This is a genomic window from Mesorhizobium sp. B2-4-13 (assembly GCF_006658535.1).
GTDB classification, from domain to species: domain Bacteria; phylum Pseudomonadota; class Alphaproteobacteria; order Rhizobiales; family Rhizobiaceae; genus Mesorhizobium; species Mesorhizobium australicum.
In genome coordinates this window covers 454260-510953 of record NZ_VFVB01000004.1, presented here as the reverse complement: position 1 = coordinate 510953, position 56694 = coordinate 454260, and the positions used below count along the sequence as shown (strand labels likewise).

Sequence of the window (56694 nt, the reverse complement as noted above, 5' to 3'; positions counted from 1 at the left end):
CGCCACCGCGGTTGAACCCTTCGTTCGGGCTCGACTGGCCGAAATCGGAACCACGGCTGCTGCCGCCACCGCTGTAGCCGCCAACCTGACCGCCCTCACCCTGGCCACGCGCGTCGAGCATCTGCAACTCGCCGCGGAATTTCTGCAGCACGACTTCGGTCGTGTATTTGTCGGCACCGGTCTGGTCCTGCCATTTGCGCGTCTGCAGCTGGCCCTCGACATAAACCTTCATGCCCTTCTTCAGATACTGCTCCGCCACCTTTGCGATGCCCTCATTGAAGATGACGACGTTATGCCACTCGGTCTTTTCCTTGCGCTCGCCGGAATTCTTGTCGCGCCAGCTTTCCGACGTCGCGATGCGAATGTTGACGACCGGCTCGCCCGAGTTCAGGCGGCGGATTTCAGGGTCAGCGCCGAGATTGCCGACCAGAATGACCTTGTTGACGCTACCCGCCATGATATTTCTCCGCACTATCCGAAACAAATTTTTGTCGCAGCACCTTACAGGCTACGCACGTCAGCCGCTTGCCAAGGCTGGCTTTTCCCACAAGGTTTTTGTTCCCTTTTCGTTCCTATATGCACTGCGGCCAATTGTCAAGGAATGGCAGCAATGCCGGAACGCCGCATATGGGTCTCAAAACAGCGCTTGCCAAATCGATAAGTATCGACTTATGCTTTTGTCATGATCGAAGCAGAGATTTTCCGCGCCTTGGCCGACCCGACACGCCGCGCCGTCTTTGAGCGTCTCGCCACAAGCGAGATGAGCGTGTCGGAATTGCGCAGCGGCCTGACGGTGTCGCAACCGGCGGTGTCGCAGCATCTGGCGGTGCTGCGGGGCGCCGGCCTCGTGGTCGAGCGGCGGGCCGGCCGCAACGCCTATTATCGTGCGGATCCGCAGGGGCTTGCCCCGCTGCTCTCATGGATCGAACGCTACCGTACCTTCTGGCCGGAGCGCATCGAAAGGCTGAAGACGGTTTTGAAGGACATGGATCAATGAACAGCCAAAGCGAAGTCTCTCCCGATGCGATTGAGTTCGAATACGATCTTGCCGAGCCGCCGGAAAAGGTTTGGCGGGCGCTGACCGTGCCGGAACTGCTCGCCGCCTGGATGATGCCCAACGACATCAGGCCGCAGACCGGCAGCCGCTTTGCCTTCGCCGGTCAAGACGCGGCGATCGAATGCGAGATTCTCGATGCCGAGCCCGAACGCCTGCTGCGCTATTCCTGGCGCGAGCGGTCGGACGATGCCGCGCACCCACTCGACAGCACCGTCACCTTCACACTCGCCCGAACCGTTTCCGGCGGCACGCATCTGCGCATCGTCCATGACGGCTTTGCTCGCAAGGCGATGCCGGCCGTGGCCATGGCGGGGGCAGGCTGCCGGCTTTCGCTGCACGGGACCGGCACGCCTATAGCCGCGAACACCCCACGCCTTCTGCTGCTGCACGCGGCTTGAACACGGAAAATTGGAGACAGAAAAATGGGCGGTGTTGCCAGTCTTGTGCCGATGGTAATCGAGCAATCGAGCCGCGGCGAACGCGCATTCGACATTTTTTCGCGGCTGCTGCGCGAGCGCATCGTCTTCGTCAACGGGGAGATTAACGATGACGTCTCGGCGCTGGTCTGCGCGCAGCTTTTGTCGCTGGAGTCGGACAATCCCGAGAAGGAGATCTCGCTCTACATCAACTCGCCCGGCGGCATGGTGACCAGCGGCTTCGCCATCTACGACACGATGCAGTATATCAGCTGCCCGGTGTCGACCGTATGCATGGGCTTTGCCGCGTCGATGGGATCGTTCCTGCTGATGGCGGGCACCGCCGGGCGCCGCATCGCACTACCCAACGCCACCATCCTGCTACATCAGCCGCTGGGCGGCTTCCAGGGCCAGGCTTCCGACATCCAGCGGCACGCCGAACGCATCGGCCAGACCAAACGCCACATGACCGAACTCTACGCCCAGCATTGCGGCCGCAGCTATGAAGACGTCGAGCGCACGCTCGACCGCGACCATTTCATGACCGCCCGCGAGGCCCAGGCCTGGGGCATTGTCGACCACGTCTTCGACACCCGCAAAAAGGCAGCGTAGGACCAGAGTGAGGTCAAATCCTGCTGCTTGTCGAAGATTTGACGATCCCGCTCTGGCTCCGGTGGCGGCAGGCCCCTATAACAAGGGGATGACCGACACTCATCGATCAAGAACATCGCACCGTGTCACGGCCGCCATGGTGCTTGCCATCGTCGGCCTTGTGTCCAGGCCGGCACTTGCCGACGAGGCCTCGTCGTCGTTTCGGAAAGGCGCCCTGCCCGGCGTAACCGGCGACTATCGCATCGCAAAGCCCGCCCCGGTGCCCGAACCCGACGACGCGTTCCCCAGCAGCGGCAACGGGCAGTTCAAGATCGGCAATACCGATGTCAGGATTTCCGGCAGCATCACCGTCGATGTCGGAGTTGGCGGGATCAAGCCACCCAGATAGGCAAAGATCGGGCCTTCCAACTGGAGCCCGCCCAAAAGAACAGCCCCGCCGTGCCTTGGGCAAACGGACGGGGCTTTTCTGGATCTCAAATCCATTTTTTGCCGGGAGTGTACTGCCGGCGTTTGATTTCGGATGCTTCGCGGCATTCAGCCGACGATCCGACTAGCAGTCTCTGATTTTCAGGGATACGGCAGGTCACGGTTTGTCGGGGGGCGCAAACGCCTGCCCTTGGCACTTATGCCTGCCGCGGCTCCAGTAACAACTGAAGCCCTGGGGGATTATCCGGTGGCGTCATGCTCCGCTCCTCTTGTCCGTTGCGACATTGTCGTCGTGAAGCGCAAATCGCAAATGCCTGCGGCGTCTCGCAGGCCGCCTTGGGGCGGCATCGCAAATGCCTGCGGCGTCTCGCAGGCCGCCTTGGGGCGGCGAGGCCATCGATAGACGGCCGGCTTCGCTGACTTCGCAAGACTGCTCCCCTGAGTTGGCCGCGTCAACCATCAATAGCCGGTTACGGAAAAATGTGATCGCCGGGAGCTTACGTTCGGGTCAGCTTCCGCACAGCTTTGTCAGGAGCGTGTTCGGTCTTTGTTCTTTCCGCTTGCCCCCTCGCGCGAAAGGCGGTTAAACGACTTCTGTCGAGAATTGTGGCGTCTCTCGACGTGGCGGCAAAAATAACTACATAGGGAATGGCCGGGGAAACCCGCCTATCCCACAAATTCCAGATCTGAGGCGGCGACCTGACATGGCCGACCATAAATATCTTTCCATTCGCGGGGCGCGCGAACACAATCTGAAGAATGTCGATCTCGACCTGCCGCGTGACAGCCTGATCGTCATGACCGGCCTGTCGGGCTCCGGCAAATCGTCGCTTGCTTTCGACACCATCTATGCAGAAGGCCAGCGCCGCTATGTCGAGAGCCTCTCGGCCTATGCCCGGCAATTCCTCGAAATGATGCAAAAGCCCGACGTCGACCAGATCGACGGCCTGTCGCCGGCCATCTCGATCGAGCAGAAGACCACGTCGAAGAACCCGCGTTCGACGGTCGGTACCGTCACCGAGATCTACGACTATATGCGCCTTCTGTTTGCCCGCGTCGGCGTGCCCTATTCGCCGGCCACCGGCCTGCCGATCGAGAGCCAGACGGTCAGCCAGATGGTCGACCGGGTGCTGGCCGTCGAGGAAGGCACGCGCCTGTTCCTGCTGGCGCCCATCGTGCGCGGCCGCAAGGGCGAATATCGCAAGGAACTGCTGGAGTTGCAGAAGAAGGGCTTTCAGCGCGTCAAGGTCGACGGCGTCTTCTATGAAATCGCCGATGTGCCGGCGCTGGACAAGAAATACAAGCACGACATCGACGTCGTCGTCGACCGCATCGTCGTTCGCGGCGACCTTGCCACAAGGCTTGCCGACTCCATCGAGACGGCGCTGAAGCTGGCCGAGGGGCTGGCAGTGGCCGAGTTCGCCGACAGGCCGCTCGATGCCAGCCAGACTGGCGAGGATTCGGTCAACAAGTCGAAGAACGAGACGCATGAGCGCATCCTGTTCTCGGAAAAGTTCGCCTGCCCGGTTTCCGGCTTCACCATTCCGGAAATCGAGCCCAGGCTGTTCTCCTTCAACAACCCGTTTGGCGCCTGCCCGACCTGCGACGGTCTCGGCAGCCAGCGCGCCATCGACCCCAACCTCGTGGTGCCGGACGAGAACGTGTCGCTGCGCGACGGCGCCGTCAGCCCATGGGCGAAATCGACCTCGCCCTATTACTCGCAGACGCTCGAGGCATTGGGCAAGGCGTACGACTTCAAGCTCGGCGACAAGTTCAAGGATCTTTCAGCGCAAGCCCAGGAAGCGATCCTGCGCGGCACCGGCGAGCGCGAGATCACCTTCCAGTATGATGACGGTCTGCGCTCCTACAAGACGACCAAGACCTTCGAAGGCGTCATCCCCAATCTCGAGCGCCGCTGGAAGGAGACCGAATCCGCCTGGATGCGCGAGGAGATCGAGCGTTTCATGTCGGCAACGCCCTGCCCGGTCTGCAAGGGCTACCGGCTGAAGCCGGAGGCGCTGGCGGTGAAGATCGCCGGCAAGCACATTGGCGAAGTGACGGAACAGTCGATCCGCAACGCCGACAAATGGTTCACCGACCTGCCGGCGCAGCTCAACGACAAGCAGAACGAGATCGCTGTCCGCGTCCTGAAGGAAATCCGCGAGCGTCTGCGCTTCCTCAACGATGTCGGGCTCGACTATCTCACCTTGTCGCGCAATTCCGGCACGCTGTCGGGTGGCGAAAGCCAGCGCATCCGGCTGGCCTCGCAGATCGGCTCAGGCCTGACCGGCGTGCTCTACGTGCTGGACGAGCCGTCGATCGGCCTGCACCAGCGCGACAATACCCGCCTGCTCGACACGCTCAAGCACCTGCGCGACATCGGCAACACCGTGATCGTCGTCGAGCATGACGAGGACGCCATCCTGCATGCCGACTATGTCGTCGATATGGGTCCGGCCGCCGGCATCCATGGCGGCGAGATCATCGCCCAGGGCACGCCGCAGCAGGTGATGGCCAATCCCAATTCGATCACCGGCAAATATCTGTCCGGCGCGCTCGAAGTGGCAACGCCCGGCGTGCGCCGCGAGGCGAAGAAAAACCGGCGGCTGAAGATCGTCGGCGCGCGCGGCAACAATCTGAAGAACGTCACCGCCGAAATCCCGCTCGGCACCTTCACCGCCGTCACCGGCGTGTCGGGCGGCGGCAAGTCGACCTTCCTGATCGAGACGCTGTTCAAGGCGGCCTCGCGCCGCATCATGGGCTCGCGCGAGCATCCGGCCGAACATGACCGCATCGAGGGATTGGAGTTCCTCGACAAGGTCATCGACATCGACCAGTCGCCGATCGGCCGCACGCCGCGATCGAACCCCGCCACCTATACCGGCGCCTTCACGCCGATCCGCGACTGGTTCGCCGGGCTACCGGAAGCGAAGGCGCGCGGCTATCAGCCGGGCCGCTTCTCCTTCAACGTCAAGGGCGGCCGCTGCGAGGCCTGCCAGGGCGACGGCGTCATCAAGATCGAGATGCACTTTTTGCCCGACGTCTACGTCACCTGCGACGTCTGTCACGGCAAGCGCTACAACAGGGAGACGCTCGACGTGCTGTTCAAGGGCAAGTCGATCGCCGACGTGCTCGACATGACCGTCGAGGAAGGCGTCGATTTCTTCGCCGCCGTACCCGGCGTACGCGACAAGCTGGAGACGCTGAAGCAGGTCGGCCTTGGTTACATCCATATCGGCCAGCAGGCGACGACGCTGTCCGGCGGTGAAGCGCAGCGCATCAAGCTCGCCAAGGAACTGTCGCGCAAGGCGACCGGCAAGACGCTCTACATCCTCGACGAACCGACCACAGGCCTGCACTTCCACGACGTCGCCAAGCTGCTGGAAGTGCTGCACGAACTGGTCGACCAGGGCAATACCGTCGTCGTCATCGAGCACAATCTCGAAGTGATAAAAACCGCAGACTGGGTGCTCGACCTCGGCCCCGAGGGCGGTGATGGCGGCGGCGAACTGGTCGCCTCGGGCACGCCGGAAGCGATCGTGCGCGAAAAGCGCAGCTACACCGGCCAGTTCCTGAAGGAACTGCTGGAGCGACGCCCCGGAGGCAAACGCGAAGCGGCGGAGTGATGGGTAAGGATGATCTCATCACGGTCCAGAGCAGCTTTGGCATGAGGCTTGCCGGCCCTGAAGATCTCGCCGCGATCGTCGCGCTGACGCAAGCCGCCTACGCTCCCTACAATGCCATACTCGATGCACCGCCGATCCCGGTTACCGAGGACTACGCGCCGCGTATTGCCCAGGGCCAGGTCTGGCTGCTGGAGAGCGGTGATGAACTTGCCGGAGTGATCACGCTGGAGCGGCATGAAGATCACGCGATGATCTTCTCCGTCGCGGTGTCGCCTGCCTTCCAGGGCAAGGGGTTCGGTATTGCATTGCTGAAGCACGCTGACGAGCAGGCGCGGCAGTGGGGCCTGCCGGAGATACGGCTCTACACCAATGCGAAAATGGAACGAAACATCGCGCTCTATCTCGCTTACGGCTATCGCGAAACGGGTCGCCGGCCCAATCCCTACCGGCCAGGGTGGATACTCGTCGACATGGCCAAACCCGTCGACAACAGGTCCACCACGGCCTGATCGCCACTAGAAATCTGGGAGGACGACAATGAGCAAATCGGGAACAATCCGCGCCGGCATGGGCGGCTGGACCTTCGAACCCTGGGACACGTCCTTCTACCCCGAGAAACTGTCGAAGGCCAAGCAACTGCAATACGCTACCCGGCAGGTGCCGAGCATCGAGGTCAACGGCACTTATTATTCGAGCTTCAAGGAGCCGACCTTCGTCAAATGGGCCAACGAAGCACCTGACAATTTCGTCTATTCGCTGAAAGGCAACCGCTTCGTTACCAACCGGCGCGTGCTGGGCGAGGCCGGTGACTCGATGATGCGTTTCCTGGGTTCCGGCGTTGCCGCGCTCGGCGACAAGCTGGGACCGATCCTGTGGCAGTTCGCTCCGACCAAGAAGTTCGATCCGGACGATTTCGAGGCGTTTCTGAAGCTGCTGCCGGAAAAGCAGGATGGTGTCGCGCTGCGCCACGCGCTGGAAGTGCGCAACGACAGTTTCATCGTGCCGGAATTCCCAGCGCTCGCCCGCAAATACAAGGCGGCGATCGTCTATGCCGATCATGCCAAATATCCTGACATCGCCGACATCACTGGCGATTTCATCTACGCCCGGCTGCAGACCGGCTCGGATGACAATCCGGACTGCTACACGCCAAAGGGCCTCGACGAATGGGCGGCGCGGGCCAAGATCTGGGCGCAAGGCAAGCAGCCGGCGGATCTGCGGCGCGCCGACCCTGCCAGCGACGCGCCGGTCCAACCGCGCGACGTGTTCGTCTACTTCATCACCGAGGGCAAGGTCCGGGCGCCGTTCGGGGCGATGGCATTGATGAGGCGCGTAGCCGACTGAAAAGGCATCAGTTGGTTTCCAGCTACACACAATAGGCGCATAGCCTGTGCGTATTAGCGTAGCAAAGCGCCTGTTCCTGGGCATCTTCGCCACGATCGTAACCTTATCGACACTTCCTTGCCGCATGAATGCGCCGACGCCAAGCCGCAGAGCTGGGACCGCCGCCGGCAGGGAAAGAGGGCATGTCGCTCGACTACACTTCACTTCTGCTGGCCGTCGGTTTCTCGGCCGCTTGCCTCAGCCTGACATTGTTCGGCATGTGGCTGACCGCCCGCTCGGAAAAATTCCTGCTGACATGGGCGATCAGCCTGGTGTTCGTGGTCGGCGATATTTTTATCTATGACGCCTATATCGGGATGCCGGGACGCCTGCTCGGCATCGCCACCTCGGCGTTTCTGCTAATCGGCTTTTCGGCCATGCTGGGTGCGGCCTATCAGTTCCGAACCGGCGGCTCGCCACTGCCGCGGACCCTGTGGGGTTGCTATTCCCTAGCGATAGCGTTGCCCCCCATGGCTCTGGGCTACGATGGCCTCGGCTTCGTGGCGGAGAACATGTTTGCCGCCGTGCTCCTGTTCGCCACGGCTTTCGAATACTGGAAGGGCCGTGATGAGGCACCCGCCCTGACGATCGGCATCACCGCGCTCTATTCGGCCACGGCCACCTCCTTCGGGCTCTGCGCCATGGTTCTCGCCTGGGAAGGAAAACTGGTGCTCGGACATGCACCAAGCAACTGGGCCGAGGAGCTCAGCCTCGTCGTGGTTATCGCCAGCATGACAGGTATTGGCGCGCTCTCGCTTGCCCTCAATCAGGGGCGTCTGGCGAGGCACCACCATCGCAACGCCCAGACGGATTCCCTGACCGGCCTGCTCAACCGGCGCGCGCTGTTCGACATGCATGGCCATGTCCCGGTCGGCGCCTTTACCGCGGTGGTCGTCTTCGACCTCGACAACTTCAAAACCATCAACGACGAATTCGGCCATGCGGCGGGCGATGAAGTGCTGAGGGTGTTCGCCAACGAGTTGGTAGCCAACCTTCGACCGGCCGACGTCGCCGCGCGCATGGGCGGCGAGGAATTCGCGCTGGTACTGAAGCGCACGCTGCCGGAGGCGGTCGAGGAAGCAGCCGAGCGTATCCGGGCGGCTTTCGCGACGCGACTGATAGAAACCGAAACCGGTTCCCTCACCTGTACGGTCAGCGCCGGATTTGCGTTTGGCAGCAAAGAGGGCATCAGCCTGGACAAGGTGCTCAGCGCCGCCGACAAGGCGCTCTATGACGCCAAGCGCGGAGGCCGCAACCGCGTCACCGCCTCGCCATTCCGACGCGCGAGCTAAACGCGCGTATCACGCCAAGCCCGCCGGGCGACATGCATTAGGCCGCCATGACGATTTCATTGAAGGTATCGAGATCGACATAGAAGACCTTGGTGATCTCCTCGATCAGGTCGTCGTACTCACAGCCCTGTGACCTCAGAATGTTGATGGCGGCGATGATGTCGACGCGTTCGGTAAGCCGCCGCTTCTGGTAGTCTTCGACGTAACGTTCCATGGCTGTCCCTTAGCCTGTGTGCCCAAACGCGTTTGAACGACAATCAGATCGGGAAGCTAGGAAGCCTTGCTTGCGTGGAACTTGCAGGGCCTTTGCCGCGCCGCGATCTGCGATAACCAGACTGATACGGAAACGGCCGACTCACAAAGCCACGGAAACACTACCATGCGATATTGCATGTGCCAGAGACGCAGATGATGGATGTAGGAAATATTGGTCTTGCCAATAACTTCAAATCTTCAATGAAGTCTGGCGCCGATTCTAGACCGTGAGGAATTTGCGGACGTCAGCCCGGTCTAAATCTTCCGCTGGGCCGGTGTGGACGATCTGGCCGCGATCCATGATGTTGACCTCGTCGGCGAGTTCGCGGCAGAAATCGAGATACTGTTCGACCAGCAGCACCGCAATGCCGGCCTGGTCGCGCAGATAGCGTATGGCGCGGCCGATATCCTTGATGACAGAGGGCTGGATGCCTTCGGTCGGCTCGTCGAGCACCAGCAGCTTCGGCCGCATCACGAGTGCCCTGCCGATGGCGAGCTGCTGTTGCTGGCCGCCGGAAAGATCGCCGCCACGGCGGCCAAGCATCTGCTTCAGCACCGGAAACAGCTCGAAGACGTGCGCCGGCACGTTGCGGTCGGCACGCTTCAAGGGCGCGAAGCCGGATTCAAGATTTTCCCGCACGCTGAGCAGCGGAAAGATCTCCCTGCCCTGCGGCACGAATGCGATGCCCGACCGGGCGCGGTCATACGCCGCGCTCCGGTCGAGCGCCTTCCCCTCGAAGGCAACGCTTCCGCTCGTCAGCCGGTTATGGCCGACGATCGATCTCATCAAACTGGTCTTGCCGACGCCGTTGCGGCCGAGCACGCAGGTGATTTTGCCCGCACCCGCCTTCAGCGACACCCCGCGCAACGCCTGGGCGGCGCCGTAGTGCAGCGTGGCATTGGAAACCTCGAGCATGTCAGCGCCTTCTCCAGAACCGAAGAAACGACATGTCGAAGTGATGGAATTGCACCCGCCAGACCATGCTCATCTCCCCAGATAGACTTCGACGACGCGCTCGTCGGCCGACACGAAATCGAGCATGCCTTCCGACAGCACCGAGCCCTCATGCAGGCAGGTGACCTTGACCCCGAGCTCGCGCACGAAATGCATGTCGTGCTCGACGACGACCACCGAATGGTCGCGGGCAATTTCCTTGAGCAGCCGCGCGGTTTCCTCGGTCTCGGCATCGGTCATGCCGGCCACCGGCTCGTCGACCAGAAGCAGCTTCGGGTCCTGCGCCAGCAGCATGCCGATCTCGAGCCATTGTTTCTGGCCGTGGCTGAGATTGGCGGCGAGTTCGCGGCGCTTGTCGCCCAACCGGATGATGCCAAGGATGTCATCGATCTGCCGCGCCTCGGCGGGCGATTGGCGATGGAACAGCGCCGGGAAGATCGAACGCGGCCCCTTCAGCGCCAGCATCAGGTTTTCTTCGATCGTGTGGCTTTCGAAAACGGTCGGCTTCTGGAATTTGCGGCCGATGCCCATCATGGCTATCTCGGCTTCGTCATGCCTGGTCAGGTCCACCTGGCCGTCGAAGAACACTTCGCCTTCATCCGGCCTCGTCTTGCCGGTGACGATGTCCATCATCGTCGTCTTGCCGGCGCCGTTGGGGCCGATGATGGCGCGCATCTCGCCCTTGTCGAGCACCAGGGACAGATTGTTGATGGCGCGAAAGCCGTCGAAGGACACAGAGACGCCGTCGAGATAGAGGATGGTGTTGGATTTGCTCATGGTCGCTTACTCCGCCGCCTGCGGTTCGGGGTCGGACCAGGACCACTCGCCTGGGTTTCTCGCCGGCGAGCGAGCGGGCTTCGAGGTCGCGGACGCGATGCCAACCTCGGCGCCGGCTTCTTCAGCCAGGGACGCCACGCGCAGCGCCCTGGCATTGCCGCGCCAGCTGTCCCACATGCCGATGATGCCCTTGGGCAGGAGCAAGGTGACGGCGACGAACAGGCCCCCGAGCGCGAACAGCCAGAATTCCGGCAGCACGCCGGTGAACCAGGATTTGCCGGCATTGACCAGCAACGCGCCGATGATCGGCCCGACAATGGTGCCGCGGCCGCCGACCGCCGCCCAGATCACCACCTCGATCGAATTGGCCGGCTCGAATTCGCCTGGATTGATAATGCCGACCTGCGGCACGTAGAGCGCGCCGGCAATGCCTGCCATGACGGCCGAAACGGTAAAAGCGAACAGCTTTACGTTCTCCGCCCGCCAGCCGAGGAAGCGCGTGCGGCTCTCGGCGTCGCGCACGGCCATCAGCAGCTTGCCGTATTTGGAGCCGACGATCGCCCAGGTGATGAAAACGGCGAGTGCCAGCATCACCGCGCTGGCCGCGAACAGTGCCGAACGGGTGGTATCGGCCTGCACGTTGAAGCCCAGAATATCCTTGAAATCGGTCAGGCCGTTATTGCCTCCGAAACCCATGTCGTTGCGGAAGAAGGCAAGCAGCAGCGCATAGGTCATCGCCTGGGTGATGATGGAGAGGTAGACACCGGTGACGCGGCTGCGGAAGGCGAACCAGCCGAAGATGAAGGCAAGCAGGCCGGGCACCGCCAGCACCATGATGGCGGCGAACCAGAAATGGTCGAAACCGGTCCAGAACCAGGGCAATTCCTTGTAGTTCAGGAACACCATGAAATCGGGCAGGATCGGGTTGCCGTAGACGCCGCGCGAGCCGATCTGGCGCATCAGATACATTCCCATCGCGTAGCCGCCGAGCGCGAAGAAGGCGCCGTGGCCGAGCGAAAGGATGCCGCAATAGCCCCAGACCAGATCGAGCGAAAGCGCCAGCATCGCATAGCAGAGATATTTGCCGGTCAGCGCCACGATGTAGGACGGAATGTAGAAGGCGCTTGTCGGCGAGACGGCCAGGTTAAGCACCGGCACGATTATAGCCACCGCCAGCAGGATGAAGATGGTGATGGCGATGCGGCGGTCCGCGCCGGCGGCAAAGAAGCGTCGCGATATCATGCTTCCACCGCCCTGCCCTTGAGCGCGAACAGGCCTCGCGGGCGCTTCTGGATGAACAGGATGATCAGCACCAGCACGACGATCTTGCCGAGCACCGCGCCGGCATAGGGCTCGAGAACCTTGTTGACGATGCCGAGCGAAAAGGCGCCGACCAATGTACCCCAGAGATTGCCGACACCGCCGAAGACGACCACCATGAAGCTGTCGATGATGTAGCCGCGACCAAGATTGGGCGAGACATTGTCGATCTGGCTGAGCGCGACGCCGGCGATACCGGCAATGCCGGATCCCAGCGCGAAGGTCAGCGCGTCGACCCAGGGCGTCCTGATGCCCATCGAGGCGGCCATGCGCCGGTTGGCGGTGACGGCGCGCATCTGCAGCCCCCAAGGCGTGCGCTTCATCACATAGAGCAACATGCCGAATACCGTGAGCGCGAACACCAGAATCCACAGCCGGTTCCAGGTGATGGCCAGTTGTCCGACGTCGAAGGAGCCGGACATCCAGGACGGATTGCCGACCTCCTGGTTGGTCGGTCCGAAGATCGAGCGCACCGCCTGCTGCAGGATGAGCGAGACGCCCCAGGTTGCCAGCAGCGTCTCCAGCGGCCGGCCGTAGAGGAACCGGATCACGCCGCGCTCGATGATGAGACCGACGAATGCCGCGACCAGGAAGGCGAGCGGCAGCGCGATCACCAGCGACCAGTCGAACAAGCCGGGAAAGGACGTCCGGATCACCTGCTGGACGACGAAGGTCGTATAGGCGCCAAGCATCACCATCTCGCCATGCGCCATGTTGATGACGCCCATGACGCCGAAGGTGATGGCAAGCCCGATCGCTGCCAGCAGCAGCACCGAACCCAGCGAAATCCCGTACCAGATGTTCTGTCCGGCATCCCACAAGGCCAGCGTCGAATTGATGTTGGCGATCGCTGCCGTCGCCGCATCCTTGACCGCGCCGGAGGCACTGGCCTCGACCGAAGTGAGCAGCGAAACCGCGTCGCGGTCGCCACGCGCGCCGATCAGGGCGACCGCGGCGAGTTTGTCGGCCTCGGGCCTATCGGAAACAAGCACCGAGGCCGCGCGGGCCTGTTCGAGCAGAGCCTTGACGCTGGCCACGGTCTCGCTGGCGACAGCCGTGTCGAGTGGCTCGATGTTGGCTGCGTCGGGCGTCTTGAACATGGTGCCGGCGGCGGCCAGCCGCACCGCCGGATCCTTGGCGCCAAGCGTCAGCGTGCCGAGCGCATCGCGGATGACGCGGCGCAGCGTGTTGTTGACCTTGATCTTGACGACGTCGTCCTTGGCCGCCTCGCCGGATGCTTCGCTGCTGAGCGGATCGAAAAGCTGGACGCTTTCGCCGGTTTCCTTGCCGACGAAGACCAGGGAATCCGCTTTGCGGATATAGAGGTTGCCGTCGGCGAGTGCCGAAAGCGGGTGTTCGACCAAGGGATCGCCGGTGGCGGCGAGGTCATGCACGACGGCTCCGGTCTCGGAAAAGCCCTTGGCGGTCGCGAACTTGGCGATGATGGCGCGCAGATCGGCTTCGCCTGCGCCCGACGACGACAGTGCCGCCAGCAGGAACAACAGCGTCAGGCCAATCGTGCGGATCAAGGTCATCGGCTTGAGTTAACCCTTGAAGGTTTGAAATGGGCGCGTCCGGACAGTGGAGGAAACCGTCCGGACGCGTGCGGTCTTGGGCTTGGCATGAAGGCCCAGCCCGGGGAGGATCAGTTTGTGCCCTTGCCGCCGCACTTGCCGGTGGCAACGTTGAAGTTGCCGCACGACAGCGGCTTGCGCCAATCGGAGATCAAATCCTTGGAGTCCGGCAGGTAGTCGGACCATTCGTCGCCCATCACCAGGCCCGGCGTGCGCGAAACCGTTTCGAACTGGCCGTCGGCCTGGATTTCGCCGATCAGCACCGGCTTGGTGATGTGATGGTTCGGCATCATCGTCGAGTAGCCGCCGGTCAGGTTTGGCACAGAAACGCCGATCATGGCGTCGATGACCTTGTCCGGATCGGTGGTGCCGGCCTTCTCGACCGCCTTCACCCACATGTTGAAGCCGATATAATGGGCTTCCATCGGGTCGTTGGTGGTGCGCTTGTCGCTCTTGATGAACTTGTGCCAGTCGGCGATGAACTTCTTGTTCTCGGGCGTATCGACGCTCTCGAAATAGTTCCAGGCGGCGAGATGGCCGACCAGCGGCGCGGTGTCGAGACCGGCCAGCTCTTCCTCGCCGACCGAGAAGGCCATGACCGGGATGTCCTCGGCCTTGATGCCCTGGTTGCCGAGTTCCTTGTAGAACGGCACGTTGGCATCGCCATTGACGGTCGAGACGACGGCGGTCTTCTTGCCGGCCGAGCCGAATTTCTTGATCGCCGAGACTTCGGTCTGCCAGTCGGAGAAGCCGAACGGCGTATAGTTGACCATGATATCTTCGGCCGCGACGCCCTTGGCCTTCAGATAGGCCTCAAGGATCTTGTTGGTGGTGCGCGGATAGACGTAGTCGGTGCCTTCGAGCACCCAGCGCTTCACCGAACCGCCGTCCTCGCTCATCAGGTAATCGACGGCCGGAATGGCCTGCTGGTTCGGCGCGGCACCCGTGTAGAAGACATTGCGCTCGCTTTCCTCGCCCTCATACTGGACCGGATAGAACAGAATATTGTCGAGTTCGGAGAACACCGGCAGCACCGACTTGCGCGACACCGAGGTCCAGCAGCCGAACACCGCGGCGACCTTGTCCTTCGAGATCAGCTCACGCGCCTTTTCGGCGAACAGCGGCCAGTTGGAAGCCGGATCGACGACGACCGCTTCGAGCTTCTTGCCGAGCAGGCCGCCCTTGGCGTTCTGCTCGTCGATGAGCATCAGCATGGCGTCCTTCAGCGTCGTCTCCGAAATCGCCATCGTGCCCGACAGCGAATGAAGAATGCCGACCTTGATCGTATCATCGGCGGCCCTGGCCGGAGCAGACATCACCAGGCCGGCGGCAACTACGCTCGCCGAGAACATTTTTGCTATTGTCGAGAAATTACCCCTCATGCGGAAGACTCCCAAGCTGGTTTGATTGCACCGCGACTATGCAATGCAACCCCCGTGCCAACCGCTGAAGGCATGCGGAAAAGCGCAAAATAGATACATGTTATCAGTGCGTTGCTATATTAGATTGAACGAAACAAAGAGAGCCGGTTAAAAATTGACTGAGGGAAATTTGCGCAATGCACAAGGCATATGCCTAAGTTTCGCCCATTTTCTTTAGATGCCTATATTTTGATCTCGAAGGCAGACCGCCGACGGCAAATGTTGCGGCGCGGCGCAAAAGTAGGGCAAGCTTGGTCGTTCAAGCGGACGGCATCATGACATCAGCCATTTCACGCATATTCATCGGCATAGTGGCTCTGGCGGCGGCAACCGGAGCGGCCCGAGCCGACTTCAGCGACGGCAGGATGCCCGACGGCATCTATCACTGCGAGGCCTACCTGCTCGGCATGTTCCTCAACCTCGGCGACATCACCATCAAGGGAAACGTCTATAGCGGCCCGGTCACGTTCGGGACCGCGCAGCAGGGCTACAACTACCAGATGGATGCAAACGGCGTGATCTCCTGGCTGGGACCAGTTGGCGGTTACACCACCGGCGGCAACTCGCTCTCGCTCACCCAGGCAACGCTGGACGGCCAGAGTCCGCCCTCCTTCGACATCATCATGAAGCAGCCCGACGGCGCCTTCACCGCCACGACCTGCACCAGGGGAAGCAATCAATAGATCTTCCCTGGCAATGACACCGCCCCGGTCTCCAACCCTGCCCGTCTTCTCATCTCATCTGGATGTTGCCGAAGGACCGCCAGCCGGTCGGCGCGCCTGAGGCCATGAAAAAAAGGCGCGGAACTGGTCAAGTTCCGCGCCAGCAGGCAGTCGGGAGGTCAGATGGTTTTCGCCGACATCTGCGCGGCGATATAGTCGGCCTGGCGGATCGCCAGCGACACGATGGTCAGGGTCGGGTTTTCGGCCGCACCCGTCGTGAACTGGCTGCCGTCCGACACGAACAGGTTCTTGATGTCGTGTGCCTGGCCATGCTTGTTGACGACGCCGTCGGCGGCCTTCTCGCTCATCCGGTTGGTGCCGAGATTGTGCGTCGAGGGATAGGGTGGCGTCGGGAAAGTGCGTGTGGCGCCGACCGCATCGTAAAGCGCCGTGGCCTGCTTGTAGGCATGATTGCGCATTGCCGTGTCGTTGGCATGGTCGTCGAAATGCACATCGGCGATCGGCATGCCGTGCTCGTCCTTCTCGTCGCCATGCAGCGTGATGCGGTTCTCCTCGCGCGGCATGTCCTCACCGACGATCCACAGGCCGGCCATGTGGTCGTAGTGGTCGAGCGCGGTGGTGAAGGAACGCCCCCAGCCGCCAGGGTTCAGGAAGGCAGCCATGAATGGCAGGCCGAGCGACAGCGTCTCGAACTCGTAACCGCCGACAAAACCGCGTGACGGATCATGGCGCGCCTCATCACGGATGATGCCGGCCATGGTTGTGCCGCGATACATGTGCACTGGCTTGTCGAAGATGGCATAGACCGATCCCGTGGTATGCCGCATGTAGTTCTTGCCCACCTGCCCCGACGAGTTGGCAAGGCCATGCGGGAACTTGGCTGATTCGGAATTGAGCAGCAGGCGCGGGCTCTCGATCGAATTGCCAGCGACCGCCACGATGCGGGCCTTCTGCTCCTGCAGCTTGCCGTCCTTGTCGGCATAGACGACGCCGGTGACCTTTCCAGAGGCGTCATGGTTGATCTTGATCGCCATGGCGTTCGGCCGGACCTCGAGGTGGCCGGTCGCCTCGCCCTTCGGGATTTCGGTATAGAGCGTCGACCATTTGGCGCCCCATTTGCAGCCCTGGAAGCAGAAGCCGGTCTGCTGGCAGGAATTGCGGTCGTCGCGCTCCACCGAGTTGATCGCCATGTTGCCGGTATGGCATTCCTTGTAGCCGAGCTTGTCGGCGCCGGCCTTCAGCACCTTGAAATTGTTGTTGCCCGGCAGGCGCGGCCAGCCATTGGTGCCGGTGACGCCCATCTTGGCTTCCGCCTTGGCGTAGTAGGGCTCCATCTCGGCCAGCGTCACCGGCCAATCCAAAAGGTTGGCGCCTTCCAGCTTGCCGTAGGTCGACAGCGTCTTGAACTCATGCTCCTGGAAGCGCAGCGATGCGCCCGCCCAGTGCGTGGTCGAGCCGCCGACCGACTTGACGATCCAGGCCGGAAGGTTGGGAAAATCCTTGGCCACGCGCCAATCGCCGGATGTGGTGCGCTTGTGCGTCCAGGCGAGCTGAGCGAACGAATCCCACTCGTCGTTGATGAAGTCCTCATATTCGTGGCGGGCACCGGCCTCGAGAATGACGACGTCGATGCCCTTCTGCGCCAGCTCGTTGCCGAGCGTGCCGCCGCCGGCGCCGGAGCCGATGATGACGACCACGCCGTCGTTTTTCAGATCAAATGCTGCTGCCATGGTTTCCTCCCATGAAATCAATTGAATGCGGTTGAGGCGAAGCGGGTCAGAGCCACTCGATGTCGCTGAATCCCCGCGCGATGTAGCCGCCCTTGGAATAGGATTCGCCCTCGTAGCCGAAGATCGGCCAGACCTCCTTCTGGTTGTAGAGGCTGACGACAAGACCGCCGCGAACCGCCTGGAAGAAGGCCGTACCCTCAATGTCCCTGAGCAGCGCGACCCGCTGCTCTTCCCAGCCGAGCCCGCGATAACCGCCCTCGCCGGCTCTCTTGTCGAGATCGGCGATCCCGTTTTCGATAAGCTCCTTGTGAGCCTTGTCCTTGGCGGCCATCTCATCATGGCCCTTGACCGCGACGGCGTAATATTTGTCAGGGACTTGGTCATGCGGGTAGATATCGCGCGCCAGCTGGATCAGCGTCGCCATTGTCTCGGGCTTCAGAGCCGAGGTTTCCAGCCCCCAGGCATGTTGCGGACTGATGACGGCGCTGCCGGAAATGACGAGCAGCGCGCCGACGCCGCCGCGTTTGAGAAGTTCGCGCCGTGAAAGCCCGGGCTTCCCCTCGTGGATCGTGACCATGTTTTCCTCCCTGCTTGCTGTTCGCACTCGAAAGAGTGCCGTTGCTGGCGCCGCGCCGGTCCGCGCGGCCGGTTGTCCCTATTGGAAGCGCCCTCCGCGCTGCAGGACCTCGACCTTGTAGCCGTCGGGGTCCTCGATGAAGAAGAAGCGGGCGATGAGCGACCCGTCGCGGCTGAATTCGACAATCTTCTTCGGATTGAGGCCGAGTGCGCCGAGCCGATCATGTTCGCTGTCGAGATCGGCGACCGAGACCGCGAGGTGACCATAGCCGTCGCCCAGCGCATAGGGCTCCGCGCGCCCCTTGTTGACGGTCAACTCAACCTCGAAAGGCGCATCGGCATTGCTGAGGTAGACCAGCGTGAAGGTCTCGAAGTCCAGTCGTTGGGCGACCTCAAGGCCGAATGCCTTGGTGTAGAAATCGATGGAGCGGGCTTCGTCGAGAACCCGGATCATGGTGTGGATTGCCTTCGCCAAATCAGACTCCGCAGCTTCGTGCTTTCGAAGATGATTATGCGCGCCGGCGAAGAAAGGTGGTGGCAGCCGACTACCACGCATGGGATTGGAAAAACGGATATGCCACCCCAAGGACGAAAGTCTGCCAAGGACGAAAGTCTGATTGCCGTTGACGACCTTCCGGTCGATGATGAAACCGCAGGCAGTGTTCAAAAGGCACCGACCGCCCCGTCGGCGCCCAAGACCAACAAAAACGGGAGGTAACGATGTGCAGAGTCTTTGCCGCACAGGATCCGGAAGGCTATCGTCAGATCAACCGGTCGATCCGCATTGACGGACATTCGACGAGCATCCAGCTCGAGGTCACGTTCTGGGCCTTGCTCGACGAAATCGCCGAAAGCCAGAACCTGACGACGCCGAAATTCATCTCGAAGCTCTACGACGAAGCCATCGAGATCAACGGCGAGATCCCTAATTTCGCGTCGATGCTGCGCACCACTTGCGCACTCTATCTACGCGGCCACCGACCATCCATGGAGGAGGTGTTGAAGCGAGAGGCCGCCTAGCGCCCTTCCGTGGCGACTTCGAGCGCGAGCCGGCTCATGTCGGTGAAAAGCGCCTGGCGTTCGGAATAGTCGGTCTGTTCGCCGGTAAGCAGATTGTCGACGACGGTCAGCAGCGACAACGCCCTCGCGCCGAAATGGGCCGATATGCGATAGAGAGCGCTGGTTTCCATGTCTACCGCCAGCGCCCCGAGCGCCCTTGCGTCGGCATAACGGGCACGCGCTTCAGGATGGTAGAATATATCGGTGCAGGCTGTCAGGCCGGCGTGGTGGTCGATGCCAAGTGCGGCTGCCTTGCTCAATGCGCTAGCCAGCAGCGCCGGATCCGGGCCAACATCGGCTACGTAAAGGCCAAAAACTCGACCGCTCTCGGTATTTTCAGGCCGTGCCGATTGCGAGATCACAAGGCTGCGCAGCTTTGCCTCGGCGCTCAGGCTGCCGCAGGTACCGGTGCGGATCAGTGTTCGGACGCCATAAAAGTCAAGCAGTTCATGGGCGTAGATCAGGAAGGATGAAACGCCGATGCCCGTCGCCTGAATGCTGACGGGCTTGCCGCGAAACAAGCCGGTAAAGCCGAGAGCGCCGCGTCGGCGATTGACGCAGCGCGGCGCGTCCAGGAATGTCTGCGCCATCCACTCCGCGCGCTGCGGGTCGCCCGGCAACAAAACCGTGTCGGCGTAATCGCCCTTGCCTGCCTCGATGTGTGGCGTCAACGGCCGCTCCCCCAAGCCCGCGTGCTGTATTTTCAACAATCATGGCGTTGTTACGGCGTTGTGCAAGAGCGCGGCATTGGAAGCACCTAGGATTCAAGGACATCCTTGACGATCGTGGCCAGTTGCTTGAGCGAGAACGGCTTTGGCAGGAAGCCGAAATGCGCCTCCGCCGGCAGGTTCCTGGCGAAAGCGTCCTCGGCATAGCCGGAGACGAAAACGAACTTGATGTCCGGCTGGCGTTTGCGCAACTCTCCGAGCAGGGTCGGCCCGTCCATTTCCGGCATCACCACGTCGGAAACGACGATGTCGACCTTGCCGCCCAGCGCTTCGAACACTTCCAGCGCCTCGACGCCCGAGGATGCCTCGTGAACGGTATAGCCGCGCGAAGTCAGTGCCCGCATGCCGCCCATGCGCACGGCATCCTCATCCTCGACCAGCAGGACCGTCGCCGACCCGGACAGATCCTTGGTGCTATCGGCCGGTTTGACTGCCGCTGCCGCCGGCGCTTCACCGGCTTCGGCTGCCGTTTTCGCTTCCACGATGTGACGCGGCAGGAAGATGCGGAAGGTGGACCCCTTGCCGACTTCGGAATCGCAGAAAATGAAACCGCCGGTCTGCTTGATGATGCCGTAGACCATGGACAGGCCAAGGCCCGTGCCCTTGCCGACCTCCTTGGTGGTGAAGAACGGCTCGAAGATCTTCTTCAGCACGTCGGGCGCGATGCCTGAACCCGTATCCTCGACTTCAACCACCACATAGTCGGCGGCCGCGAGTTCGCGATAGGGAAAGGTCTTGCATTCCTCGGCGGGCACGTTGCGGGTGCGCACGGTGAGATCGCCGCCCGCCGGCATCGCGTCGCGCGCGTTGACCGCCAGGTTGACCACCACTTGCTCGAACTGCCCGATATCGACCTTGACCGGCCACAGGTCGCGGCCGTGGTCGACCTTGAGCTTGATGTCGTTGCCGACCAGCCGGGCAAGCAGCATCCTGAGATCGGCGAGCACGTCGGTGAGGTTCAGCACTTCCGGCCGCAGCGTCTGCTTGCGCGAGAAGGCCAGCAACTGCCTGACCAGGGAGGCCGCGCGATTGGCGTTCTGCTTGATGTTCATGATGTCGGGGAAGGACGGATCCGACGGCCGGTGATTGGTCAAAAGCAGGTCGGACGCCATGATGATGGCGGTCAGCACATTGTTGAAGTCGTGCGCGATGCCACCGGCGAGCTGGCCGACGGCCTGCATCTTCTGGCTTTGCGCCATCTGCCCTTCGAGCGCCTTCTGCTCGGTCGTCTCGACGGCGTAGACGATGGCCGCTTCCTCGGCTCCTTCGCCGCCGGTGCCATCGGCCACGGCGTTGACGTAGAAACGGATATGCCGCTCATCATTGCCGGGCAGCACGGTCTCGATCGGATCGATGTCGGCCTGCCGCTGCCGGGCTTTCTCGAAAGCCGCGGCAAAGGCCGGCCGGTCGCGGTCATGGATCACCGTGTCGAGCCGCACGCGGCGATCCACGGCATCGCGGTCGACCACCGAGGAAAACAGCGACAGGAACGGTGCGTTGGTGCGCAGGATGCGCCCGCTGGCATCGACACCGGCAATCGCCATCGGCGTCGAGTTGAAGAAGCGGGTGAAGCGCACTTCCGAGGCGCGCAGGTCGGCCGAGGCATCCTCGCCCTGTGTGCGGTTGAGCACGATGGTGCGGGTTGGCCCGCCGACGCCCTCACGGCTGGCCGAAACGCGATGCATGAAGCGCACCGGCAGCGCCTCGCCGGTCATCGTCGTCAAGTCGAGATCGATGACCGCATTGCGCGTCGTCCCGGGGTCCGCCTTGACGGAGCGCACCAGCGCCATGCCGTCGCCGGCAACAATATCGGGCAAGGCGACGGCACCGGGGGTGAAGCTGGCGAGATCGATGCCCAGCCATCCGGCGAGCGTGGCGTTGATGTAGGTGACGCGGCCGTCCTGGTCGGCCGAAAAGAAGCCGGCCGGCGCGTGGTCGAGGTGGTCGATTGCCTTCTGCAGATCGAGGAAGAAACGCTCCTGCTCGGCCCGCTCTTGCGAAATGTCGGCGAGCTGCCAGGCCAGCATCGGCAGCCGCTGGCCCGGAACGCTGAACGCGCGGGCGCGTGCCCGGTACCAGCGCGCCCCCGGTTCGGCGCCGGGCCGGATCGATTGCGCGAGCCGGAACTCGCCGTCGCCCGGCTGCCCGTCACGCAAGCCGGACGCCAGCCGGTAAATGGTCACAGAGGCTTCGGGGACATCGGAGAGCAATCCTTCGACCGTCTTCAGGTCGGCGGCCGATGAGGCGCCGGTCATATCGGCATAGGCGCGGTTGGCGTAGACGACGCGACCCTTGGTGTCCGTGACCAGCAGGCCCTGCGACATCGAATCGACGAAGGCCTTGGACAGTTCGTCGCCCGTCGAGCGCGGTGTGATCTGCACGAAGCCGATCGCGGTCGCGAACAGGAAGCCGACACCGATCATCGCCAGCACGCCGAGCATGCCGAGCAGGAACGGATCGCCGAGGCGCTCGCGGAAAAGGCCGAAGACGATTGCGGCGCCCGTCAGGACGACGATGAAGATGATAAGCCGGGTGACCGCGCCCGGTCGCGTATTCTGGTCGACGATCGGTGCCGGATAGAAATCGCCGCGCGCTTCCTTGGCCATATGCCCCCTGCTCATGAAATCCGATGTTCCGACACCCGCCCCCAATGCATGTCGCCCAAAAATGACTTCGGTTTTGGGAAAACGACATGCATGAAAAACACGGACCTGAAACGCGCCGCATGAATCCGTTTCAGCGCGACGCGCTTTAGCCGGTTGAATCACATTCTCCTGGTCTGGAAAAGGCCCGGGCGGCAAATGTCGGATAAAAATGCTGTCGGCTGGCCTTCGCTGTGTTTCAGGCTGTTCACGATGCGTGAAAGGCAACTTGCGGTAGCCAGTCGCAACGGTCTAGTGTCGCGTCACTTTCCAAACCGTTCGGGGGAAACCAATGCAGTGGCTGGATAGCGTGGCGGGTCCCGGTTATGCGGCGGCACTCCTGTGGACCTTCGCGGCGCTGATCCTGCTGGTCATCGTTCTCGTCATCGTCAGGCTCGTGCGCAACCTGACCTTCGGCACGTTTGTCGCCGGCGGCCGCAACCGCAAGACGCGGCTCGCCGTCATGGACGCAACCGCCGTCGACAGCCATCGCCGACTGGTGCTGGTGCGACGCGACGACATCGAACATCTGCTTCTGATCGGCGGCCCGACCGACGTCGTTGTCGAACGCGACATCCGCCTCGCCGCGCCGCGCCGTCCGGCGTTGACCGGAGATGGCGGCCTGCAGCCTGTCCCGGCGGCCGCCGCCCCGGCTGCGAAGCCTCGGTCGCCGCAGCCCGCTCCCGTGCCTCCGAGACAAGCACCCGCTCCGCAGCCGGTGGCCATGGCACAGCCTGCCCGCCAGCGTCCGGCGGCGCCACCACCGGCTCCGGCGCCCGCACCGAAACCAGCGGCGCAAACCTATCAATCGACCAATGTCACGCCGCTGCCTGCCTATGGCTCCGCCAACGCCAATGCCGCCAGGCACACGCCGCCACCGCCGACGCAGGACAGCATCGACGACACGCTGATGAAGGAACTCGAAGTTTCACTCGACCAGCCCCGCTCCGGCGGCCCGGTGGGCAAACCGGCAGCCAAGGCGCCGCCGTCGCTCGACGATGAAATGACCAGGCTGTTGGGCGAACTTTCAAGCCAAAAGAGATGAACTGCGCCTGAGTCAAGAGATGAACTGTCGCCTGCCAGTGACTAGGCTGGCCGGCGTTCAAGCGCGTTCAAATCTGTCGAAGGTGGCACGCATCGAACAGAAATGGCCGGATAACCGGCCATTTGGAAATCAATGCAAAGGCGATCTATCAGTCGTCGCGATAGACTTTTTCACGGCGCTCATGCCGTTCTTGCGCTTCGATCGACAAGGTGGCGATCGGGCGCGCGTCGAGCCGCTTCAAGGCGATCGGCTCACCGGTTTCTTCGCAATAGCCGTAAGTGCCTTCATCGATGCGCTGCAGCGCCGAATCGATCTTCGAGATGAGTTTCCGCTGACGGTCGCGGGCCCTGAGCTCGATGGCGCGGTCGGTTTCCGAAGAGGCGCGGTCGGCGAGGTCGGGATGGTTGGCGTTTTCCTGCTGCAGGATTTCGAGGGTTTCGCGCGCCTCGCGCAAGATGTCATTTTTCCAGGTGACGAGCTTCTGGCGGAAGTAGGATTTCTGCCGTTCGTTCATGAACGGCTCGTCTTCGGAGGGTATGTAATCGGCGGTAACGATGTCGTTCATTCGACTCACCCAACAGCCCCAAATTTGGCGCCTATATATTCGCCACCAGACGCCTGCACAAGCGCAATCAGCCACCGACTCACGCAATTGTTAAAGTGCGTCTCCAGCCTTCTCCGGAGCGGCATAAATCTGTTTTGATGGCGAAAGTACGACGATCCTCGCCCATCGCGTGCAAGTGATTCGCCGTGCTGAAGCACGCGTACCATTGTGCGTGCGGCTTTTCTCGTGGCTAATCGCGGCAGGACTTCAGCTCTCGGGCACCGTTGGAGGTTGGGTGAGCAGGCTTTATCTGTTGCGACACGCCAAGGCCGGCTGGGCCTTGCCGGGCATGCGTGATTTCGATCGTCCGTTGGACGCATCCGGCCGCGCCGATGCCGAAAAAATCGGAACCGCGATGCGTTCCCGCTCCTATGTGCCGGACCTGACGCTGTGCTCCAACGCCAAACGCGCCAGGGAAACCCTCGAGGGTCTGGCCGGCCAGACCGACACAGGCAAGGTGCTGTTTTTCGACGCGCTCTACAGCGAGGACGCGGCCTGCTATCTCCGCCTCGTCCGAGATCATGGCGGCCCCGGTTCATTGCTGGTCATAGGCCACAACCCGATGACGGAGGATCTCGCCATGGCGGTTTCGGGCGATGGCGGCGAGCCGGAGCGGGCAATGCTCAATCACGGCTTTCCAACCACGGGCCTCGCGGTCGTCCGTTTCCCCGGCGATCTGGCGAAAGCGACCCAGGGAGCGGGTTATCTCGAAGCGTTCCTGACACCGGCAGATCCCTGATGCCGATTTCCAGCGCCATTTCAAAGCCGGGTTCCAGCGCCTATATCGGGCGGACGCAAGCCCGAGAGATCATGTTTTGGCATCATCGCTGACCACCTTCACCGACGAGGCAAGAATTGCCCTCGACACATTGTCGGGACGTGCCACCGGACTTTTTTCTCCATCGCTGCGTCTGGGTGTCACGGGTCTCTCCCGCGCCGGCAAGACCGTCTTCATCTCTGCCCTCGTCCACAATCTGATCCACGGCGGACGTCTGCCGCTGTTCGAGGCGCAGAAATCGGGGCGGATCGCGCGCGCCTTCCTCGAACAGCAGCCCGACGACGCCGTGCCGCGTTTTCAATATGAGGACCACATCGCCGCTTTGGTCAACGATCGCGTCTGGCCGGACTCGACCCGCGCCATTTCGGAACTGCGGCTGACGATCGAATATGAATCGGCCTCCGGCTGGAACCGCATGTTCTCGTCGGGCAAGCTGTCGGTCGACATCGTCGATTACCCCGGCGAATGGCTGCTCGACCTGCCGCTGCTCGGCAAATCCTTCGCCGATTTTTCGCGCGAAGCCCTCGAAATGGCCACGCTACCGGTGCGCGAGGACCTTTCGCTGGCCTGGCGAGCGATCTCGGCGGAAATCGACCCGAATGCCGACGCCGAGGAAATGACGGCGCGCCGGCTGGCTGAAAGCTTCGCCGCCTATCTCAAGGCATGCAAGCTCGACGAACGGGCGCTTTCGACCTTGCCGCCCGGCCGTTTCCTGATGCCCGGCGATCTCGAAGGCTCGCCCGCGCTGACTTTCGCGCCGCTGGCCGGCCTGGGCGACAGGCGCGCGCGCAACGGCTCGTTGCACGCCATGATGGAACGGCGCTACGAGGCCTACAAGACGCATGTCGTCAAACCGTTCTTCCGCGAGCACATCACGCGCCTGGACCGCCAGATCGTGCTCATCGACGCCATGCAGGCGCTGAACGCCGGGCCTGGTGCCATGGCCGACCTGGAGCGCGCCGTCACCGAGATCCTCAGCTGTTTTCGCCCCGGCCGGGGCAGCTTCATTACCGACCTTTTCTCCCGGCGTATCGACCGCATCCTGGTCGCGGCGACCAAGGCCGATCATCTGCACCACGAAAGCCATGACCGGTTGCAGGCGATCGTGCGGCGCCTTGCCGACCGCGCCGTGGCGCGGGCGAATTTCACCGGCGCCGATGTCGACGTCGTCGCCATGGCGGCGGTGCGCGCCACCCGCGAAGGCACCGTCAAACAGGGTCGCGAAACATTGCCTGTTATCATCGGCACGCCGATCGCCGGCGAGAAGATCGATGGTGAAACATTCGACGGAAAGACGGAAACAGCTATATTTCCTGGTGATTTACCGGAGAACATTGATGCTGTTTTCGATCTTTCGGGGCCGGATCACAGGCAGGACTCCACGGACCCGGCAATCCGCTTCGTCCGGTTCCGTCCGCCGAAACTCGAACGCACGGCCGAAGGTGTCACGCTGTCGCTGCCCCATATCAGGCTCGACCGCGCCTTGCAGTTCCTGATCGGAGACCATCTGGCATGACCGCGCCCCGCAAACCGGCGGCATTCCGCATCGAGCCGGAAGCCGCGCCGAAACAAGACGCGCCACAAGCCCGCCAGACCGAACCGTCGCGCAGACCGCGCTCCATGAAGGCCGATGTGGCGCTGGTCATCCCGGCGGAGGTCGACGTTTTCGACGAACCGGACGCTATTGCCGCCGAGCCGCCGCCATCGGTCGCCCCCAGAAGGCGCTCGGTTCTCGGCAGCATCTTCTTCGGCGCCTTCGGCGTGCTGGTTTCGCTGGCTGTCGGCCTGTGGACCGACCAGTTGATACGCGATCTCTTTGCCCGCGCCGAATGGCTGGGCTGGCTGGCCGCCGGGATGGCGGCGATTGCGCTGCTGGCGCTGCTGGTAATCCTGATTCGCGAGTTCCTGGCCATCGCCCGCCTCGCCGAGGTCGAAAAGCTGCAGAAGCGCGCGCTCGATGCCATCGCGCGCGACGATCCGAAGGCGGCACGCGCGGTGGTCGACGAGTTGTCGGCCTTTGTCGCGGCCAAACCCGAGACCGCTGCCGGCCGGCGCGCGCTGGCTGAATTGCGCGGCGAGATTATCGACGGCGCCAATCTGGTGCGCCTGGGGGAGGCGGAAATCCTCGGCCCCCTTGATGTCAGGGCCAAGGTGATGATTCTCGAGGCCGCGAAGCGGGTCTCGCTGGTGACGGCGGTGAGCCCGCGCGCGCTGGTCGATGTCGCTTATGTCGTGTTCGAGGCCGGGCGCCTCATCCGCCGGCTGTCGGAACTCTATGGCGGACGGCCCGGAACGCTGGGTTTCTTCCGCCTGGCGCGCAGCGTACTGGCGCATCTGGCGGTCACCGGTTCGATCGCCATCGGCGACAGTTTCGTCCAGCAGATCGTCGGCCACGGCCTGGCGGCCCGCCTCTCGGCAAAGCTGGGCGAAGGCGTCGTCAACGGCATGATGACGGCGCGCATCGGTATCGCCGCGATGGAGACGGCGCGTCCCCTGCCCTTCAGCGCTGCCAGGCGCCCGGGGCTGGGCGATTTCCTCGCCGCATTGACGTCGTTCGCAGCCAAGAAAGACGCCGAAACAGCCGGCTCCGGCAAATAGCGTCCAGCTCTTCGGGACGATGATCGGACTGCTGTTTCGAGGGCCCGCGGTGACGAAGCATTAACCAATCTTCTTCATGGTCGAACCGGTTTCAAATAGCCTCGTTGTTGCCGGGTGTCGTCGATGAAAAGCGTAATTCTGTCCAGCGTCCTGCCCCTGGCGGCGGTGATCACAGCTGTCGTCGGCATTGCCTCGGCGGCCTCTGCCACGGAACCGGACAAGCAGTTTTTCCAGTCGGCCGAAGGCAAATGGGTTGGCCCGGGCGAAATCGTCGCCGGCAAATACAAGGGCACGAAATTCAACTGCAGCTTCACCGGCTCCACGCCGGACGGCAAGATGGGCATGACACTGGACGGCGGTTGCCGGGTCGGCATGTTCACCCAGCCCATGTCGGCCAAGATCGAGCGCAAGGGCCGCGACTACAAGGGTTCCTTCATGGGTGGCGCTGCCGGCGCCGGCCTCGACATCATCGGCGGCAACGTCGTCGACGCCCACAAGGTGGTCTTCACCATCAACCGCAACCAATTGCGCGGTGTGATGCAGGCCCGCATTCCCGACGACAATTCCATGACCGTAACGGTTGCCGTGCGCGTTCAGGACCAGTTGGTGCCCGTCATCGGCATGAGCCTGAAGCGCGTCGATGCCGTGGAAGTCGGCTCCATCGCGCCGAACTGAGCGCACCCTCGCCTCTATTTCTTTACGCTATTCCGGACGGAAAAACACTTTTCCTGGGATTTTCGAATACACCCCACAAAACAAAGAGGCGGCGGCCCATCGCCACCGCCTCCTTGGAAACGGACGAACCAGGCGTCAGCCCTTGATCGCCTTGGTCAGCTCGTCATACGCCTTGCAGGCATCGGCCAGGGTCGTGGAACCCTGATACTTGGTCGTCACCGCCTGAACCTTGGCGGTCAGGTCAGCCGCCGTGGACGGATCCTTGGTGATCGCCTCCTGCAGCGCGGCGGCCATGTCCTGCGCCTTCTTGGTCGCGATCTCGGTCGTGCATTCCGGCGCCTTCGAACAGGCCGAGCCGGCAAGCACCGCCAGCCCGGCGGCAACGAGCAAAAACTTCTTCATGTCAGTCATCTCCTCAAAAGGGTGCGACTTGATCGCCGCTCACCCCCAATGGCCGAAGCCGAGCGTGCTTAGCCTTCGATTGCGGCAACAAGCAACGCGCCCATGGCGTAAACTTGTGTAAAGAGCCTGCAACATTGCGGCGGTTCGAGTTCGATGTCAGCTGGAGCAAAGTTCAACCGCGAGGCTGCAGCAGAGCGAGCACAGCTGTCGATGCAGCAAGGATGGCCGTAACGGTCAACGGCGCCGTGGCACCATAGGTGTCCACGACATAGCCACCGACAACCGCGCCGATCGTGATGGCAACCTGGAAAGAGACGACCATCAGGCTGCCCGCTGCTTCCAGCGCGTCAGGTGCCGCACGCGAGAGATTGGTTGGCAGCACCACCGGCCCCATGCCGAAGGCGAAGCCCCAAAGCGTGACGAATCCGAAGGCAACGCCAATGTGCACGCCCCAAAGCACCAAGGCCAGCGCCGCAACCGCCATTAACGCCGCGGTGACCACGAGAGCCATGTGAATATTGGCATCGGCCATGCGGCCGCCGGCAATGTTGCCGATCACAGCGGCGATGCCAAACCCAAGCAGAGCCAGGGCGATTGGACCGGTTGCAAGCAGCGTGACGTGTTCGAGGAAGGGGCGCACATAGACAGAACCAGCAAAATGCCCCGTCATCAGCAAGACAATGGCCAGCATGCCGATTTGAATGCCGCGCCGCCGTGTAAGCCGAAACACGTCTGCAAGACTGTTGCTTGTTGTCGCCGGCAAGGTCGGCAGGCTGAGCAACTGCGCCAACATGGCCAATACGGCCAGCCCCGCTGTCATGGCCATGGCGCTGCGCCATCCCAGCCAGTCGCTGATCAACGCCCCCAAGGACGGCGCGGCAATGGTGGCGAGCGAGACGCCGAGGGTAACGATAGCCATGCCCCGGCCTGTCGCATTGACGCCGACCAGCCTCGCCACGACGGCAACCGAAAGTGCCCAGAAAGCGCTGAGAGCAATCCCCAGCCCGGCCCGGCCCAACAACAACAGCCAGAAATTGGGTGCCAGCGCCGCAAGAATATTGGAAGCCACCGCCAAAGCCATGAGACCGACCAGCACCGTCTTGCGGTTCAGTCGGCCGATAAGAACATTGCTCAACATGGCCGTCACGGCGCCGACGGAAGCGGTGGCGGTGACGACCTGTCCGGCCGTTCCCTCACTGATACCGAGATCGCGCGCCATTGGCGTCAGCAGGCCTGCGGGCAGGAATTCGGCTGACACCAGGGCAAAGCTGGTGGCCGCCAGTGAAATGACCGCAAACCAGGTGGCTGCACTCCACGCGGCCGGCGTGTCGGCATCAAGGCCAATCGCGGCGTCTTCAAGCTGTAATGTTGTGTCTGTCACGGGAAGATCTCCAAAGTTTGGAGATCTTCATAGACGAGTCCTGTCGGATGATATGTATCTTAAAATCCGAAATTCATGTCTATTCGTCCGGGATTTGTGCGACGCACAATGCCCGGCGAGACATTGGTGATGCGCTTGAACGCGCGAGCGAAGGATGCCTCGGAATCATAGCCCAAACGGGTAGCGACCTCGGCAACCGACAAACCGCTCTGCCCCAACAACTCGCGGGCAAGCTGCATGCGCAGGCGAGCGAGATAGCGTGCGGCACCCTCGCCCAACACTGCGCTGAAACGCGCGGCAAAAATCGATCGCGATTGGCCTGCCACGCTTGCAAGGCTTCCCAGCGTCCAGTCGTGGCCGGGGTCTCGATGCATGGCTGCCAGGGCGCGGCCGATATGGGGGTCGCGGATGGCTGCGAGCCAACCTGTGGTCGAGGCTCCGTTGCAATTGACCCAACAGCGGATGAGCCGGGCTGTCAGCAAATCCGCCATACGCGACAAGATGGTGGCGCTGCCCATCTGCGGTTGTGCGGCCTCCATCGTCATGGCCGCCAGCAAAGGACCAACGACCGGGTCATTGCCGGCCACGTCGCAACCCTTGATGACAGGCGGCATCAACGTGATCAATGGATTGAGCGCACAGGAGTTCAAGGCCATGGAGCCGCAGAAAAGGGTGCTTGTCGCGCCCGTTCCTTCCCGCACCACTTCGCAGACATTGCCCCCTAACTTGATCACCTGGCAGCCCTCGAGCGAGTCGCCCACCACGTCCGGCGCACTCGCCAGCCGATGGGCAATGCCCTGCGGCAGCAGCACCAGATCGCCATCGCGCAACTCTTGCCAGCCCTGCGCTTCGGTATGAATCCAGCATGGACCCTGGCCGACAAAGTGGAAACGAAGCAGCGATTGTCGCGGAAATTCTATGCTCCATGGATGTCGGAGCTCGCAGCGGCCATAGTTGACGCCACTCAGGCGAAAGTCCTGCAGGACTTCGCTAAGCGCGTCCATCGGGATATGGGACGGCGAAGACGACTGGGACGAACGGTCAAGCATGCAGCTGATATAGATGCCGAACGTCCCGCAGACAAGCGGAGACCGTTGTTCCACCGGGGGAGTCGCACCGACAGCACCCTACCTTTCCTGGCAGGCTTCCCGCCCTTGCCTCCCGCTCCCACTGCATGCAAGGAGTGCTATACGACAAAGGGACGGATCATGGCGGCAGAGGCAGCGGGCAGCGATCTCATTCAGGTGGTGGCATTGCTCGCGGCGGGCGTGGTGGCCGTCCCGATCTTCAAGCGCATGGGTCTCGGTTCGATTCTCGGTTACCTGGCCGCCGGCGTGGTGATCGGTCCGTTCGGCCTCGGCGTCTTTTCCGAATCGGGAGCCATCCTCCATGTCGCCGAACTCGGCGTGGTCATGTTCCTGTTCATCATCGGCCTGGAAATGCAGCCGTCGCGGCTCTGGAGCCTGCGCCGCGAGATCTTTGGGCTTGGCGCGCTTCAAGTCGGCGTCTGCGCGGTGCTCTTGACTGGTGTCGGCATGGCCGGAGGGTTTCCGATCGCGCAATCCTTCGTCGCTGGCGCCGGTTTCGTGCTGACCTCGACGGCCATCGTCATGCAGCTTCTGGAAGAACGCGGCGAAATCGCCGGGCCCAAGGGCCAGCGCATCGTCTCCATCCTGCTGCTGGAGGACCTGGCCATCGTGCCGCTGCTCGCCTTGATCGCCTTCCTAGCGCCGGGCGGCGCCGGTACCAGCCTGTCGGAGCGGCTGACCGAGGTCGGCATCGGCATCGCCGCGATCATCGGCCTGGTGGTGGCGGGACGCTACCTCCTCAACCCCTTCTTCCGCATCCTCGCGGATGCTCGTGCGCGCGAAGTGATGACGGCCGCGGCTCTGCTGGTGGTGCTCGGATCGGCGCTTGCCATGCAGCTCAGCGGCCTGTCGATGGCGATGGGCGCGTTCCTGGCCGGCGTGCTGCTCTCGGAATCGACGTTCCGCCATCAGCTCGAAGCCGACATCGAGCCGTTCCGCGGCATCCTGCTCGGCCTGTTCTTCCTGGCGGTCGGCATGTCGCTCGATCTGCATGTGGTGGCCGCGAACTGGAAGCTGATCGCCGTCTACGTCGTCGCCTACATGGTGATGAAGGCTTTCGGCATCTACATTGTCGCCCGCATCCTGAAATCAGGCCACCGCGAGGCACTGGAGCGCGCGGTCTTCATGGCGCAAGGCGGTGAATTCGCCTTTGTGCTCTATTCCGCGGCCGCCGCCGTCGGCATCATCGACGGCCAGGCAAACGCAACGCTGACCGCGATAGTCATCATCTCCATGGTGCTGACGCCGCTGGCGATCATCGCCTTGCGCTATTTCACGCCACGGGACGAGCAGTCGCTGGACGGCGTCGAAGTCGCCGACGGCCTGTCCGGCAGCGTGCTGATCATCGGCTTTGGCCGCTTCGGCCAGATCGCCAGCCAACCCCTGCTCTTGCGCGGCATCGACGTCTCGATCATCGACAACGATGTCGAGATGATCCAGGCGGCCGCCGATTTCGGCTTCAAGGTCTATTATGGCGACGGCACGCGGCTGGACATCCTGCACGCGGCCGGGGCCGGCCGGGCGCGGGCCGTGCTCATTTGCGTCGACAAGCCCGACGCCGCCATCCGCATCGCCGAACTCGTCAAGGCTGAGTTCCCCTTGCTTACGGTGCTGGCCCGTGCGTTCGACCGCGGCACGGCGCTGCAGCTCATCCGCGCCGGCGTCGATTATCAGCTGCGCGAAACCTTCGAATCGGCGCTCGTCTTTGGTGGCTCGACCCTCGAGGCGCTGGGCGTCGATCCCGAGGACGTCGCCGAAACGATCGAGGACGTCAGGCGCCGCGACACGGCCCGGTTCGAGACCCAGCTCGCCGAAGGCATCCGCTCGGGACAGCGTTTCCTGAAAGGCAATATCGGTACGCCGATCCCGACCCCACTCTCGACGCCCCGCCGTCCTGGCCAGGCGCTCAACGAGGAAACGGCCGGCGTCCTGCATAAATCCGAATCGGCGGATTGAGGGAGTTAGGCATGGAATTGGACAGCAGAGCCCTGTCGATCACCAAGTTCTGGCGCGAGGCCGGCGAGGATGCCTGGTTCGAGAAGAACGACGCTTTCGATGCCGATTTCCGCGACCGCTTCCTCGATCTCCACTACGCCGCAGCGCGGCGTGAATGCGATGTCTGGTCAAGCCATGCCGAGGGCTCGCTGGCGCTGATGATCCTGCTCGACCAGTTCCCGCGCAATTGCTTTCGCGGCACCGGCCACATGTTTGCGACCGACCCACTGGCAAAGCATTTTGCGCAAAAGGCGGTCGATGCCGGCCACGATCTGGCATTGGAACCGGAAGTGCGTGTGTTCCTCTATTTGCCGTTCGAACATTCGGAAAATCTTGCGGACCAGGAGCGGTCGGTCGAACTTCATACCGCCAGGGCCGAGTTCAATCTGAAATACGCGCTGGAGCACCGCGACATCATCCAGCGCTTCGGCCGCTTTCCGCACCGCAACCGGATGCTTGGCCGCGAGACCACGGCCGAGGAAAAAGCATTCCTGGATGACGGTGGTTTCTCCGGCTGATCCGCGATTTAGCGCCGCCACCAGTCGCGGCCCGACGGCAGCCGCTCGATGCCGGCCGCATCGACCGCGCTCAGGCGATCGGCCACGCGTTTGCCGCCGACGGCAAGATCCGGCGCGATTTCGGCCAGCGGCGCCAGCACGAAGGCGCGCTCCAGCATGCGCGGGTGCGGCACTTCCAGGCCCGTTTCATGGATGATGCGGTCGCCGAACACCAGGATGTCGATGTCGATGAGGCGCGGCCCCCACCTCTCCTCACGCACGCGTTTGAGCTTTCGCTCGGCATCGAGGCAGAGGTCGAGCAATGCCCGCGGCGACAGCCGCGTCGACAATTCGGCGGCCGCATTGAGGAAATCCGGCTGGTCGAGCTTGCCCCAGGGCGGCGTCCGGTAGAGCGAGGAGACGGCGGCCATGTCGGTATCGGGATCGGCGTCGAGCAGGCGCAACGCGGCTCCCATCGACGCCGCCGGATCGCCCAGATTGCCGCCGAGGCTCAGATAGACGGTGTTATTCGGGCCAGACAACGGTCACCTCGACGTAATCGAGCACGCCAGGCACCGGCGCATTGGGCTTGCGAACGGTGACCTCGGCTTTCCGGATCTGGGGAAAGCGCCCGGTGACAGCCTTCGCGACTTCCAGGGCCAGCGCCTCGATCAGGAAGCGCCGGTGTCCGGTGATGATCTCCTCGATGACGGTGAAGGCGACGCCGTAATTCACCGTTTCCCCGATGGCGTCATCGACGAGCGCGCGTCCCGGCTCGACGGTGAGCGAGGCATCGACATAGAAGCGCTGCCCCAGCGCTTCTTCCTCGTCCAGCACGCCATGCCGGGCAAAGAAGGCGCAATTCTTCATGCGGATGACATACATGGCTCAGCGTTCCGATCCGGTTTCCCGCGCCAGCATAGCATCCGCCACCGCCAGCGCGTCCACGTTGATTGCGACATCATGGACGCGAAACAGATGCGCGCCCTTGAGCCGGAGAATGACGCTGGTCGCCGCCGTGCCGGCCGCCCGGTCGGCGGCGTCGCGGCCGGTGACGGTGCCGATGAAACGCTTTCGCGACGTACCGGCCATCAGCGGGAAGCCGAGCGCGCCAAGCTCGGCAAACCGTGCCATCAGATCGAGGTTTTCCTCCGCCGTCTCCTTGGCGAAGCCGAAGCCGGGGTCGAGCACGACATGGTCGTCGGCGACACCTTGCCCGCGCCCGATTTCAAGCGATTTTCCCAGGAACGCCAGCTGGTCGGCGATCACATCGGGCAGCTTGCCGCGATCCCGTCCGGTATGCATGATGACGAGCCCGGCGCCGGTTTCGGCCGCCACCCGCGCAATGTCGGGCTCGCGCTGCAGACCCCAGACGTCGTTGACGATATGCGCACCGGCCTTGACGGCGAGCCGCGCGGTGTCGGCACGATAGGTGTCGACGGAAATCAGCACGTCGCCGACCTGCGCCAACGCCTCGATCACGGGCAGGATACGGGCCTGCTCCTCACAGGCCGATATCGCGGCGGCGCCCGGGCGGGTCGATTCTCCGCCGACATCGATGACGGCGGCTCCTTCCCCGATCATGCGGCGCGCCTGGGCGAGCGCGGGTTCAGGAGCATCAAACAAGCCGCCATCGGAGAAGCTGTCGGGTGTGACATTGAGGATGCCGACGACCACGGCCTTGCCGCCAAGCTCGAGATGGCGCCCATGCGCCAGTTGCCATCGGCCCGCCGTCATTGCGCTTCAACCATGGGCTCATCAACCAAGATGTCATCAACGATGTGTGATCCGCATTGGATCAATTCCGTTGCGCCGGCGAAGGCCGTAAAGCAAGGTGATTGAAGAGGCAACATGATGATACGATCCCTGCTCTGCGCACTGCTGCTTACCGCCGCCGTTCCGGCGAATGCGGCCAATCTGGTGAAGACATACAGCTATTTCGCCATTGGCGGCAGAACGCTGGAGGATATCGAGCAGCAACTTGCCAAACACGGGCCCCAGGTCAAAAGCACGGGGTCGCGCCACCCTGGCGCCACCCAGATGGCTTTTACGACACGCATCAGCTACGCTAGCCAGCCGGGCTCCTGCCGGATCGCCGACGCGGCCGTCACCGTCAAGGTCAAGGTGATCCTTCCGGAATGGCGCCGCCCGCGCAAAGCCGACGCCGATGTGCGGCTGTTCTGGGATACCTTGTCCGCCGACATCAAGCGCCATGAAGACCGCCATGTCGAGATCGCCCAGAACCACGGCCGCGCGCTGGAAGACGCCCTGAAGGCAGCTTATCCGCAGAAGGATTGCGACGCCGCAAAGGCCAAGGCCGCCGCGATCACGGCGGCCGAGCTTGCCAAACACGACAGGGACCAGGTGCGGTTCGACCGTGTCGAAGGCGCCAATTTCGAAAGCCGCATCCTGCGGCTGCTGCGTTACCGGATGGAGCGCATCGAGAGCGGCCAGTTGCGGCCGCCGGCCTGAATCTCCTCGCCGCCTCCGTTCGCCTGGATGCAAGCCAGCCGGGCGGAAGCGTAGTGCCAGCTTGGAATTTTTTTCGAGCAACGGTCGAAATCGGCCTATACGGAACGACATATCCAGGGTTGCCAAGGGCACAATCCAGAAGCACGGGCATCACGATCGATCACGCCGCGGATGCACCAGACAAGCCCAATGGTGATGCGGCAGCGCAAAGCGCATGGACGAGAAGATTTATGGACCAGGCTGTCGACAAGCAGGCCGTGGCGGCCGTGAGCGCGCCGCTGAGCGAAAGCGAAAAGAACGCCATTATTGGCGGCGTTCTCCTGTCGATGCTGCTGGCAGCCCTCGACCAGACCATCGTCGCGCCCGCCATGCCGACCATCGGGCGCTTGCTCGGCCGTGCCGAATACCTGCCATGGATCGTCACCGGCTACCTCTTGACCGCAACCGCCGTGGCACCGCTCTACGGCAAGATTTCCGACGTCTATGGGCGTCGGCCAACCGTCTACGCGGCAATCCTCATCTTCCTTGCTGGATCGCTGGTCAGCGCACTGGCCCCCAACATGTTCGTCCTCATCCTGGGTCGCGCGATCCAGGGGGCCGGTGGGGGCGGTCTTTTCGCGCTGACGCAGACCGTGGTCGGAGACCTCGTCCCGCCGCGCGAGCGGGCGCGCTATGCGGCGTGGTTTTCCGGTACCTGGGCCGTTGCCAGCGTCGCCGGGCCGCTGCTGGGCGGCACCTTCGCTGAGCATCTGCACTGGTCTCTCATTTTCTGGATCAATATCCCGCTGGGCTTTCTTGCCATGGCGATCATCAACAAGCCGCTCAAGAAGCTGCCCATCGCGGCCAAGAACCACAGCATCGATGGCCTCGGCGCATTGCTGCTGATCGTGGCAACGGCGCTGTTGCTGCTGGCACTGAACTGGGGCGGCAGTGCCTATCCCTGGTTATCGCCGGAAGTCATCGGCGTCCTGGCGTGCTCCGCGCTGTTCTGGGGCGCCTTTGCCTTGCGGCTGATGCGGGCGGCCGAACCGCTCATCTCGCTCGAGGTGCTGGGCAACCCGATCGTCCTGGCCGGCACCCTGTCGATGTTCCTGCTCCAGGCCTCCAGCGTCGGCCTTGCCGTGTATCTGCCGGTCTATCTGCAGTCGATACTCGGCCTCACGGCCAGCGAGTCGGGCATTGCAATGCTTGGTCTTCTGCTTGGAACCGTGGGCGGCGCCGCGTCCAGCGGCCGCCTGATACCACGCTTCACCCATTACAAGCGCATCGCCATGGTCGGCGTCGTCTTCGCCATCCTGTGCACGGGCCTGCTGGCTTTTCTCGCCGGCCATGCATCGCTGCTTGTCGTCGAAGCCCTGACCATCTGTATCGGGCTGGGAACCGGCACGACATTTCCGGTAACCACTGTGTCCGTGCAGAACGCCGTCGACCGCATACATCTTGGCGTAGCGACGGGGGTGCTTACCTTTCTGCGTTCGCTGGGCAGTGCATTGGGGGTGGCGATGCTCGGCGCGGTCGCCCTTGGCTTTGGGTTGCCGCTGGCCGGCGAAGGCGTTCAGGTGGCTGGACATGTCGTATCGGCCCAACCCTTCGTGATGATCTTTCTCGTCGCGGCCGGCACTCTGGGATTGGGCCTCGTCACGCTGACGCTGATGCCCGAGAAAGAACTTCGGGGCCACGTCGACGATCCGGCGCCGATCCTGGCGGAATAACTAGCCGGAAACGCCGAGCTTCTTTTGCAGGCTGGTGGACGAGGTCGTGTACTGGAACACGATGCGCTCGCCGGGGCTGACGATGCGCTTGGCGGCCTGCGCCATCAGCGCCACCTCGTGAAAGCCCGACAGGATCAGCTTCAGCTTGCCCGGGTACCAGTTGATGTCGCCCACCGCGAAGATGCCGGGCACCGAGGTCTGGAACTTCTCGGTATCGACCGGGATCAGGTTCTCGTGGAGATTGAGCCCCCATTCCGCGATCGGGCCGAGCTTCATGGTCAGTCCGAAGAACGGCAGCATGCGGGTGCAAGGCACCTCGATGTCGCCATCCGGGCCGCCCTTGATGGTGGCCGATGACAACTGGCCATCGGCTCCGGTGAGCCCGGTCACCTGACCGACCCTGAATTCCAGCTGCTTCATCTCCTGCATGGCGTACATCTTGTTGACGCTGTCGGGCGCCGCGCGAAACTCGGCCCGCCGGTGAACCAGTGTCACGCTCTTTGCCATCGGCTGCAGGTTCAGCGTCCAGTCGAGCGCCGAGTCGCCGCCGCCAACGATGACAAGGTCATGGCCGCGGAAATCCTCCATCCGGCGCACCGAATAGAAGACGCTCTTGCCCTCATAGGGTTCGATGCCTGGGATGGGCGGGCGCTTCGGCTGGAATGAGCCGCCGCCGGCGGCGATGACCACCACCTTGGCCTCGAATAGCTCGTTCTCGTCCGTGGTGACGCGAAAGCCGCCGTCTTCCAGCTTCTCAAGGCTGGAGACCATGCGGTTATAGGTGAATTCAGGCTGGAACGGCGCGACCTGCTCGAGCAGCTTGTCGACGAGCCCTTGCGCCGAGATCGAGGGCCAGCCGGGAATGTCGTAGATCGGCTTTTCCGGATAAAGTTCCGCGCATTGGCCGCCGGGCTTGTCGAGGATGTCGATCAGGTGGCATTTCAGGTCCAGCAGGCCGAGCTCGAACACGGCGAACAGGCCGACCGGCCCTGCCCCGACAATGAGGACGTCTGTGCTGATGATGCCGGTCATGATGCGCCTCGCTGCGAAAGTCCGGGCGAGACTGCATGACCAGCGGCCCGCTGCCAAGCGTCAGCGGCAAAAATCGCCCGTGCTGGCTTCAGCCCTGACGCTCGGGCACCCGGACGATCAGGCCGTCGAGCGCGTCGCGTACCTTGATCTGGCAGGACAGGCGCGAGTTCGGCTGGACGTCGTAGGCGAAGTCCAGCATGTCTTCCTCCATCGCCTCGGGCTCGCCGACTTCGGCCGTCCATGCCTCATCGACATAGACATGGCAGGTCGCGCAGGCGCAGGCGCCGCCGCACTCCGCCTCGATGCCCGGGACAGCGTTGCGGATGGCGTTCTCCATGACCGTCGAGCCGTTTTCGGCGTCCACGTCGAAATGTGTGCCGTCATGGGCGATGAAGGTCAGTTTGGTCATTTGTCACCTAAAGGGAGTTTCGCCCCGGACGAAGGGAGTTCGCCCGAGGGGAAAGCGAGTTTCGCCCGAGATAATCACTCCGGCAAACAAGTCAACTGCCGTGCGAAAGCGGCGCTCCGTGACGTTTTTGTCGCAAACCTGGATCAGCGATTGATGGCGGCGATGAAGTCGCGCACTTCGTCGATCAGCCTGCCGAGCCGCTTGAGCGTCTGGGCGTCCTCCGGGCGATGCTCGATATCGGTGACGCAATCGGCGATGGCGAAGGCACCCACGCCACGGGCCGACCCTTTCAAACCATGAGCCAGCAGGAGCCGGTCCTTGATGTCGGCATCGACTATTTTGTCGCGTACCGACAGTGCCTGCTGTACAAACAGCGCCAGCACCTCTTGCTCGAGGGCGCGGTCGCCCATCGTTTGCCGGGCAAGGTGTGCCAAATCGACCGGTCGGGACTGCCTCGTTCCCGATACGTCGCCCCCCGGCATTGAGAAGGCAATGCCGCTTTCGCCACGCATGAACTCGAACTCCATTTTCTTCGATCGCCTGAAAAACCTAGGCGAATCCAGTGGACAACGGGTTAATGGATGGCCCGGAAAAATGTTGCGAAAGCGGCGCCCAAATCACGCTTCCGTTAACCTTATATTTAAAGTTTTACGTATCCCGCGGAATGCATGTTTTCTTTACCCCCCTGTGTCATTACGATACGAGGGTCCATTTTCAGCCTCCTGCGCGGGGGTAAGACAAGCACAATTATAAGCCCCCGCGGCAGCTAGTACAGGGTAGCGAAGGCATGGCGAAGAAACCAACAACGACCAGAACTCTCGACAGCGACGTAGCCAGGGAACTCGAAAAAGCGCTCGATCTCGACCTGAGCGGCGATACCGATAGCGGCGACCTCGATATCGCGGCCTCGATGGAAGATCTGGAAGCGCAGATATCACAGGCCGCCGACGAACTGGCACGCGAGGGACGCAATCAGCAGCCGGCGCCCGTCGTCAATCAGCCCCAGGCCGCGAAGCCCGCGCCAAACGCCAAGCCGGCCGAACTTCGCCCGGTCGAGACGCGCAATGGTGGCCAGCCCGCCGGCTTCGCGCCAGCCAACGACGATCGTCAGAAAGATTACAAGACCCTTCTGCACAGCCTGAACAGGCGCGCCTCCAACACCATTTACTGGGTCATCGCCTTTGTCTCGCTTGCCTGGATCGCGGGCGCCGGCGGACTGGCGAACCTGCTTTTTGGACCGGGCATCTGGCGGATCCGCACGCTGGACCAGTTCTTCGCCCGCCCCGAACTGATCGGCCTTGCCGTCGCGGCTATCGTGCCTGTCATCCTGTTCTGGGCCTTCGCGACGATGATTCGCCGCGCTCAGGACATGCGCATCGCCGCGCAATCGATGACGGAAGTGGCCTTCCGCCTGACCGAGCCGGAAAACATGGCCCAGGATCGCGTCATGATGATCGGCCAGGCCGTCCGCCGCGAGGTGGCTGCCATGGGCGAAGGCATCGAACGCACCCTTGCCCGTGCCGTCGAATTGGAGACGCTGGTCCACAGCGAGGTCAACCAGATCGAGCGCTCCTATTCGGAAAACGAAACCCGCATCAGGTCGCTGGTCGACGGATTGGGCAGCGAACGCGAAGCAGTGGTCACCCATGCCGAACGCGTCCGCGCCTCGATCTCCGGCGCGCACGAGACGCTGCGCGATGAAATCGGCGCGGCAAGCGACATCATCCGTGACAGCATCCTCAACGCGTCGACCAAACTGTCGATGACGATCACCAATTCCGGCGACACGCTGATCGACCGCATCAACGAAAGCTCGATGTCGATCTTCGATTCGGTGGAGGGCCGGCTCGACAACATTACCGACAGGCTTTCAACCTCCGGCGAGGCTTTCGCCAGCCTGCTCGACACCCGTATCGCCAAGCTGACGGACACCACGGACGGCTTGACCCGTTCGTTGACGGACCTGCTCGACGATCGCACCACCGGCATGGTGTCGCTGCTCGGCGGCGCCGCGCGCACCCTCAATTCCGAGTTCGAGGCCAGCCTCAACGGCATCGAACGCACCTTGGCCGAACGCGGCCAGGCGCTGATCAGCGAATTTCAGACCCGCGCCGAAGCGCTGGACACCGGCACCCAGAAGCTCAATGCCGCGCTGGAAGCCCGCGCCCGCCAGATCAACGAAACGCTAGTCGAGCGCGCGCGCGAAATCGCCCACACCTTCGCCGAGAGCAAGGACACGCTGTCGGCCATGATCGATCAGGGCAAGACCCAGATCGGCGCCGACATGGCCGACATCGTCACCTCGACCTCTTCCATGCTCGAAGCGCGCGCCAGCGATTTCGCCGGCCGCATGGAGGCAGCCCGCCACGTCGTGTCGCGCTCCTTCGACGCCGACATCCAGCGGCTCGCCGACGCGCGCGTCGGTATCGAAGAAGCCGTCGAAAACCACAGCCGCAAGCTCTCCGAGAGCCGCGAGCGCATGGCGGCAGCCATGCAGGCGGACCTGGAGAAATTCGATGAAGGCCGCGCCGGCATCGATGCGGCGGTGACCAACCAGGTGCAGAGGCTGGCCGAAGGCCGCAGCCTGATAGCGCGTGCGCTCGAAGAAGACCTGCGCAAGGTAAACGAATCGCGTGCCGCCATCGATGCGTCGCTCGGCAGCCACCTCGAAAGGCTGGAAGAAGGCCGCAACCGGCTCTCACTGGCTCTCAACGAAGACTCCGGAAAATTGGTGCAAGCTCGTACCATCATTGATGAAATGGTGGCCGGGCATGTTGGAAAACTGGCCGAAGGCCGCAACATTTTGTCGCGCGCCTTGGAGGCCGATCTCGGCAAATTGTCCGAGAGCCGCGCCGACATTGACGGCCTTGTCGCCGGCCAGGTCGAGAAAATCGCCGAGGGCCGCGCGGTGCTCGCCAAGGCGCTGGAAAACGACATTGCTGGTATCAAGAACCTCATCGAGGCGCATTCGGCGAAACTGGCCGAGGACCGCACGCAGCTTGGCCGTTCGCTCGAAAGCGACCTGTCGGGGATACGCGGGCTGATCGACAGCCATTCGGGACGCCTGGCGGAAGACCGCGGCCTGCTGTCGCAGACGCTCGAAGCCGACCTCGCCAAGCTGGCCGAAAGCCGCTCCAGCATCGACGGTCTGGTCGCCGGCCAGGTCGAGAAGCTCGCCGAGGGCCGCGACATCCTCAAGCGTGCGCTGGAATCCGACCTCAATACGATCAAGAACGTCATATCAAGCCAGTCGGACAGGCTGGCCGAGGATCGCGGGCAGCTCTCACGTGTTCTGGAAGCCGATCTGCAGAATGTGAACAGCGTCATCGCCGACCACATGAACAGGCTGGTTCAGGATCGCTCGACCTTGTCGAAGGCGCTGGAGGACGATCTCGCCAAGCTGGCCGAAAGCCGCTCCGGCATCGACGGTCTGGTCGCCGGTCAGGTCGAGAAGCTCGCCGAGGGCCGCGATATCCTGCGCCGCGCATTGGAAGCCGACCTCAGCACGGTCAGAAACACCGTTGCCGACCAGTCCCAGAAGCTGGTCGACGACCGCGCCCAGTTCGCCCGCGCGCTGGAGGCCGATCTCGAAACTGTCAACAGCCTTGTCAACAGCCACTCGGACCGACTTGCCCAAGAGCGATCGACACTGTCAAAGGCGCTTGAGGCCGATCTCGAGGCTGTCGGCAGCCACGTCAGCAGTCACGCGGAACGGCTTGTGCAGGAGCGTTCGACCTTGTCGAAGGCGCTTGAGGCCGACCTTGAGACTGTCGGCACCCACGTCAACAATCATGCGGAACGGCTTGTGCAGGAGCGTTCGACCTTGTCGAAGGCTCTCGAGGACGATCTTGCCAAGCTGGCCGAAAGCCGCTCCAGCATCGACGGTCTGGTCGCCGGCCAGGTCGAGAAACTTGCCGAGGGCCGCGATGTCCTCAAGCGTGCGCTGGAGGCAGACCTTGCCAAGCTGGCCGAAAGCCGCTCCAGCATCGACGGTCTGGTCGCCGGCCAGGTCGAGAAGCTCGCCGAAGGCCGCGACATTCTCAAGCGCGCCCTCGAAGCCGACCTGCAGAAGCTTTCCGAAAGCCGCGGCGACATCGACGATATCATCGCCGGACATGTCGGCAAGTTGTCCGAAGGCCGCAACATGCTCAGCCGCGCGCTGGAAGATGATCTCGGCAAGCTCGCCGAGAGCCGCAAGGAGGTCGATCGTTCGCTGTCCGGCCACATCGACCAGATCGCGGCCAGGAGCACGGACATTTCCGCCGCGATCGCCGCCGATGTCGACAAGATCGAGCAGGCGTTCAGCCGCCAGACCGGCATCATCGAGGAACGCGCCGGCACCATGGAGCGCGCGCTCTCGACTGGTGTCGACAACGTCCGCAACGTGCTCGAGAAGAGCGCTGTCTTCGTCGCCGGCGCATTGCGCGAAAAGGTGTTGGAAGTCACCAGCACGCTGCACGAACAGGCCGGTGCGGCTTTCAGCGACGCCGATCGCAAGATCGCCGAGCGCGCCGAGCAGACGTCCGCCGCCCTGCTGGCCCGGGCCGAAGACATCGCCCGCACCTTCGAGGAGGCCGATCGTCGCCTCCACGCCCGTGCGGAGGATACGTCGAACGCCCTGCTCGCCCGCGCCGATGACACCTCCAGCTCGCTGCTGGCCCGTGCCCACGAAACCGCCGATCAACTCGCTGCCCGCGCCGGCGAGATCGCCGGCACCTTCGACATGGCCGACCAGAAGCTTGCCGCCCGCGCCCAGGAAACCGCCGATCAGCTGGCCGCCCGCGCAAGCGAGATTGCCGGCACGTTCGACGCGGCCGACCAGAAGCTGGTCGCCCGTGCCGTGGAAACGGCGCAGTCGCTGGCCGCCCGCGCCGGCGACATCCTGCGGAACTTCGAAAGCGCCGACCAGCGGCTCGGCATGCGCATCGGCGAATCCGCCGAGGCGCTCGCCGCCCGCGCGTCGGACCTCGGTCGTATCTTCGATGCCGCCGACCAGCACTTGGTCTCGCGCATCGCCGAGGGTTCGGACGCGCTGTCCAGCCGGGCATCCGAAATCGCCCGCATCTTCGACGACGCCGACCAGCGCCTGGTTTCGCGCATCGCCGACAGCACCTCGACGATCGGCGAGCATGCGCAGACCATTGTCGGCGCCTTTGCAAGCACCGAGCAGCGGGTCGCCGATCGCGCCCGCCAGACCGGTCAGGAGCTGGCCGTGCACGCCCGCGAAATCGAGCAGGCACTTGCTGGCGCCGACGAGCGTCTTGCATCGAGCGCGGCGGCAGCGGCCGCCCGTGTCGAAGAACAGATCGCTGGGGTCGAAAACCGGCTCGCCTACACCACCGAGACGATGGGCCAGAAGCTCAACGAGCAGGTGTCGAGTGCCGAGGCACAACTCGTATCGCGTGCCAATGTGATCGCGGAAACCTTTACCGCGGTCGGACAACATATCGGCCAGAGCACCAATGACGCGGCCAAGACGATCGGCGCCAACACCCGCGAGCTCAACACCATGCTCGCGGCGCGGTCGGCCGAGATGTCGAAGATCCTCGACGAAACCGCGCGGCCTTTGGTCGAGCGCTTCGCCCAGGGCGGCTCGGAACTGCAGAAGAGCATGGAAGAGGTCACGGAACGCGCGACCGAGAAGCTGCGCAGCGAGAATGCAGCCCTGGTCAACGCACTGGCCAGCCGCACCGCCGAAACCTTGTCGGCGGTCGAAGGCGCCCGCTCGTCGCTATCCGACAGCGTCGCCGATCTGATCGGCCGCATGACCAAGTCCAGCTCGCAGCTCGGTCAGCTGATCGAGCAGGCCGCGGTCAACCTCGGCGAGGTCGACGAACGTCTGACCGGCAGCACGCAAAGCTTCGCGGCGACCACCGAAAAGGCGGCGCAGACCTTTGCCAGCTCGGCGCGTCTGGTCGATTCCAACACGACGAGGCTGACGGAACTGTCGTCGTCGACCTTGCGCGAAGTCGCCTCGATCGCCACCAAGTTCGATGAACACAGCCGCTTGCTGGCCAGCGCCTCGGACCTGTTGAGCTCGGCCCAGAGCAACCTCGAACACACGCTGGAAAGGCAGTCCTCACTTGAGGACCTCGCCGTCGGCCTGGTCAAGAAGTCGGAAGATCTCGAACGGGTCATGCGCTCGTTCGAAAATCTCGTCGGCCAGACCCTGCAGAACGCCGAGGGCAAGACGATGGAGTCCGCCGACAAGATCCGCAACGCCATCACCGACGTCGTCGATTCGGCAACCAAGCGTTTCGCCGATGCGACCGAGGAGATGCGGCGCACCGCGGGCTCGATCAAGAGTGAACTCGACCTCACCCGCGCCGAGCTCAAGAAGGGCGTCATCGAGATGCCGGAAGAGGCAAAGGAGTCGACATCGGCCATCCGCCGCGCGGTTTCCGAGCAGATCAACGCCTTGAAGGAGCTTTCGGACATCGTGGCGAAGTCCGGTCGTGGCGGCGACACTTCAGAACCGCGGCCCTTGCGCCCTGCGCCGCAGGCACCGGCGGCACGCGCCGCCGAGCCGCCCCGTCGCGCCCCGGCACCGCAGGCGGATCTGCGCCCGCCACAGGCGCCACTGGGCGGCGCGGGACTGCGCGGCACGCTCGATCTGGAGCGCCCGGCTGAGGCAGCACCGCGCCAGCGTGCCACCGACGCCACTGCCCGCGCGCCGCAAGGCGGCTGGGTGCGCGATCTCTTGACCGCCGCGTCGAACGATGCCGAGCTCAGGCCAGCGGCTCCCCAGGCGCCAGCGGAAGCCCCGCGCGCGGCCCCTGCCCAGCGTTCGCCGGCGCATGTCGTGGAATCGCTGAACTCGCTATCCGTCGATATCGCGCGGGCCATCGACCACGATGCCTCGATCGAGCTGTGGAACCGCTACCGGCGCGGCGAGCGTGACGTGTTCACGCGCAGGCTCTACACGCTCAAGGGCCAGCAGACGTTCGATGAAATCCGCCGCAAGTACCAGGCGGAGGCCGAATTCCGCACCGCCGTCGACCGCTATTGCGACGATTTCGAGAAGCTGCTCAAGGATGTCTCTCGCAACGACCGCGACAACATCATGGCGCAGACCTATCTCACGTCGGACACCGGCAAGGTCTACACCATGCTGGCCCATGCCAGCGGCCGCCTGCATTAGGCGGTCGGTAAGATCAAAGACGAAGTGAAAGGCGGGAGGTTTCCCGCCTTTTTCAACCATCACATTGCGAAGCTGCCACGCGGCGGTAGTGAGAGCCCGCGATCAACGGCCGTGTTCGGAAGCCGCTTCGGGATGCGAATCACGGGTTAAATTGGCTAAGGGCAATCCAAGGCCTCGCTGGTCGAGCCACGAAACTTGGCGTCCGTTTTCGCGAGCTGACAACAGTTCGGCATGCGCCATTTGCATCGCGAGCAACAGCGCCTGCACCTCATCAATCCCGTAGGCTTTCCGGGAGCGCAGACCTTCCGTCCACCCTATTTCATATCGGCATTGGAAGTCGCCACCCTGCTCGGGTTCTGGCCGGAAGAAACAGCACGGTACCTCCCTACCGTCTACCAGGAACAGTCTTCGGACAAAATCGACAGCAGCCATGCCATAAACTCCTCAGAACAGCGGCGGCTTGTTCTAGGGCGTCGCGCCTGGCGCTCAGATTACCGAATCGGTCCAGCGAACGACCTGCTTGGCCGCATCGCCGAAGGCAGTGTCGAGCGCGCCGACATAGGCCGGGTTGCCGCTGCCCGAAACGGGTGCCGATGCGGTGAAGCTCTTGGAAGCCTTCACTTCCCCGTTGCGGTCGTTGAGCAAGCGCACGAACAGGTTGACCTCGGCATGTTCGCCGCCATTGACGCGCACTTCGAAGGAGCGAACCTCGACGATCACCTGATAGTCGATCGCCAGCCCCTCGCCCGGCTTGCCGACGCCGGCAAAGCTGCCCGAGCGCTGGAACGTTTCGGCCAGCCGCGCCTGCACGATCAGCGGCAGGCGGTCGGCCCATTGCGCGCCCTTCAGATATTGGATCGAGCCGTCGGAGGGTTTGATGACGATGTTCTGGCTGTCCAGTGCCTTCAGCGCCGAAGGCTGGGCGATCAGGATTTGCTTGCGGCTGTGGCCATGCGCGTCGACCGACGGCGCCGACAGTTCGAACGTGTCGAGCGGTGCCGGCTTGCCGCCGAGCGCCGCGCAGCCGGCAACCGCCAGGACAAGCAGCGCCGCAGCCGATTTCAACCCGCCCGTTCCAAGCCTACTCAATCTCACGCGTGATCCCCGTTATCCCCTGATCGCAAGATCAACCCGCATTCACGAGCACTGTTCTTGCGGCGGGCCGATGCCGAAGTCAACGCCGCGCCCTGCCGTCGAACTGCCGAACCTCGCCGTCGCCGCCCGAAAGGATGCGCTGCGGATTGCGGCTGAGATCGGTCACCGCCTCCTCGATGCGGTTGATCGAGCGGCGGCTATCCTGCACCAGCGCCTCGACATTCTGCAGTCCCTGGCCCGAGAAGCGCGCCAGATTGTCAGTGATGACCCCAAGCCGGGCATTCAGCGTATCGGCGACCTGCTTGAACGATTTCAGCGTATCCCTGGCGTCGGCCATCACGCCGTCGGCCTGGCCCGAGCCGAGCAGCTTGTCGACCTTGGCGAGAATGCCGTCGACCCGCACAGAGGCGTCGTTGAGCCGTTGCGCCAGCTGCCTGGCGTCCTTGATCGTCTGGTCGATGTCGTCAGCCCGATTGGCGATCTTGCCGGTCACCTCCGCGATATCGGCAGCCGCCTTGTTGGCGCTGTCGCTGGCCTTCTGGATGTTGGCGAGCGCTTGGCGCACCTGCGCCGGATCGATGCCGTCGAGCACGCCGTCGACCTTGGCCAGCGTGCCTTGCGTCTGCTTGGCGAAATCGTTGACCGATCCCACCGCCGTATCGACGTTCCTGATCACACCGTCCAGCTGCTGCGAGGTTTCCTTGAGGTTCCCCGTTACCGCATCGACATTGGCAACGATGCTCTTGATCTTGTCCTTGTCGACGGCATTGAGCAGGCCTTCCGCTGCCTTCAACGTGCCGTCGAGCTTGCCTGAAACGCCTTTCAGCTCATCGGACAGCGCGCTGACGGCGGACAGGAATTTGTCGATCCCGTCGGAATTCCTGGCCAATGCATCGGAAAACGTCTGGACGTTTTGGACGGTCTGCGTCAGCGGCCCCCGCACATCCTTGGTGAAGCCTTCCAGCTCCGTCAGCACCTTGTCGGCACGGGTGAAGATGTTTTGCGCCGTCTGCAGCAGATTGGTCACGGCAGAAGGATTGGCGACGATCTCGGCGACCTTGCCTTCCTTCTCGGCCTGGTCGAGCAGCTTGACTTCCTTGGGGTCGGCGCCCTTGAGTTCGATATTGGCCTGCCCGGTGAGGCCGGCGAGGCCGATATCGGCCTGCGTCGACTTGGTGATCGGCGTCATCCGGTCGATCTCGGTGTCGGCGATGGCGACAGTCGGATTGTCGACGTCGATATAGACGCGCTTGACGTCGCCGACCTTGACGCCGTTGAACAGCACGAAGCTGCCGCGGCCGAGACCAGAGGCCGAGCCCGGAATGCGCACCCGCAGCAGCGTCGTCTCGCCCCTGTCGCCGATCGCCGCCGTCCAGTAGACGAAGGCGAACGCCGCCAGGATCGCAACCAGCGTGAAAATGCCGACAATGACGTAGTTGGCTCTGGTTTCCATTGCTTCACTTATGGCTATGCACGTGCGGCAAGATCAAGTTGCCGTGCGCGTTTTCCGCGGAAATAGGATTTGACCCACGGCTCCTCGCTCTTCAGCATGTCGTCGATCGTGCCTTCGACCAGCACCTTTTTCTTGCCGAGCACCGCCACGTGGTCGCAGGCGGTAAACAGCGTGTCGAGGTCGTGGGTCACCATGTAGACGGTCAGATCCATGGTGTCGCGCAGCTTGACGACCAGTTCGTCGAACTCGGCCGCGCTGATCGGATCGAGACCTGACGTCGGCTCGTCGAGAAAAACGATGTCGGGATCGAGCGCCAGGGCGCGGGCAAGTGCCGCACGCTTGATCATGCCGCCGGAGAGTTCGGAGGGAAACTTCTGCGCCGCATCCGGCGGCAGTCCGACCAGCTCGATTTTCAGCAGTGCCAACTCGTCCATCAGCTTTCTTGGCAGATCGAGATATTCGCGCATCGGCACCTGCACGTTCTCCATCACGGTCAGCGCCGAAAACAGCGCCCCATGCTGGAACAGAACGCCAAGACGCATGTCGATGCGCAGCCGCTCGAGATCGCTTGCCTTGTCGACGTCGACGCCAAACAGTTTGATTGTTCCCGACTGCTTGGGCATCAGTCCGAGAATCGTTCGCAACAGCACGGACTTGCCGGCGCCCGAGGCACCGACGAACCCCAGTATCTCGCCGCGCTTGATGTCGAGCGACAGTTTGTCGAGGATCAGCTTGTCGTCGATGGCAACGGTGACGTCGTGCACCGAAAGCACGATTTTGCTCTCGTCCGGCGCCTCAGTCGTGATTCCGTTTCCCTTTGCCATGTTACTAGAACTGGATCGCTGCGTAGAACATGGCGAAAAGTCCGTCGAGAATGATGACGACGAAGATCGACTTCACCACCGAAGCGGTCACGTGCTGCCCGAGCGATTCGGCACTGCCGCCGACCTTCATGCCCTCGACTGAAGCGATCGTGCCGATGATCATGGCCATGAACGGCGCCTTGATCAGCCCGGCGAAAATCGTGCTGAGATCGATTGCGACACGCAACCGGTCGATGAAGGCAGCGGGGGGGATATCGGAGTAGAGCCAGGCCGCGACAATGCCGCCGCCGAGCGCGGCGAAATTGGCGATGATCGTCAGGCAGGGCAAGGCGATCACAAGGGCAACCAGACGTGGAAAGACCAGGACGCCGATCGGATTGAGGCCGATGACCTTCAGCGCGTCGACCTCCTCGCGCATCTTCATCGAGCCGATTTCGGCGGTGATCGCGCTGCCGGAGCGGCCGGCGATCATGATTGCCGTCATCAGCACGCCGAGTTCGCGCAGGATCAGCACGCCGACCAGGTCGACGACGAAGATGTCGGCGCCGAAATAGCTGAGCTGATAGGCACCCTGCTGGGCGACGATGGCGCCGACGATCGCCGACATCAGCACCACCACGGGGATAGCGCCGACGCCCATGCGATCGATCTGGTTGAAGATCGCCGCCGGATTCACGGCGTGGCCACGGCCGAGCTTCATCTGCGCGCCGCGGATGGTGGCGCCCAATATGTTCATCGAGGCGAGGAAATCGTCGCGCATCTCGTAGACCCGCCGGCCCACCGCCTCCAGTGCCCGAATGACAATGTTGGGTGGTCCCGCCGGTCCGGCTTCGGGTTCGCGCCGGACGGCCTCGCTCACTGCTTCGAGCAGGATGGAAGCGACGTCACTTTGGCCTTGCAGCCTTACCTCGACATTCTTCTTCTCGAAGACGCTGACCAAGCGGTCGATCAGCCAGGCGCCGGCGGTGTCGATCTTCTCGATTTTCGAAAGATCGAGCGCCAACATCTTGAAACCGCTTCGTTTCTCGATCTTGCGCATCTCGGCGTCGATCAGCGCCACCGTCCGCGTCGTCCAGATCCCGGAGAACGCACAGCCGAGGACCCCATCCTCCTCGCCGACCGCGACGCGCGGGTCGTGGTCAGCCCCCGAGGCGGTCGTGCCGCTTGCGTCGCGTTTGCCGATGGTCAACATAGCGTCCTGTTTAGCCTGATGGGTCCGACCTTGTCGATTTGCCGACAACCCTTCTCGCATAGCCGGAGCAGAAAAATATGGCGCGTGTCATTTCGGTCGAGGCCGAACGTTTTCCGATCGCCGGGACCTTCACCATTTCGCGCGGCTCCAAGACTGAGGCCGAGGTCATCACCTGCACGATCAGCGACAACGGTCATGTCGGTCGCGGCGAATGCGTTCCCTACAAGCGCTATGGCGAGACCATGGACGGTGTGAGCGGCGCGATCGCGGCGATGCGCGACCGGATCGCCGGCGGGATGGACCGTGCCGCCCTGCTCGACGCAATGCCTGCCGGAGCGGCGCGTAACGCCGTAGACTGTGCCTTGTGGGACCTTGAAGCCAAGATCAGCGGCAATCCGGTGGCGAACGCAATCTGGCCGGCCCCTTTGCATCAGCTCGAAACCGCCTACACGCTGTCGCTCGGCGAACCGGAGGCGATGGCGGCGCAGGCCCGCGCCAATGCCGGCAGGCCGCTGCTGAAGGTCAAGATCGGCGGCGACAACGACGCCGCCCGCATCCAGGCGGTGAGGCAGGCGGCGCCCGGGAGCCGATTGATCCTCGACGCGAATGAAGGCTGGACCGACGACAACATCGTCGCGAATCTCGCTTTTGCCGCGAAGCAAGATATCGCCTTGATCGAGCAGCCGCTGCCGGCGGGCCGTGACGGCATCCTGCGCCACATAGCCCATCCGGTGCCGATCTGCGCTGACGAGAGCGTCCATGAAGCAGGGAACCTCGAGGCGCTTGTCGGCCTCTACGACGCCGTCAACATCAAGCTCGACAAGTCCGGCGGACTGACGGCGGCGCTCACCTTGCGCGACCGCGCCCGTGAGCTGGGTTTTGGCATCATGGTCGGCTGCATGGTCGGCACGTCGCTGGCAATGGCGCCGGCGGTGCTGCTCGCGCAAGGAGCGGATTTCGTCGACCTCGACGGCCCGCTGCTGCTTGCCCGGGATCGTGTGCCGGGTCTCGTTTACCAGGGATCGCTCGTCTCACCCCCGGACCGGGCTCTGTGGGGCTGAGCGCGCGGCAAACCCGATCAGCATAAGGCCGACGATCGCGATCGGGATCATCGCCAGGAATCCATCGACACCGAGACGGTCATAGAGCGGGCCGGAAACAAGCGTAACGGCGGCCATGAAGAAGCCGTTGAAGAAATAGGCGATGCCTTGCGCGGCACCCGTGCGCTCTTCGGAGACGGTCTCGCCGATCATTTTCTGCAGGCCGATCAGCACCATTGCGACAGACACCGAATGCAGCGACTGCACGGCAAAGAAGCCGGCGATGCCGAGGCCGAGCGGCCATATCAGTGGAAAGATGATCCAGCGCACAACGGAGCCGACGCCGGCAATCACCATCACCTTGACGACAGACACGGAGGCGAAAATGCGATTGAAAAACAAAAACATGCAGACTTCCGACACCACGCCCCACGCCCACAGCAGGCCGACAACGGAATCGCTGATGCCGATCGATTTCCAATAGATGGAAACGAAACCGTAGAGGAAGGCGTGGCTGGCTGTAATGATGCCGACGCCAAGGGTGAAGGAGAGGAAATAAGCGTTGAACAGGCTTGGCGCCGCATGCTGGATTTCCACTGCCGACAGCGGCGAGGCCTTTCGCGGCCGTCCCATGCGCGGTGCCAGCAGGCCTGCGATGAGTGCCGCGCCAAGGGCAAGGAATATGATCACCGGGACGGCTCCAGGGCCACTGGCCGCCAGGATGAAACCGCCGGCGACATTGGCCAGGAGATAACAGATCGACCCCCATTTGCGCATGCTCGCATAATTGGCCCCGAAGCGGCGCACGCCCGAGAGCGCCAGCGAATCGGCGATCGGCGAATGTGGCGTCCAGACGATGGTCAGCACCAGCGATACCGCCAGCACCGTCGCGTATGTCGGGGTCAGGAAGTATCCCGCGGACAGCAGCAGCGATGCGGCGACGAGCACGACATAGACATCGGCGCGGTCCCTGGCTCGATCGGCAAGTGTGGTCAGCAGCGGCGTCGTTACGACGCGCAGGAACATCGGCGCCGCCAGAATGACGGCGATCTGCTCGGCATGAAACCCCTTGGCCTGCAACCAAAGCGGGAAATAGGGCAAATGGGTGCCAAGCGATATGAACAACGTGCCGAAGATCAGGCTCATGCGCAGTTCAAAACGGCTCGGCTTCACGAGTTGTTCGGGCAAAAGCGGTGGCAGCGGCATGAATCGATCCAATGACGCTGCGCTCAACGACCGGCGAGCAGCGCAAGCCGATCCTTAACATGAGGAAAAACCGGACGAAACCGGCTGGACCAGTCGATTAACACCAGAAATTGCAGGGCCCGCTTCCGCCTCAGGCCGCCTGCACCACCCTGTCCTCGATCAGCAGCGGGATGAAGGGCTCGTCAAGCGCTTCAGGCAATACATGCGCCCAGGTCAGGATTTCCATGCGGCCGTCGAAATGCTCGACCACGGCGGTGCAGCTCTCCACCCAGTCGCCGGTGTTGATATATTGTACGTCCCCATAGCTTTCGATGGCGGCATGGTGGATATGCCCGCAGATGACGCCGTCGACATGCGAGCGTCGCGCTTCCTCGCTGAGCACTGTCTGGAACGAGCCGATGAAGTTCACCGCCTTCTTGACCTTGACCTTGGCCCAGGACGAAAACGACCAGTAAGGCAGGCCGAGCAGCTGGCGCAACCGCGTGATCACCCGGTTGACTTGCATGGCGGCGTCATAGGCATGGTCGCCGAGATAAGCGAGCCAGCGCTGGTTGTGGACTACGGTGTCGAACTGGTCGCCATGGATGACCAGCAGCCGCCGGCCATCGGCGGTTTCATGGATGGCGCGGTCGGCAACGACGATGCCGCCGAAATGCACGCCCTGGAACTGGCGGGCGAATTCGTCGTGATTGCCGGCGATATAGGTGATCGAGGCGCCTTTGCGCGCCTTGCGCAGCAGTTTCTGCACGACGTCATTGTGGCTTTGCGGCCAATGCCAGCTGCGCCTCAGGCGCCAGCCGTCGACGATATCGCCGACCAGATAGATGATGTCGGCATCGTGGTAGCGCAGGAAGTCGATCAGGAAATCGGCCTTCGCCGCCTTCGAGCCCAGATGGACATCGGAAATGAACATGCTGCGGAAAGTGCGGGGCTCTTGGCCTGACATCGCGGATTCACCCTTGCTTTCGAGCAGCCTATGCCCCGATTCATGCAACAACCGTATGACGGTTGCGATTGGTCCAGCGCTGGCGCTAGCCTGCCGGGCAAATCAAAGGAGAAAATCGTCATGGATCTCGGTATCCGCGGAAAGAAGGCCATCGTCTGCGCTTCGAGCAAGGGGCTTGGCCGTGGCTGCGCCATGGCGCTGGCCGAGGCGGGCTGCGACATCGTCGTCAATGGGCGCAATGCGGAGCTGGTCGCGAAAACCGCCGCGGAACTGCGCCAGCGCCATGGCGTGACGGTGACGGAAGTGGTCGGCGACGTTTCTAAGCCGGAGATACAGAAAGCGCTGCTCGCCGCCTGTCCGGAACCCGACATCCTCGTCAACAACAATGGCGGACCGCCATTGCGCGATTTCCGCGAACTCGATCGCGGAAAAATCCTTGAAGGCGTGACCCAGAACATGGTGACGCCGATCGAACTGGTGCAGGCGGTCATTGACGGCATGGCTGCGCGCGGCTTCGGCCGCATCGTCAACATCACCTCGCTATCGGTTTATGTCCCCATACCCGGCCTCGACCTGTCATCGGGCGCGCGCGCCGGCCTGACCTCGTTTCTCGCCGGGGTGGCGCGCACGGTGATCGAGCGCAACGTGACCATCAACAGTCTCTTGCCCGGCAAGCTCGACACCGACCGACTGCGCGGCCCGCATGAGGCTGGCACGCCGGAGGATCCCAAGGCGGCCGCGGCGCGCAAGAGCCGCATCAGTGCCGACGTGCCGGCCAAACGGCTCGGCACGCCGGAGGAATTCGGCCAGATCTGCGCCTTCCTCTGCTCGGTCCATGCCGGCTATCTGACCGGGCAGAATATACCCGTCGATGGCGGTCTCTATGTCAGTGCTTTCTGACCAGGACGTCGGCAAAGCGCCGGGAAACATCCGGCATGCAACAGCCGTAAGTGCCTGACATCTAGAGATCTTCGACGCGCTGGCGCTTAAAGCTGCCGGCGCGTCAATTAGCGTCGCGAAAAACCTTGGCCTCATGCTAAAAGGACTCCCGAAGCAGGTTTCGAGGAGCGGCCGCATGGAAGGCGAGAACAAGAAAACGGCACGTTCGGACCTCGACGAAGCCGCGCTCTATTTCCACAAGCACCCGACGCCGGGAAAGCTCGAGATCCAGGCGACCAAGCCGCTCGGCAACCAGCGCGACCTGGCGCTCGCTTATTCGCCCGGCGTCGCCGCCCCTTGCCTCGAAATCCGCGACAATCCGGCGACGGCCGCCGACTACACGGCGCGCGCCAACCTGGTCGGTGTCGTATCAAACGGCTCGGCCGTGCTCGGCCTCGGCAATATCGGGCCGCTCGCCTCCAAGCCGGTGATGGAGGGCAAGGCGGTCCTGTTCAAGAAGTTCGCCGGCATCGACGTCTTCGACATCGAGATCGACGCGCCGGAAATCGAGCGCATGGTCGAAACCGTCGCCGCTCTGGAGCCGACCTTCGGCGGCATCAACCTCGAGGACATCAAGGCGCCGGAGTGTTTCGAGGTCGAGGAACGCCTGAAGGCTCGCATGAGCATACCGGTGTTCCACGACGACCAGCATGGCACCGCCATCATCGTCGCTGCCGCCGTGCTCAACGGACTGGAATTCGCCGGCAAGACCGTCTCGGACATCAAGGTCGTCACCTCCGGCGCGGGTGCTGCCGCCCTTGCCTGTCTCAATCTTCTCGTTTCCCTCGGCGTGCGCATCGAGAACATCTGGGTCACCGACCGGTTCGGCGTCGCTTACAAGGGCCGTGTCGACGAGATGGATCGTTGGAAAGACCCTTATGTGAAGGACACCGACGCGCGCACGCTGGCCGATGTCATCCCGGGCGCCGATGTTTTCCTCGGTCTCTCCGCCGCCGGCGTGCTGAAGCCGGAACTGCTGCAACACATGGCACCGAAGCCGCTGATCCTGGCGCTGGCCAATCCCAATCCGGAGATCATGCCGGAAGTGGCGCGCGCGGCCCGTCCGGACGCTATGATCTGCACCGGACGGTCCGATTTTCCCAATCAGGTCAACAATGTGCTTTGCTTCCCCTACATCTTCAGGGGTGCGCTCGACTGCGGCGCCAGCGCCATCAACGAGGAGATGAAGATGGCGGCGGTGCGGGCCATCGCCGCCCTTGCCCGCGAAGAGCCTTCCGATGTCGCCGCGCGCGCCTATTCCAGCGAGACGCCGGTCTTTGGCCCCGAATTCCTGATCCCCTCGCCCTTCGATCCGCGCCTCATCCTGCGCATTGCGCCGGCGGTGGCCAAGGCAGCCTGCGACACCGGTGTGGCAACACGGCCGATCACCGACTTCGCCGCCTATATCGACAAGCTCAACCGCTTCGTCTTCCGCTCCGGCCTGGTGATGAAGCCGGTGTTCTCTTCCGCCAAGGCCTCCAGCGCCAAGCGCGTCATCTACGCCGACGGCGAGGACGAGCGCGTACTGCGTGCCGCCCAGGTTGTGCTTGAGGAAGGCATCGCGGAGCCGATCCTGATCGGCCGCCCGCACGTCATCGAGGTCAGGCTGAAGCGCTATGGCCTGCGTATCAAGCCCGG

Annotated in this window: 52 protein-coding genes (2 of these 52 running past the window's edge); 23 read left to right on the top strand and 29 right to left on the bottom strand. The window is 63.1% G+C overall.

Annotation, left to right across the window (positions count from 1 at the left end; all coding sequences use genetic code 11):
• A protein-coding gene (locus FJ936_RS14360; protein ID WP_023773877.1) for a single-stranded DNA-binding protein crosses the window boundary here: on the bottom strand, nucleotides 1–457 show its 5' portion. The gene continues 68 nt to the left of window position 1, outside the view; only the first 457 of its 525 coding nucleotides appear in the window; the start codon lies at nucleotides 455–457; the stop codon falls past the left edge of the window.
• Nucleotides 458–682: 225 nt separating this feature from the next.
• Here FJ936_RS14360 and FJ936_RS14355 point away from each other — a divergent pair, with 225 nt between their 5' ends.
• The 8 genes from FJ936_RS14355 to FJ936_RS14320 all read left to right on the top strand — a co-directional run bounded on the left by FJ936_RS14355 (nucleotide 683) and on the right by FJ936_RS14320 (nucleotide 8812).
• Entirely contained in the window at nucleotides 683–997 is a 315-nt protein-coding gene (locus tag FJ936_RS14355) for a metalloregulator ArsR/SmtB family transcription factor (protein ID WP_015317709.1), read from the top strand.
• Nucleotides 994–1455 carry an SRPBCC domain-containing protein gene (locus FJ936_RS14350; RefSeq protein WP_140616308.1) on the top strand — a complete coding sequence of 154 codons (462 nt, stop codon included), beginning with the start codon at nucleotides 994–996 and terminating at the stop codon, nucleotides 1453–1455. Before FJ936_RS14355 ends, FJ936_RS14350 begins: the two co-directional genes overlap by 4 nt.
• Nucleotides 1456–1479: 24 nt before the next feature.
• The gene (locus tag FJ936_RS14345; RefSeq protein ID WP_015317707.1) at nucleotides 1480–2085 is read left to right on the top strand and encodes an ATP-dependent Clp protease proteolytic subunit; all 606 of its coding nucleotides are present in this window, start codon (nucleotides 1480–1482) and stop codon (nucleotides 2083–2085) included.
• An 88-nt stretch (nucleotides 2086–2173) separates the two neighbouring features.
• On the top strand, nucleotides 2174–2473 hold the full coding sequence (locus tag FJ936_RS14340; RefSeq protein ID WP_140792571.1) for a hypothetical protein: 300 nt from the start codon (nucleotides 2174–2176) through the stop codon (nucleotides 2471–2473).
• Between the two features lie 742 nt (nucleotides 2474–3215).
• On the top strand, nucleotides 3216–6137 hold the full coding sequence (gene uvrA / locus FJ936_RS14335) for an excinuclease ABC subunit UvrA (RefSeq protein ID WP_140664219.1): 2922 nt from the start codon (nucleotides 3216–3218) through the stop codon (nucleotides 6135–6137).
• A 41-nt stretch (nucleotides 6138–6178) separates the two neighbouring features.
• The gene (locus FJ936_RS14330; RefSeq protein WP_140616514.1) at nucleotides 6179–6646 is read left to right on the top strand and encodes a GNAT family N-acetyltransferase; all 468 of its coding nucleotides are present in this window, start codon (nucleotides 6179–6181) and stop codon (nucleotides 6644–6646) included.
• Nucleotides 6647–6674: 28 nt separating this feature from the next.
• Nucleotides 6675–7481, top strand: coding sequence for a DUF72 domain-containing protein (locus FJ936_RS14325; RefSeq protein ID WP_140792573.1), 807 nt, complete (start codon nucleotides 6675–6677; stop codon nucleotides 7479–7481).
• Between the two features lie 182 nt (nucleotides 7482–7663).
• Nucleotides 7664–8812 (top strand): GGDEF domain-containing protein, encoded by a 1149-nt coding sequence (locus FJ936_RS14320; protein WP_140792575.1) that lies wholly within the window; start codon nucleotides 7664–7666, stop codon nucleotides 8810–8812.
• 37 nt (nucleotides 8813–8849) lie between these two features.
• Here the strand turns inward: FJ936_RS14320 and FJ936_RS14315 are convergent, their stop codons facing one another.
• From FJ936_RS14315 to urtA, 6 genes are all read right to left on the bottom strand, one after another.
• Nucleotides 8850–9026, bottom strand: coding sequence for a hypothetical protein (locus tag FJ936_RS14315; protein ID WP_010909636.1), 177 nt, complete (start codon nucleotides 9024–9026; stop codon nucleotides 8850–8852).
• 261 nt (nucleotides 9027–9287) lie between these two features.
• The gene (urtE, locus tag FJ936_RS14310) at nucleotides 9288–9983 is read right to left on the bottom strand and encodes an urea ABC transporter ATP-binding subunit UrtE (RefSeq protein WP_015317701.1); all 696 of its coding nucleotides are present in this window, start codon (nucleotides 9981–9983) and stop codon (nucleotides 9288–9290) included.
• A 69-nt stretch (nucleotides 9984–10052) separates the two neighbouring features.
• The gene (urtD, locus tag FJ936_RS14305; RefSeq protein ID WP_140792577.1) at nucleotides 10053–10799 is read right to left on the bottom strand and encodes an urea ABC transporter ATP-binding protein UrtD; all 747 of its coding nucleotides are present in this window, start codon (nucleotides 10797–10799) and stop codon (nucleotides 10053–10055) included.
• A gap of 6 nt (nucleotides 10800–10805) precedes the next feature.
• A complete protein-coding gene (gene urtC / locus FJ936_RS14300; RefSeq protein ID WP_140792579.1) occupies nucleotides 10806–12041 on the bottom strand; it encodes an urea ABC transporter permease subunit UrtC in 1236 nt (411 codons plus the stop codon).
• Nucleotides 12038–13654: an urea ABC transporter permease subunit UrtB gene (urtB, locus tag FJ936_RS14295; RefSeq protein WP_140792581.1), complete on the bottom strand. Its 1617-nt coding sequence runs from the start codon at nucleotides 13652–13654 to the stop codon at nucleotides 12038–12040. The genes urtC and urtB overlap by 4 nt, the downstream gene beginning before the upstream one ends.
• A gap of 110 nt (nucleotides 13655–13764) precedes the next feature.
• Nucleotides 13765–15045 (bottom strand): urea ABC transporter substrate-binding protein, encoded by a 1281-nt coding sequence (gene urtA, locus FJ936_RS14290; RefSeq protein ID WP_224528120.1) that lies wholly within the window; start codon nucleotides 15043–15045, stop codon nucleotides 13765–13767.
• 344 nt (nucleotides 15046–15389) lie between these two features.
• On the opposite strand from urtA, the gene FJ936_RS14285 reads away from it, so the two are divergent.
• Nucleotides 15390–15797 carry a hypothetical protein gene (locus FJ936_RS14285; RefSeq protein ID WP_140664236.1) on the top strand — a complete coding sequence of 136 codons (408 nt, stop codon included), beginning with the start codon at nucleotides 15390–15392 and terminating at the stop codon, nucleotides 15795–15797.
• A 158-nt stretch (nucleotides 15798–15955) separates the two neighbouring features.
• Here FJ936_RS14285 and FJ936_RS14280 read toward each other — a convergent pair whose 3' ends face one another.
• From FJ936_RS14280 to FJ936_RS14270, 3 genes are all read right to left on the bottom strand, one after another.
• Nucleotides 15956–17527 (bottom strand): GMC family oxidoreductase, encoded by a 1572-nt coding sequence (locus tag FJ936_RS14280; protein ID WP_140792584.1) that lies wholly within the window; start codon nucleotides 17525–17527, stop codon nucleotides 15956–15958.
• Nucleotides 17528–17573: 46 nt separating this feature from the next.
• Entirely contained in the window at nucleotides 17574–18104 is a 531-nt protein-coding gene (locus FJ936_RS14275; RefSeq protein ID WP_015317694.1) for a hypothetical protein, read from the bottom strand.
• A gap of 78 nt (nucleotides 18105–18182) precedes the next feature.
• Nucleotides 18183–18578, bottom strand: a complete 396-nt coding sequence (locus FJ936_RS14270; protein ID WP_140664242.1) for a VOC family protein — start codon at nucleotides 18576–18578, stop codon at nucleotides 18183–18185.
• A 245-nt stretch (nucleotides 18579–18823) separates the two neighbouring features.
• Between FJ936_RS14270 and FJ936_RS14265 the strand changes: the two genes are divergently transcribed.
• Nucleotides 18824–19123, top strand: coding sequence for a ribbon-helix-helix domain-containing protein (locus FJ936_RS14265; protein WP_015317692.1), 300 nt, complete (start codon nucleotides 18824–18826; stop codon nucleotides 19121–19123).
• Here the strand turns inward: FJ936_RS14265 and FJ936_RS14260 are convergent.
• Together FJ936_RS14260 and FJ936_RS14255 are read right to left on the bottom strand one after the other, a co-directional pair.
• Nucleotides 19120–19833 (bottom strand): DeoD-type purine-nucleoside phosphorylase, encoded by a 714-nt coding sequence (locus FJ936_RS14260; protein ID WP_140792586.1) that lies wholly within the window; start codon nucleotides 19831–19833, stop codon nucleotides 19120–19122. The two genes, FJ936_RS14265 and FJ936_RS14260, sit on opposite strands and share 4 nt — an antisense overlap.
• Nucleotides 19834–19919: 86 nt before the next feature.
• On the bottom strand, nucleotides 19920–22496 hold the full coding sequence (locus FJ936_RS14255; RefSeq protein WP_140792596.1) for an ATP-binding protein: 2577 nt from the start codon (nucleotides 22494–22496) through the stop codon (nucleotides 19920–19922).
• A 328-nt stretch (nucleotides 22497–22824) separates the two neighbouring features.
• On the opposite strand from FJ936_RS14255, the gene FJ936_RS14250 reads away from it, so the two are divergent.
• Nucleotides 22825–23577 (top strand): flagellar biosynthetic protein FliO, encoded by a 753-nt coding sequence (locus FJ936_RS14250; RefSeq protein WP_140616290.1) that lies wholly within the window; start codon nucleotides 22825–22827, stop codon nucleotides 23575–23577.
• A 148-nt stretch (nucleotides 23578–23725) separates the two neighbouring features.
• Here FJ936_RS14250 and dksA read toward each other — a convergent pair whose 3' ends face one another.
• Nucleotides 23726–24142: an RNA polymerase-binding protein DksA gene (dksA, locus tag FJ936_RS14245; protein ID WP_140792588.1), complete on the bottom strand. Its 417-nt coding sequence runs from the start codon at nucleotides 24140–24142 to the stop codon at nucleotides 23726–23728.
• Nucleotides 24143–24416: 274 nt separating this feature from the next.
• Here dksA and FJ936_RS14240 point away from each other — a divergent pair, with 274 nt between their 5' ends.
• The 4 genes from FJ936_RS14240 (at nucleotide 24417) to FJ936_RS14225 (ending at nucleotide 28232) form a co-directional block, all read left to right on the top strand.
• Nucleotides 24417–24920, top strand: a complete 504-nt coding sequence (locus FJ936_RS14240) for a histidine phosphatase family protein (RefSeq protein WP_140792590.1) — start codon at nucleotides 24417–24419, stop codon at nucleotides 24918–24920.
• A 76-nt stretch (nucleotides 24921–24996) separates the two neighbouring features.
• Nucleotides 24997–26475 carry a YcjX family protein gene (locus FJ936_RS14235; protein ID WP_140726827.1) on the top strand — a complete coding sequence of 493 codons (1479 nt, stop codon included), beginning with the start codon at nucleotides 24997–24999 and terminating at the stop codon, nucleotides 26473–26475.
• A complete protein-coding gene (locus tag FJ936_RS14230; RefSeq protein WP_140726824.1) occupies nucleotides 26472–27557 on the top strand; it encodes a TIGR01620 family protein in 1086 nt (361 codons plus the stop codon). The genes FJ936_RS14235 and FJ936_RS14230 overlap by 4 nt, the downstream gene beginning before the upstream one ends.
• A gap of 123 nt (nucleotides 27558–27680) precedes the next feature.
• Nucleotides 27681–28232, top strand: a complete 552-nt coding sequence (locus FJ936_RS14225) for a hypothetical protein (protein WP_015317684.1) — start codon at nucleotides 27681–27683, stop codon at nucleotides 28230–28232.
• 135 nt (nucleotides 28233–28367) lie between these two features.
• Here FJ936_RS14225 and FJ936_RS14220 read toward each other — a convergent pair whose 3' ends face one another.
• The 3 genes from FJ936_RS14220 to FJ936_RS14210 all read right to left on the bottom strand — a co-directional run bounded on the left by FJ936_RS14220 (nucleotide 28368) and on the right by FJ936_RS14210 (nucleotide 31064).
• Nucleotides 28368–28634, bottom strand: coding sequence for a hypothetical protein (locus tag FJ936_RS14220; RefSeq protein WP_141906698.1), 267 nt, complete (start codon nucleotides 28632–28634; stop codon nucleotides 28368–28370).
• Between the two features lie 172 nt (nucleotides 28635–28806).
• Entirely contained in the window at nucleotides 28807–30015 is a 1209-nt protein-coding gene (locus FJ936_RS14215; RefSeq protein ID WP_141906697.1) for an MFS transporter, read from the bottom strand.
• Between the two features lie 59 nt (nucleotides 30016–30074).
• Complete coding sequence (locus tag FJ936_RS14210; RefSeq protein WP_181763136.1) at nucleotides 30075–31064, bottom strand: AraC family transcriptional regulator; 990 nt, start codon at nucleotides 31062–31064, stop codon at nucleotides 30075–30077.
• Nucleotides 31065–31223: 159 nt separating this feature from the next.
• Here FJ936_RS14210 and FJ936_RS14205 point away from each other — a divergent pair, with 159 nt between their 5' ends.
• The gene (locus FJ936_RS14205; RefSeq protein WP_141906695.1) at nucleotides 31224–33059 is read left to right on the top strand and encodes a monovalent cation:proton antiporter-2 (CPA2) family protein; all 1836 of its coding nucleotides are present in this window, start codon (nucleotides 31224–31226) and stop codon (nucleotides 33057–33059) included.
• A gap of 11 nt (nucleotides 33060–33070) precedes the next feature.
• On the top strand, nucleotides 33071–33616 hold the full coding sequence (locus FJ936_RS14200) for a DUF924 family protein (RefSeq protein WP_141906694.1): 546 nt from the start codon (nucleotides 33071–33073) through the stop codon (nucleotides 33614–33616).
• An 8-nt stretch (nucleotides 33617–33624) separates the two neighbouring features.
• Here the strand turns inward: FJ936_RS14200 and folK are convergent, their stop codons facing one another.
• The 3 genes from folK to folP are packed head-to-tail and all read right to left on the bottom strand — an operon-like array spanning nucleotide 33625 to nucleotide 35332.
• Nucleotides 33625–34137, bottom strand: coding sequence for a 2-amino-4-hydroxy-6-hydroxymethyldihydropteridine diphosphokinase (gene folK / locus FJ936_RS14195; protein WP_015317678.1), 513 nt, complete (start codon nucleotides 34135–34137; stop codon nucleotides 33625–33627).
• Nucleotides 34121–34480, bottom strand: coding sequence for a dihydroneopterin aldolase (folB, locus tag FJ936_RS14190; protein ID WP_141906693.1), 360 nt, complete (start codon nucleotides 34478–34480; stop codon nucleotides 34121–34123). The genes folK and folB overlap by 17 nt, the downstream gene beginning before the upstream one ends.
• A 3-nt stretch (nucleotides 34481–34483) precedes the next feature.
• The gene (gene folP / locus FJ936_RS14185) at nucleotides 34484–35332 is read right to left on the bottom strand and encodes a dihydropteroate synthase (protein WP_141906692.1); all 849 of its coding nucleotides are present in this window, start codon (nucleotides 35330–35332) and stop codon (nucleotides 34484–34486) included.
• 114 nt (nucleotides 35333–35446) lie between these two features.
• Between folP and FJ936_RS14180 the strand changes: the two genes are divergently transcribed.
• Together FJ936_RS14180 and FJ936_RS14175 are read left to right on the top strand one after the other, a co-directional pair.
• The gene (locus tag FJ936_RS14180) at nucleotides 35447–36067 is read left to right on the top strand and encodes a DUF922 domain-containing protein (protein WP_141906691.1); all 621 of its coding nucleotides are present in this window, start codon (nucleotides 35447–35449) and stop codon (nucleotides 36065–36067) included.
• 230 nt (nucleotides 36068–36297) lie between these two features.
• Nucleotides 36298–37779: an MDR family MFS transporter gene (locus FJ936_RS14175; protein WP_141906690.1), complete on the top strand. Its 1482-nt coding sequence runs from the start codon at nucleotides 36298–36300 to the stop codon at nucleotides 37777–37779.
• On the opposite strand, the gene FJ936_RS14170 is transcribed toward FJ936_RS14175, so the two are convergent.
• The 3 genes from FJ936_RS14170 to FJ936_RS14160 form a co-directional block, all read right to left on the bottom strand.
• The gene (locus tag FJ936_RS14170) at nucleotides 37780–38811 is read right to left on the bottom strand and encodes an NAD(P)/FAD-dependent oxidoreductase (RefSeq protein ID WP_141906689.1); all 1032 of its coding nucleotides are present in this window, start codon (nucleotides 38809–38811) and stop codon (nucleotides 37780–37782) included. It lies immediately after the preceding gene.
• 88 nt (nucleotides 38812–38899) lie between these two features.
• Nucleotides 38900–39220: a 2Fe-2S iron-sulfur cluster-binding protein gene (locus FJ936_RS14165; protein WP_015317672.1), complete on the bottom strand. Its 321-nt coding sequence runs from the start codon at nucleotides 39218–39220 to the stop codon at nucleotides 38900–38902.
• A gap of 143 nt (nucleotides 39221–39363) precedes the next feature.
• Nucleotides 39364–39732 (bottom strand): Hpt domain-containing protein, encoded by a 369-nt coding sequence (locus FJ936_RS14160; protein WP_015317671.1) that lies wholly within the window; start codon nucleotides 39730–39732, stop codon nucleotides 39364–39366.
• Nucleotides 39733–40007: 275 nt separating this feature from the next.
• On the opposite strand from FJ936_RS14160, the gene FJ936_RS14155 reads away from it, so the two are divergent.
• Nucleotides 40008–46361 (top strand): kinesin, encoded by a 6354-nt coding sequence (locus FJ936_RS14155; protein ID WP_141906688.1) that lies wholly within the window; start codon nucleotides 40008–40010, stop codon nucleotides 46359–46361.
• Nucleotides 46362–46463: 102 nt separating this feature from the next.
• On the opposite strand, the gene FJ936_RS14150 is transcribed toward FJ936_RS14155, so the two are convergent.
• The 5 genes from FJ936_RS14150 to FJ936_RS14130 all read right to left on the bottom strand — a co-directional run bounded on the left by FJ936_RS14150 (nucleotide 46464) and on the right by FJ936_RS14130 (nucleotide 50925).
• The gene (locus FJ936_RS14150) at nucleotides 46464–46793 is read right to left on the bottom strand and encodes a hypothetical protein (RefSeq protein WP_140716830.1); all 330 of its coding nucleotides are present in this window, start codon (nucleotides 46791–46793) and stop codon (nucleotides 46464–46466) included.
• A gap of 54 nt (nucleotides 46794–46847) precedes the next feature.
• Nucleotides 46848–47426, bottom strand: coding sequence for an ABC-type transport auxiliary lipoprotein family protein (locus FJ936_RS14145; RefSeq protein WP_181171514.1), 579 nt, complete (start codon nucleotides 47424–47426; stop codon nucleotides 46848–46850).
• 109 nt (nucleotides 47427–47535) lie between these two features.
• Nucleotides 47536–48909, bottom strand: a complete 1374-nt coding sequence (locus tag FJ936_RS14140) for an MlaD family protein (protein ID WP_015317667.1) — start codon at nucleotides 48907–48909, stop codon at nucleotides 47536–47538.
• Between the two features lie 14 nt (nucleotides 48910–48923).
• Nucleotides 48924–49733, bottom strand: coding sequence for an ABC transporter ATP-binding protein (locus FJ936_RS14135; RefSeq protein WP_140793511.1), 810 nt, complete (start codon nucleotides 49731–49733; stop codon nucleotides 48924–48926).
• Between the two features lie 4 nt (nucleotides 49734–49737).
• Nucleotides 49738–50925: an ABC transporter permease gene (locus FJ936_RS14130; RefSeq protein WP_015317665.1), complete on the bottom strand. Its 1188-nt coding sequence runs from the start codon at nucleotides 50923–50925 to the stop codon at nucleotides 49738–49740.
• Nucleotides 50926–51002: 77 nt separating this feature from the next.
• Between FJ936_RS14130 and dgcA the strand changes: the two genes are divergently transcribed.
• Nucleotides 51003–51986, top strand: coding sequence for an N-acetyl-D-Glu racemase DgcA (gene dgcA / locus FJ936_RS14125; RefSeq protein WP_140664281.1), 984 nt, complete (start codon nucleotides 51003–51005; stop codon nucleotides 51984–51986).
• On the opposite strand, the gene FJ936_RS14120 is transcribed toward dgcA, so the two are convergent.
• Nucleotides 51957–53171: an MFS transporter gene (locus FJ936_RS14120; RefSeq protein WP_140793509.1), complete on the bottom strand. Its 1215-nt coding sequence runs from the start codon at nucleotides 53169–53171 to the stop codon at nucleotides 51957–51959. The two genes, dgcA and FJ936_RS14120, sit on opposite strands and share 30 nt — an antisense overlap.
• Before the next feature lie 130 nt (nucleotides 53172–53301).
• Nucleotides 53302–54117: a UDP-2,3-diacylglucosamine diphosphatase gene (locus tag FJ936_RS14115; protein ID WP_140616254.1), complete on the bottom strand. Its 816-nt coding sequence runs from the start codon at nucleotides 54115–54117 to the stop codon at nucleotides 53302–53304.
• A gap of 120 nt (nucleotides 54118–54237) precedes the next feature.
• On the opposite strand from FJ936_RS14115, the gene FJ936_RS14110 reads away from it, so the two are divergent.
• The gene (locus tag FJ936_RS14110; RefSeq protein ID WP_141906687.1) at nucleotides 54238–55017 is read left to right on the top strand and encodes an SDR family oxidoreductase; all 780 of its coding nucleotides are present in this window, start codon (nucleotides 54238–54240) and stop codon (nucleotides 55015–55017) included.
• 175 nt (nucleotides 55018–55192) lie between these two features.
• Nucleotides 55193–56694, top strand: the 5' portion of a protein-coding gene (locus FJ936_RS14105; RefSeq protein ID WP_140616250.1) for an NADP-dependent malic enzyme. Its footprint extends 823 nt past the window's final position; only the first 1502 of its 2325 coding nucleotides appear in the window; its start codon is at nucleotides 55193–55195; its stop codon lies beyond the right edge, outside the window.

Bases quoted from the DNA above. Each gene is read 5' to 3' on its own strand.
- FJ936_RS14250 (WP_140616290.1), top strand. From the start codon at position 22,825: ATGCAGTGGCTGGATAGCGTGGCGGGTCCCGGTTATGCGGCGGCACTC.
- uvrA (WP_140664219.1), top strand. From the start codon at position 3,216: ATGGCCGACCATAAATATCTTTCCATTCGCGGGGCGCGCGAACACAAT.
- FJ936_RS14180 (WP_141906691.1), top strand. From the start codon at position 35,447: ATGATGATACGATCCCTGCTCTGCGCACTGCTGCTTACCGCCGCCGTT.
- FJ936_RS14135 (WP_140793511.1), bottom strand. From the start codon at position 49,733: ATGGCAAAGGGAAACGGAATCACGACTGAGGCGCCGGACGAGAGCAAA.
- FJ936_RS14210 (WP_181763136.1), bottom strand. From the start codon at position 31,064: ATGCTTGACCGTTCGTCCCAGTCGTCTTCGCCGTCCCATATCCCGATG.
- urtD (WP_140792577.1), bottom strand. From the start codon at position 10,799: ATGAGCAAATCCAACACCATCCTCTATCTCGACGGCGTCTCTGTGTCC.
- FJ936_RS14285 (WP_140664236.1), top strand. From the start codon at position 15,390: ATGACATCAGCCATTTCACGCATATTCATCGGCATAGTGGCTCTGGCG.
- urtB (WP_140792581.1), bottom strand. From the start codon at position 13,654: ATGACCTTGATCCGCACGATTGGCCTGACGCTGTTGTTCCTGCTGGCG.
- urtE (WP_015317701.1), bottom strand. From the start codon at position 9,983: ATGCTCGAGGTTTCCAATGCCACGCTGCACTACGGCGCCGCCCAGGCG.
- FJ936_RS14315 (WP_010909636.1), bottom strand. From the start codon at position 9,026: ATGGAACGTTACGTCGAAGACTACCAGAAGCGGCGGCTTACCGAACGC.
- FJ936_RS14110 (WP_141906687.1), top strand. From the start codon at position 54,238: ATGGATCTCGGTATCCGCGGAAAGAAGGCCATCGTCTGCGCTTCGAGC.
- folB (WP_141906693.1), bottom strand. From the start codon at position 34,480: ATGTATGTCATCCGCATGAAGAATTGCGCCTTCTTTGCCCGGCATGGC.
- FJ936_RS14165 (WP_015317672.1), bottom strand. From the start codon at position 39,220: ATGACCAAACTGACCTTCATCGCCCATGACGGCACACATTTCGACGTG.
- FJ936_RS14200 (WP_141906694.1), top strand. From the start codon at position 33,071: ATGGAATTGGACAGCAGAGCCCTGTCGATCACCAAGTTCTGGCGCGAG.
- FJ936_RS14355 (WP_015317709.1), top strand. From the start codon at position 683: ATGATCGAAGCAGAGATTTTCCGCGCCTTGGCCGACCCGACACGCCGC.
- folP (WP_141906692.1), bottom strand. From the start codon at position 35,332: ATGACGGCGGGCCGATGGCAACTGGCGCATGGGCGCCATCTCGAGCTT.
- FJ936_RS14320 (WP_140792575.1), top strand. From the start codon at position 7,664: ATGTCGCTCGACTACACTTCACTTCTGCTGGCCGTCGGTTTCTCGGCC.
- FJ936_RS14345 (WP_015317707.1), top strand. From the start codon at position 1,480: ATGGGCGGTGTTGCCAGTCTTGTGCCGATGGTAATCGAGCAATCGAGC.
- FJ936_RS14225 (WP_015317684.1), top strand. From the start codon at position 27,681: ATGAAAAGCGTAATTCTGTCCAGCGTCCTGCCCCTGGCGGCGGTGATC.
- FJ936_RS14230 (WP_140726824.1), top strand. From the start codon at position 26,472: ATGACCGCGCCCCGCAAACCGGCGGCATTCCGCATCGAGCCGGAAGCC.
- FJ936_RS14265 (WP_015317692.1), top strand. From the start codon at position 18,824: ATGTGCAGAGTCTTTGCCGCACAGGATCCGGAAGGCTATCGTCAGATC.
- FJ936_RS14255 (WP_140792596.1), bottom strand. From the start codon at position 22,496: ATGGCCAAGGAAGCGCGCGGCGATTTCTATCCGGCACCGATCGTCGAC.
- urtA (WP_224528120.1), bottom strand. From the start codon at position 15,045: ATGTTCTCGGCGAGCGTAGTTGCCGCCGGCCTGGTGATGTCTGCTCCG.
- FJ936_RS14340 (WP_140792571.1), top strand. From the start codon at position 2,174: ATGACCGACACTCATCGATCAAGAACATCGCACCGTGTCACGGCCGCC.
- FJ936_RS14150 (WP_140716830.1), bottom strand. From the start codon at position 46,793: ATGGCTGCTGTCGATTTTGTCCGAAGACTGTTCCTGGTAGACGGTAGG.
- FJ936_RS14115 (WP_140616254.1), bottom strand. From the start codon at position 54,117: ATGTCAGGCCAAGAGCCCCGCACTTTCCGCAGCATGTTCATTTCCGAT.
- FJ936_RS14175 (WP_141906690.1), top strand. From the start codon at position 36,298: ATGGACCAGGCTGTCGACAAGCAGGCCGTGGCGGCCGTGAGCGCGCCG.
- FJ936_RS14155 (WP_141906688.1), top strand. From the start codon at position 40,008: ATGGCGAAGAAACCAACAACGACCAGAACTCTCGACAGCGACGTAGCC.
- dgcA (WP_140664281.1), top strand. From the start codon at position 51,003: ATGGCGCGTGTCATTTCGGTCGAGGCCGAACGTTTTCCGATCGCCGGG.
- FJ936_RS14280 (WP_140792584.1), bottom strand. From the start codon at position 17,527: ATGGCAGCAGCATTTGATCTGAAAAACGACGGCGTGGTCGTCATCATC.
- FJ936_RS14140 (WP_015317667.1), bottom strand. From the start codon at position 48,909: ATGGAAACCAGAGCCAACTACGTCATTGTCGGCATTTTCACGCTGGTT.
- dksA (WP_140792588.1), bottom strand. From the start codon at position 24,142: ATGAACGACATCGTTACCGCCGATTACATACCCTCCGAAGACGAGCCG.
- FJ936_RS14325 (WP_140792573.1), top strand. From the start codon at position 6,675: ATGAGCAAATCGGGAACAATCCGCGCCGGCATGGGCGGCTGGACCTTC.
- FJ936_RS14170 (WP_141906689.1), bottom strand. From the start codon at position 38,811: ATGACCGGCATCATCAGCACAGACGTCCTCATTGTCGGGGCAGGGCCG.
- FJ936_RS14160 (WP_015317671.1), bottom strand. From the start codon at position 39,732: ATGCGTGGCGAAAGCGGCATTGCCTTCTCAATGCCGGGGGGCGACGTA.
- FJ936_RS14120 (WP_140793509.1), bottom strand. From the start codon at position 53,171: ATGCCGCTGCCACCGCTTTTGCCCGAACAACTCGTGAAGCCGAGCCGT.
- FJ936_RS14275 (WP_015317694.1), bottom strand. From the start codon at position 18,104: ATGGTCACGATCCACGAGGGGAAGCCCGGGCTTTCACGGCGCGAACTT.
- FJ936_RS14330 (WP_140616514.1), top strand. From the start codon at position 6,179: ATGAGGCTTGCCGGCCCTGAAGATCTCGCCGCGATCGTCGCGCTGACG.
- FJ936_RS14205 (WP_141906695.1), top strand. From the start codon at position 31,224: ATGGCGGCAGAGGCAGCGGGCAGCGATCTCATTCAGGTGGTGGCATTG.
- urtC (WP_140792579.1), bottom strand. From the start codon at position 12,041: ATGATATCGCGACGCTTCTTTGCCGCCGGCGCGGACCGCCGCATCGCC.
- FJ936_RS14130 (WP_015317665.1), bottom strand. From the start codon at position 50,925: ATGTTGACCATCGGCAAACGCGACGCAAGCGGCACGACCGCCTCGGGG.
- FJ936_RS14350 (WP_140616308.1), top strand. From the start codon at position 994: ATGAACAGCCAAAGCGAAGTCTCTCCCGATGCGATTGAGTTCGAATAC.
- FJ936_RS14220 (WP_141906698.1), bottom strand. From the start codon at position 28,634: ATGAAGAAGTTTTTGCTCGTTGCCGCCGGGCTGGCGGTGCTTGCCGGC.